This window comes from Aequorivita sp. IT1183, from assembly GCF_058068265.1.
This window is the reverse complement of the sequence record NZ_JBYRHS010000007.1, coordinates 57,672-115,342: the sequence shown is the minus strand read 5'-3', so window position 1 is coordinate 115,342 and position 57,671 is coordinate 57,672. Positions and strand designations below refer to the sequence as shown.

The window sequence follows — 57,671 nt, the reverse complement described above, 5'->3', positions numbered from 1 at the left end:
AACTAATACCAGAACTTGTATTGCAAGTGTTTTACCATTTATTCCTGCTTCTCAATCAGTTCAATTTTTGACAACGAATAAAAAAGATTTATTTTATTTAAATGGACTTTTTAATTCTATAGTTTTCGATTTTATAATGAAGAAAAAAATTAATGGAATCGATTTAACCCAAAAACTAATAAAACAAGTTCCTATTCCTAATAATGAATTACTGGATAAAAAATTAGAGCTATATGATACAGTTTGTTCTATTAAAAATCACATATCATTTTTAGTTTCATTGTTATACAAAAATGACATCAAACTATTGAGTCTAGTAAAAGAGTATGAAAATAACAATTCGATTCTTAATAACTTAACTCGATTTGAAATAATTAGATATATTGATTTGCTATTTATTTACATCTATCAATTAAATAATAGTGAAATTGAACTAATTCTTCATTCATTCAAAAAACAATATTCAAATAAGGATTTAGAATGGTTTGTGAAAAACAAATCAATTCTACTTAATAATTCCAAAAAGATAAGGACTACTGCCATTTTTAGCCCATAAGGATGAATTATCTTTTAATTTATCTAACTCACTTTCATCCAATACTTTTAATTTATAAGAATTAATATTAACTTGAGTGAATAAGAGTATTTTGTTTTGAAATGCACCAGGTAATCCCAATGTAGGTCTAGTTATATCATTAAATTTTTTGTGTTTATCAGTTTCTCCATAGAAATTTAATCTCCAAGATCCATTTTTTGGTGTATAATGAACTTGATTACCTTTATAAATATCACCTGCATATTCTACTTCAATTTGAACTGCATTTACATCCACATCTGGATTAATTCCAAAAAAAGCGACACTTCCATTAACAAGAGATTTATCAGTCAGTTTTCCTTTTTTTGAAAGCCCCAAAATATTACGAGCTGGACTGGTCATTAAACCTGTTTGAATCCACATTCCTCCTTTTGGTAATTTAATAAGCTGATTTGTAACTTTAACTTTTGTCTTGGCCTTATTAGAAGTTTTAACAATAGCTTCAACAACTTTTTTATGTCCTTTAGGTGGTTTTTTTAATTTGAGTTTTTTGAATTTATCTAATAACTCTTCATAAGCACTTAAATCTCTCTTCGAAAATTCCTTATTAATCTTATTATGTTTAGATCTAGCAGCTTTTTCTGTTAGTACAATTTTACTATTAACTAAAACATCTAATAGATCAGCAGTAAGCAATTGACAACTAGGGTTGCTATTGTCTAATATTGTGTTATAATATTCATACACCTCGTTTAAAAACTGAGCACCTTCTTCGTCCTCTTCATTATTAAAGCTAACAGATACAGATGCTTCTATACTTTGAAAAAGACCTCTTGCAGTAAAATTAGATGATCCAATTATCGCTTTTGAATATTCAGCACCTTCAAAAGCATATATTTTAGGATGATAAATTATGTTATTCGGGGAAAACACAATGTAAGTTTCAATTCCTAGTTCAATCAATTTCTCCAAGGCTTCTTTTGAAGTACTATTTAAATCAACACCCACATAAAGTTTAACGGTATTTCCTTTATCAATAAATGCTGTAAGCTCTTCCAGAATGTTGTTAATTCCACTTTTACTCACAAAAGCAACGAAAGCACAAAAAGAAGTGTATCTATCATCTTCTAAAGCTGTTATAATATGATTTCCTGTTGCAACATCATTTTCTGAATCTAATCCTTGGCCAATAAACTTTAATTCCACTTTTATTTTGTGTTTAAATATTAAGGAATAAATGTAGTAAAATATAAATGAGTATTTTCTTTTAACCTATTAATTTTTATGTGTCATTTCCATTCCACACACATTCCACTTCTCTCCTATCGTCGCTTCGTAAAAAGAGTGTTCCATTAACATTGCAGAAGAAACTTTTGAGAATAAATTTTTTAAAGAAACTGTAGTAACAACTTTCGCTTTTAATCAAAGCTCAAGTTACATAACGCAGAACATTATAGGACAAATCATAACAATTGTACTAATAGGCTAATAACAGGGTTTTGAGGCTTATTCGTTATATTAAAGCCATCGTTACATTCTTGGTGTAATAACTCAAAATAAAACCCCAAAGGTTTTGGAAACCTTTGGGGTTTGCATTGCAATGTCATTTTATATTCTAGTTCAATATTAGTATTTAGCATTCTGCACATAACAATTACCAGTTGTAAAAGTTCAAGTTTTATCTTTAATGGCGTTTATTGTATATGAATTAAATCGGCTCTTAAAATCTTCTATCCGGATGAAACAAACTTAGGTCTAACGAGGTTTTTTTATTAGATATTATCTGGGAAACTAACTTACCTGTTGCTGGGCCTAAACTCCAACCCATCATAGCATGTGCTGTTGCTATTGTTAGATTATTGCACTTTGAAGATTTGCCAATATAAGGTAATCCGTCCGGTGAACATGGACGTAATCCATAATCTGCTGAAGCTTTTTCTTCTTCAGAAATATTTAAATTATTATAATAGTTTTTTGCTGCATTAGCAATAGTTTGTACTCTAATTGGATTGATTTTATTGTTAATTCCAGCTAGCTCCATAGTGCCTGCAAAACGAGTATAACCTTGCATTGGTGTAACCGCTACTTTGGCTTCACATAATATTGCCGGAATAGAAATCCCTGTTTCTCTTGTTACATTAATTCTGTATCCTTTGCCTGCTTGTATTGGAATTTGTAAACCTAACTTTTTTGTAAGCAAAGAGCTCCAACTACCTGCTGCCAAAACGATTTCATCTGCCACCAATTCTTGTTTATCGGTAATGATTTTAGAAATTTTATTGTTTGAAACGTCAATATCTTTTACTTCTTCATTAGCATAAAAAACAACTCCTTTTGCTTTTAAATGTGTAACCATTTCTTTCATAAAATCGGTTGGCGTCATATGTGCATCGGAATCATAATAGATAGCTCCTTTAATATTCAGATTAGCTTTAGGTTCAAGTGTATCTACTTCGGTTTTTGATAAGTTTTTCACCCCTAATCCTAAGTCAATTCCTCGTTGGCCAACTTTCCATTCCTCCTCTCCTACTTTATCAGATTGATAACACATTAACAATCCTTTTCGTTCGTAGTGAAAGTTAAACGCTTTAGACGCTTTTATGTCTTCGTATAAATCACGGCTTAAAATATTAATTTCTTTAATTACTGGAATTGCTTTCTCTACTTTTGAAATTGTAGCCGACTTCTTAAAAGCCCACATCCATTTTAAAAAATCTGCATTTAGACGGGGTTTCACATAAAAAGGGCTAGTTGCATCAAACATCCACTTAAGACCTTTGTTAATCATTCCTGGCGCAGCCAACGGAATAAAATGGCTGGGTGTTATATAGCCAGCGTTCACATACGATGCACCACTGGAGAAATTAGATTTATCTATGATTGTTACTTGATGACCTTCTTGTAAAAGGTAATAAGCAGTGCTTAAACCTATTATTCCACCTCCAATAATAATTACGCTTTTGCTCATTCTTTGTTTCCTGATCTTTTTTCAGGTTCTTCTTATTAATTTCAATTTGGCAGTTCTTAATTTCAATTTAGCCATTCTTAATTTCAATTTGGCAGATTCCCAATCGAGTTGAGAATTGTTATATCACTTGAAAACCATGTGCATAAGGGTCATCTTCATCATCAATAGTAATAGTATTTTGCCCATAAACTTTTGCCCAACCTTGAATACTTGGTATAATGGCAAGTTTTCCATCTAAAAGGGTTTCTTCTTCAACACGCCCAATAAACTTACTGCCAATAAAACTTTCGTGTACAAAAGGTTGGTTAACTTGTAATTTTCCTTTGGCATATAATTGTGCTAAACGTGCGGAAGTACCTGTCCCACACGGGCTTCTATCGATGGCTTTGTCGCCATAAAATACTGCGTTTCGTCCAGATGAATTAGGATCTATAGGATTACCGGTCCACAACATATGGGTTACATCGCGAATGGTTACATTTTCTGGATGAATAAATTGATTTGGATATTTTGCATTAATTCTATCCCGAACTATTTGAGAGTATTGAATAATCATACCAGCAGTAAAATCGTGCACTCCAGAGAAATTTTTCTGTGGATCTACTATAGCATAATAATTTCCGCCATAAGCAACATCGAAGGTGATTTCGCCTAATTCAGGGCAATCGATAGTTAGATTTTGAGCTGCTAAATAACTTTTTACATTAGTAAGTTTTACCCAATCTACTTTATTATTTGTTTGCTGATATTCAATTTCTACCAAACCAGCTGGAGCTTCCATTCTAATTTTTCCTGGAATTTTAGGCGTAACCAAACCTTCTTCAATAGCAATGGTAATAGTGCCTATAGTACCATGACCGCACATTGGCAAGCACCCGGAGGTTTCTATAAATAATATAGCAAAATCATTTTCTGGATTATCTGGTGGAAATAAAATGCTTCCACTCATCATATCGTGACCGCGAGGTTCAAACATTAATCCTTTTCTGATCCAATCGAATTCTTTTAAAAAATGAAGTCGTTTTTCGTTGATTGTTTTTCCAATCAATTTTGGACCTCCACTTTTTATAACTCTCACTGGATTTCCGCACGTATGTGCGTCTATGCAAACAAATATGTGCTTACTCATTCTTCATTATTTGTTTTAATCCATCCACAACTCTAAAGATACCTAAAGGATTTTCGTCTTTTAATTCCTCTGGCAACAACTCATTTGGCCAATCTTGATAGCTAAAAGGACGAACCCAACGTTTTATAGAATTGATACCAACTGCAGTAAATCTGCTATCTGAAGATGCAGGATAAGGACCTCCATGAACCATCGATTCACAAACCTCCACTCCTGTTGGAACTCCGTTGAAGATAATGCGTCCCACTCTATTTTGAAGCGCAGCAATTACTTTTGAATAATTGGCGACTTCATTTTCATCTGAAATTACAGTTCCCGTTAATTGCCCTTCTAAACTAGCAATAACTACTTCTAATTCTGCTGCGTTTTCACATTGAACAATCATAGAAAAAGGTCCGAAAACTTCTAAATGTAAGGTTGGATTTTCTAAAAATGTTCTTCCCGTTACAGTAACAATGGCTTGTTCTGCGTAATTATTTTTTACTTCAGAAGAATAGTTGGCTGTAACGGTAACTTGGTCTTGAGAAACTACTTTTTCTTTGTTCTTTATGTATCCTTTTTTGATATTTGGATGCAACATACAAGATGGATCTATTTTGATAATTTCTTCTGAAACAGTCGTTATAAAACTTGTGAACGATTCACTTTTAATACCAAGAATTAAACCCGGATTTGTACAAAACTGACCCGTTCCTAAAGTGATAGAACCCGCATAGGTTTTTGCAATTTCAGCTTGTCTATTCTCTAATGCTTTTGGTAAAATTACAACTGGGTTTATGCTTCCCATTTCTGTAAAAACCGGAATTGGTTCTTCTCTTTTTGAAGCTAAATCTAATAAAGCCCTCCCTCCTGTTATACTGCCTGTAAAACCAACTGCTTTTACTTTTGGGTGGGCAACTAACTGCTGCCCTACTTCTATTCCGCTTGAATTTAAATTAGAAAAAACGCCATTTGGCATTGCTGTTTTTTCGGCGGCTTTTATAATTGCCGATGCTACTAATTCACCTGTGCCAGCATGCATGGGGTGCGATTTAACAATTACCGGACAACCTGCAGCTAAAGCTGCTGCCGTGTCTCCACCAGCTGTAGAATACGCCAAAGGGAAATTACTTGCCCCAAAAACCACTACGGGACCTAAGGGAATTAACATTTTGCGGATATCAGATTTTGGCATGGGTTCTCGGTTTGGTTGGGCTGTATCTATGGTTGCTTCAACCCAAGAGCCTTCTGCAACCAGGTTTGCAAAAGTTCTTAATTGCCCTACTGTCCTACCCCTTTCACCTTTTGCTCTTCCTTCTGGCAAACCAGTTTCTAAACAATACATTTTTACAAGCTCATCATCTAAAGCTAAAATTTCATCTGCAATTGCGTTTAGAAATTCGGCTTTTTTTGTTCCGGAAATAGTTCTGAATTCTTTAAATGCATTTGACGCTAAAGAAACTGCTTTTTCTAATTCTTCTGAAGAAGCTTCAGTAAAAACAGTAGTGTTTTCTAGGTTTAATTCTGGATTGAACGTTTTATACGTTTTGTTTCCTGAACTTGAAAGTTGATTGCCTATGTAGTTTTTTCCTGTTATCATATTCTATAATTGTATTGTTCTGTGTAAGGTTTGAAACGGCATCCTTTACAGTCGAGTTCGAGTTTTATTTCAATTAATATATAAAATAAAATGTATCGTAAACAAATAGTAAGATATCGATAAAAACCCGGCTTTAGTTCTGAATGTTTTTAGCACTAAAGAACACTAAAATAAGGTTATAAATTTTTATAATCTGGCAGTGTTGGTCTTGTTGCCAGTGCGTCTGTAATTACTTTTTCTACTCTTTTACGCTCTTCACCTTGCAAAACAAGTCTTGGGGCTCTAACATATTCATTGCCAATACCGGTATGTACCGATGCTAATTTAATATATTGTACTAATCTAGGGTGAATATCTAGTTCTAAAACTGGCATAAACCATCTGTAAATTGCAATAGCTTCTGGAATTCTGTTTGCTTTTACCAACTTGTAAATAGCCACTGTTTCTGCCGGAAAAGCATCTACCAAACCTGCTACCCATCCATCTGCACCCAAAACTAAACTTTCTAAAGCTAAGGTGTCTACCCCAGTCATTATTGCTAATCTGTCTCCAAACCTATTTTTAATTCTTGTAATATTGGTGGTATCCCTGGTAGATTCTTTTACTGCCTGAATATTTGGGCAGCTGTCTAATAACTCTTGAAACATATCTAAGGTCACCATTATTTTATAATCTACCGGATTATTATAGATCATAATTGGCAAGGAGGTGCTATTTGCAACAGCTTTAAAATAGTGTACAACTTCTGCATCACTAGCATTGTAGCGCATTGGAGGTAAAAGCATCAAACCACTTGCGCCATCTTCTTCTGCAGATTTAGCTAGTGCAATTGCGGCTTTTGTGGTTTGTACTGCAATATTCATTAAAACAGGAACTTTTCCTGCTACAAACGCAACAGTTTCTCGTGTTAAGCTTCTGCCCTCTTCCTCTGTTAAAGTACTTGCTTCACCTAAAGTTCCACCCAAAACAATACCGTGAACACCTGCGTTTAGCTGCGCTTGGATATTCACTTTAAACATGTCTAAATCTAATTCATCATCAGAATTAAATTGTGTTGTTACTGCTGGCATTATGCCTTTCCAATTAAATTTCATATTGTTTCTATTTATTTGATGGTATAAAATTATAGAAATGCTGTTCGTTAGAATACTCTTAAATTATTCACTTTTAGTACTATATTATCCTTCATAAACATTTTTAATATATTTTTGAAGTATTTTGTACCAATGCTGAGTAATAACATCCTATAACCATTTCTGTATAAATGAAAGTTTTACCTTTTAAAATTCCGAAGCCAGAAAACAATGCTCTGATTTATCAAGAAGATATTGAATTGGTTTTTTATGATAAACTGCATCAACATGATGAAATTCAGATAAGTTTTATTGAAAGAGGAAATGGAACTTTATTGGTGGGAGATCGTATTTTCAACTATGCTGAAAATGATATTTTTGTTATTGGCAGCAATTTGCCTCATGTGTTTAAAAGTGGTGAAAACGGAGCAATCAAATCGAAGATGCTGACGCTGTTTTTTACAGAATCCTCTTTTGGTGAAGCTTTTTTTGATTTAAATGATTTTGCAGAAATAAATCTATTTTTCTTAAAATCTTCGCAGGGGTTTGTTGTAAAAGTGAATAAAAAGGAAATTATTGATTCCTTTTTGAAGCTTAAAAAAGCTTCTAAACTAGAGCGTTTTATATTGTTTTTAGAGATTTTAAAGATCATTTCAGTTTCAAAATATGAACCTCTTTCTAATTTTGTGTACAATAAAAAATATTCTGATGTTGAAGGAAAAAGAATGAGAGATGTGTTTGATTATACAATTGAAAATGCAAACCAAAAAATAACTTTAGATGAGATTGCAAACATTGCAAATATGACAAAGAATGCTTTTTGTAAATATTTTAAAAAACGAACAAACAGGACGTATATTAGCTTTTTAACCGAATTACGTATTGAAAAGGCTTGTAAATTATTAATTGCGAACAAGGATTTATCTATCAACGAAATTGCCTATAAATGTGGATTTAATAACATTTCAAATTTTAACAGACAATTTAAAATGATAAAATTGATGTCGCCCAATAGGTTTCGAAAGCTTAATGTTTAAAATTATTTTGTAGAAATTTCTATAAACATAGAACGAATAATGGCTGCGGAACAGAAAGTGGATAATTATGGTGGTAATTATTTGTGAATTTTGGCATAAGTTAGTTATAGGCTACCTATGCCTTAACCATACCTTATCTATGGCTTTACTATGGAGTAAACACGGGTGAACCTAGTCTTTGCCTAGGCCTTGACCCGTCCTTGACCCGTCCTAAAATAACTATACAGGTTAAAGAATAAATCCTAATATAGTTATACAAATGTAACTGATAATCCTAAAAGAACTATACATCTGTTTTTTCATAGTTAAAATACTCTCGCAGCCTTAGTTGCTTAGCTATTTAGAGGAAACTGCTTTATGTTTTGAAGATTTAAATTATGAGGGGCTAAATTATTAGATTACCGCAATACATTCCATTGCTTTTGCTGTTTTAAAAGGCGTGAATGTATTGTTTAATTCATTGCCGAAATGTATTCCTAACCAGACACTTATGGCAACATCTGTTGGAAGGGGTTTTATGATTGGCGTATTTAGTTGTAGGCTAATTTCAGGATGTTCAATGTTACATAATAACGGAGGGGTTTCTACAGTATTACCTAAGGCATTGACCGCTGGATGATCTAGTGTGTACTTTTGAGTTTTGGGACTACATTTAATTGCAGAAACCAAGCTTATGGCAGCTGTAAGCTTGAAATGTGATGCAGATTTAGGGTATTTATTCAGGTCTAGATGGCTGCTATTTTCAATTTTGATAGTAACTAGTGAACGGTCGCTATTTACTAAAACAGTTGTTTTTGCGGTGTAAATTTGGTTAAATATTTGCTTTTCATCTAGTTGCAACCCAATAAGGGCTTCGGGATAATTAAAAACGTTTGCCACTCTTCGTCCCTTGATGCCCCTACCCTTATGTATTATTTTACGACAGCGGCCGGTAAGGCGACTTGTAAAATAACTATCCTTAAAGGTTCTCAAATTTCCCTGTAAGCCGGTATAAATGGATTTTGCGAGCATATTTGCGCCAGCAAATTCCGTTACATTAGCTTTTACGGTAGCGAAACGAGGATCGTATAAAATTTGATCTCTTGTAGGAGGCGATGATTTACGTTTAATGTATTCTCCATTTAGCATATAGTAGGTAAAACCTTTAATGGTACCGATTATCCTTAGTTTTGAAAACAATCCGAATGACATTGTGTTGATTTTAAGGTGATTATATAGCTAAGATAAAAAAAATAATTTTAAGTTTGATGGTGGTAGGTGCTGGCATCTTGGGGTTGCCGCGGTCGTACCTCCCTCGCAATGACCCCTTCGACTCCGCTCAAGGCAGGCTTGGGTTGTGATTTTCATAAAAATCTATTAGATTTATTACTGTGAAAATTTCGCATGTATATATGATGACCAATAAAAATAACACTGTTATCTATACTGGTGTTACTTCTAATCTTGTTAAGCGTGTTTACCAACATAAAAACAAGACCTATAAGGGGTTTACGAGTCGGTATAATTGTGATAAATTGGTTTTTTATAAAGAGTTCACCTCTATAACTGAGGCTATTGCTTTTATAAAGAAAATAAAAGCGGGAAGCCGAAAAGATAAGGAGCGGCTAATTAATACCATGAATCTGAATTGGGATGATCTTTCAGATGGAGGTGTGTTGTGATGGTGGTAGGTGTTTGCATATTGAGGTTGCCGCGGTCGTGCCTCCCTCGCAATGACTGAGTTTGTGATGGTGGTAGGTGCTGGCATCGAGAGGTTGCCGCGGTCGTGCCTCCCTCGCAATGACTGAGTTTGTGATGGTGGTAGATAGTGGCCTGAAGAGGTTGCTGCGACCTTCGTTTCGGTGCTTAGAGTAAAATGACTGTGTTTTAAACAAAGAAATAGCTTACATATCTATTTTTTCAATCTGTAAGCCTAGAATAATAATGTCAAAAATTAATGAAGAAATGTGTTGTTTTTTACCTCAGTTCTTTGTTGGCAATAGTAATTTGTTACTCTTTTGTTTTTTTAATTGGTTTAAATCCGCAGTAAATTACCTGTTTTTTTTGGTCTTCAATTTTTTCTATTTTGTTAGAATTTGCGTTTACAAAAAAACTTTGTTCGGAATATTCATACCATTCCTCAAAGTCAATTTCCTGCTTTTCGCTCACATTAAAATCTTCTTGGATTAACCAACAAAATGAATTTACTTCATCTAAATACGATAACTCGATAAAATCTACTTTTTTATCCTTAAATCGCTCATCCGATTTTACTTTTTCTAATGCGAGACAAGGTTCAATCAGGTTTTCAAATTTAGGATTGAGTGAGAAGTCAGGAAATTTGTTTTCAGAAATCATTTTTCCGTTCTTGTCAAATTCCAATCCAAATGCGTATTTAAATCCGTTATTCCGATAAGTGTAGAGAATCCAATAAGTAACATTGTAGTTCGACAATTCATAAAATTCGGGTTTGTCATATTCCGCTTTTACTGAATCCAGATAGTTTACTTGAAATTCGCCCATTTCCAATTTATTGTAAAAGTCAGCATTTGCACGTGTAATAATATATTCTTTTGCTTTTTTTAGAACAAAGTCAGAATACTTCTCAATATTTTTAACATCGTATGGGTAAAAAGTATTTTCTCTCTCAATTGAATCTTTATGTTTTATTTCAAATGGAATATAGTTTTTTGTACGTGACATATAAGTTCCACCTAATTCCAGTTTATCAATATCATCACATTGAGCGAATCCATTGATTGAAATTAGAAAAATTATTAATATGCTAAAAGTTTGTTTCATTATTATTGCCAACATGCGGATAAAAACTATATAGTGTTTATTCCAATTATATAATTAGATTAATATTTCTAAATGTAACAAAAACAAAAACCCACCAAGTACGGAAAACCGTAAAGGGGGTATATTTAATCGGGGAGAGTTTCAAATATAGGATTTATTTTTAATGCTGGAAGCTTTAGGCTATTGGTTTTGAAAATAAGTGAATATGTGAGTTTATGATTAAGTAAATGTGGGGGTTTAGAATTATCAGTTTTGGGTGGTGGTCGCTCGTCGTTCGAACCTCCTCCTTAACTTCTTCCCAAAAACTCACTTTTTGGAAAGCACAACTGAACATGACCAAACCAACACCCGAACAAAACCCCAATAAAACGAACTAAAACTTTGATTGGGTTTGATTGGTTCCAATTTGTGTTGATTTGCGCTAATCTGTGTTGATTCGGTTTATCCATTTGGGAAATAATAGCGACAAAATTTGTTATTCCCAATGTGCTCTATAGTTTATATTCCTTTTGTTTGATGTAACAAATAGGTCTCGACTGCGCTCGACCGGACAATGGAGCCAGGTGTAGTACTATTCACGATAGCAAGGAGCATCATCAGATTGCCGCGCTTTGCTCGCAATGACGGTTCATTCAATCATCATCCCTATCGTTTTGGCCAAGGAGTTTACGACTGTTGTAATCTGCACTAATTTAGTTCCATTCATGTTTAGTTCCATTAATGACAGCAAGTGGCCTTATAGGATTGCCTCGCTTCGGTCGCAATGACGACCCATTGATGTGAGTGCCGTGCTTCGGTCGCAATGTCGGTTTAAGTGATATTAAAAATCATAACTACTTTTCTTGTATCTCATCATTTGGGGGATATGAATCATTCTGAAAATCCATAAATTGGAAGTAGATTTCTCCAAGTAAAAATTTTATTTGGCCATCTGTCAGGTTCTCAAGTTGAACCTGCATTTTTTCATCTTCTATTAAATAAGTCAAAAATCTTCCTAATATTTCTTCATCAATATTTAGATTATTAAGCATATAATGGCTGTAATTTTCTTCTAATAGAATCAAATTCGCCGTTTTCTTTTCAAATTGGATGTATTTCTTGAGGCGTTTTGTTCTTCCACTTATAGCATTTATGATTGGATCTACTTGTAAAGAACCGCCTAGAAGTCCCAAGAGATGGATAGGTTTAAAATCCCCCGCGGTGTATAATCTTCTTTCATTTGTAGATAAGGGTTTAATTTTCTTATTAATAATTCCCAAACTTACTGCGTCAAATTTGGATTTTGATATAATAGAAACTTCATCCAATTCATTAATTCTATTAAATATTGAATACGGAGGGAAAACGTTAGAATCTGCAGCATTTATTGAATCCTCAATTTTTTTAATTTTTATAAGAGAATCTTTCGCCTTCAAATCCTTGTTAATAGTATCATGAACTTGTAATCGATTTTCAATAATTTCTTTATTCTGAGAAAAAGAATAGGCCGAGTAAAAGATCAAGAAAAAGGTAAATGTGAACTTCATTCTAAATTTGAATATGTATAATAAAGTTGGTTAAATGCAGTAGGAATGACGGTTATCTCCACTCGTACTCATTGTTTAATACATTATTAGCGTTCAAACCAGCCACCCATCTCCCACTCCTCCGAAACACTTACTAAGGAGAGTTCCATAAAACTTCGCATCCCCTCTCGAGCGCTGGCGCCTGTACTGAGCAGGACTGTAATGCGGTATTCTGCCCCCAGGTGTAGTTCTTTTTATGACAACAAATAGCCTCAAAGGTTTAATTACGTTAAGCTTCGATTTGCGATGGCTTATAGACCTAGCAATGAAGACATCATTGATACGATTGCTTCGCTGCTTTCCACTGCCATTGGAAGTGGGAGGAGTTTTTTTAGCGGGTTGCTAAATAAGGGGCTTTTTAATTTCAAAAGGAGGTCTCGACTGCGCTCGACCGGACAATGGAGTCAGGTGTAGTACTATTCATGATAGCAAGTAGCCTCATGAGGTTGCCGCGCTTCGCTCGCAATGACGGTTCATTCAATCATCATCCGAATCGTTTTGGCCAAGGAGTTTACGGATTAAAAAAGAAAACCTAGAACCTACAAATACAATTCATAAATTCATCTCTAGCTAGTAATCAAATTTCCATACCTTTGTTCCGTATTTGGTTTGTATCTGAAAAATTTCAGAACAATTAAAAGGGAAATAGGTGAAAATTGATGAAGCCGCCGGTTGAAAAACCAAGTCTTCTTAAATCTTTAAATCCTATGCTGTTCCCGCAACTGTAAGCTTTGTCCGCCTAAGGCGGATGCCTGTAATTAAAAACTTCAAAATAATCCACTGTCTACCTTGGTTGATGGGAAGGAAAATTACAGGACGCAAGCCAGGAGACCTGCCAAATTGCAATAATTTAAAAAACGCTGGCTTTCGGGTAAAAGGCTTTAAGTTTATGATTTTATTTATAGCTTCTTACTGCTCTTATTTAACCCAGACTTCTCAAGGGACAAGTGTTCTTGTCGGCATTTCATTTTTTAAACACATCCATTATGGCGAAATATAATTTATGGCATATGGCGGGCCTGGATATTTTCTTAGAGTCTCTAAACGACCAAGAGCTTAAAAAGTACACAACAAATCTGGCACCGCAATCCAATGCATCTCCTTTAATAAGTTGGCGGGATACTGCAGATTTTTTTGCACCAAGAGAGCCTTTAAATTCGCTGGAAAAAGATAGAATTACATTAGAGTTAATGGAAAGTCAATTTCAATGGAAAACAGACTTTAACGAAATATTGAAGCATCCATACGACGCATTGATTGTAACCAACTCGCTGCAAACGATACTGTGGACCAATCCTGGGTTCTTTAAAATGACAGGCTATCAAGCCAGTTATGCACTTGGAAAAAAACCTTCTTTTTTGCAAGGGGATCAAACTTCAAAAGAAACCAAGGAACTTATAAAGGAAAATCTTTTAAAAGAGATACCCTTCACTTCAAAAATACTGAACTATAAAAAAAACCAAGAAGAATACTGGTGTAAAATACAAATCTTCCCAATGCAAACTAAGAAAGGTATTACCCATTATTTGGCATTGGAAACTGAACTATTATGAACGTAAAAGAAAGAATTTTAAAATCAGAAACCCGCATATTTAAAGCGGTTTTCCCAAATACAACCAATCATTACGACACGCTTTTTGGCGGTACCGCTATGCAGTTTATGGATGAGGTTGCGTTTATCACTGCCACACGCTATAGTAGGCAAAGAATGGTAACAGTTTCTTCAGACCGCATCGATTTTACAAAACCCATTCCTGCAGGAACCATTGTAGAATTGGTGGGGCAAGTTGTGCATTTGGGAACAACGAGCCTTAAGGTGAAAGTTGAAATATTTGTTGAGGAAATGTATTCTTACAGTCGGGAAAAAGCGGTAAGTGGAGTATTCACCTTTGTTGCGATTGATGAAAATAAAAATCCTATTAAATTAATATAATAGGCCTTTTCACTAACATTCATCCTATACCCTGCCCACGTGGGTGTCTCTCCCGTGTTCTCTGAAATGTATCACGCTTACTGATAGGAATACCCAACAATTACTCAATATTGACCAGCTGCTAAAACGGCGTCGGTGGAAACACGGATTAATCAAAGAAAACTGTGTGGCCGACACAGGCTACAGTAGTGGCGAAGATGTATTCTATAGAAAACCGCTAAACCTATTACCGCTCGCTATCAAAAATCTCCTTTACAGCCATTCTATATTTTACAGGATTGGCGGCTTTTTTGATCTTTTTATAGGTTTTTTGCGGATTCGAAAAAGATTGCGAAAAATATTCCCAGAAACCTAACATCTTCATTTTAATTGGTGTTGGCCCAGATAAAATTGCATCGTATTGTTGGTAGATTTCGTCGTGAAAAGCTTCAAATAAATCCCAGCGATTTTCAGGATAGTCTGTAGTATTGTTTTTTATCATACTCGGTAAAAACGGATCGGCAATTAAGCCACGACCAATCATAAAATGATCAATACTTGGGAAACGCTCCTGCATTTTCTTAAACTGTGCCACCGTGGTAATATCGCCGTTATAATACAGTTTGTGTTTTGCGGCGTCAACACATTTTTGAAAAGCGTCTAAATCTACGCCGCCTTTATATAATTGTTTTCCAAGACGCGCGTGTATAGCAACGTTTTTAAGCGGATATTTATCGAGAATAGGAAAAGTGTGCAGAATTTCGTCACTATGCTCATACCCCATCCGCATTTTCATTGAGACCAAAATATCGGTTTCATTGTGAACACGTTTTAAAATAGCATCTATTTTATTGAAATCGCAAATTAAACCAGAACCCATGCCACGATTTGTAACCATTGGGTACGGACAACCTAAATTCCAGTTTAGCTCTTTATAACCAAATTGTTGCACGTATTTAGCAACAAAAATAAACTCGTCGGCATCATTTGTAATTATCTGAGGAATAACTTCTAAAGTAGCGTTGTTCTCTGGTAATAAATCGCGCTCGTATGATTGCTTCACTTCCATCTTGCCATTTAAACGAATATAGGGCGCATAGAAAGTATCTATACCTCCAAAATATTTGTTTTGTGCATTCCTAAAATGAAAAGTGGTAAATCCCTGTAATGGCGAAGATAAAAGTGTAAAACTCATAGTTTATTTGCTGGGGCAAATATAAGCGAATTGTTTATTGGTTTTGATTTTTATATAATCCTAATACAAGACTATTGTAAAGCGATAAGAGATTTGAGTTGAGATTTTAAAATCGTTTTTGGAATAAGGTTTTAGAAGAAAAGAAAGTCAATTGATTTTTCCTCTAAAAATAGAAAAACACATTCCACTCAATTAAACCACCCTCAAATAGTATCTTTGCCATAATTAATATAAATGGTGCATTAAACTGCCATCTCAATACTATCTATGCCTTTTAAAAAATTACATCCTGAAATACAAGAGCGACTTGAAACTCTAGAAATAACGACCCCTACTCCTTTTCAGAGCAACAGTATTCCTGTAATAAAAAGTGGTACTAATGTGTATTGCATCGCTCCATCAGATAGTGGGAAAACCACCACGCTTATCCTAACAACGATGCACGCTTTAAAGTGCAGAGAGATCGGGAATGCCCCAAGGGCGGTAGTTCTGGTAGAAAATAAGGAAAAGGCAATGGAGTTGTACGATGCATTTTTATTGTACACTAAATATACTTCGTTACGTGTTTATGTGGGCTATGAAGAGCTTCACAACGATGTGCAAAAATCTGAGATTGCAATGGGAGTCGACATACTTATTTCTACGCCTAAGTCTATGAACAAGTTGTTTTTAACCAATGGCGTAAGTATCGCAGATTTAAAGATATTTAGTATTGACGACGCCGAGTTTTTAATTCAGAAGTCGTCGTATTCGGCTATTATGTCTATTGCACAAAGTATTCAAAGATGCCAGTATGTGCTGTATATTGAAAAAATGCACCCGATGCTTAAGCGTTTTGAGTCGTATTTTATGGAGTTTTCTAAAAAGGTTACTCTAAAAAATTAAAAGGTCTCTGTTTTCATAAATTACTATGGCCTAAAGCAACATCTTGTTATACTCACTTTAGTTTCAAAAAGAACAATTGAACTGTAAGACACAAATACTGTGTGCTTTACGAATTTGCTTTACTTTCTTCACTTTCTTCAATTTGCGTTTTAGTTTTAGGTATCGATACTAAATGAAGCGCTAATAACTCCTGCCCTATAAATTTTAATTTAAAAAATCATTTTTTTTTCCGACATTGACCATTGAAATTTTGAAAATGTACAAACTTAAAAAATAGCTACAATGGCAGATGATTTTGATTTATTAGAAACAGATAAAAATACCACAAAGGGAAAGGTAGATGTTAATTGGGGCAAGGCTGTAGACCAAATGAAGAGCAAGCTAGCCCAAGAAGATGATCCCGAGGTTAGACAGCGAATCCTGAATGCAACTTTAGATGATGTTGTAGGAATGGCCGAAAAAGACCGTGGTAATTTGTTGGATGCCATTAAAGATCTTACCGATTACCAAGATGAAGTTGGAATTGTTTTTGAAAAATTCAGTACGCTAAATCCAGCGGAACAAAAGGTGATAGATCAGGCTATAAAAGCACTCGAGCGTGCAAAAATGGAACTTGAAGATGCCGAAAAAATAACAGATAACTGGTGGAATAATCTTTGGGGCCGAAAAGCGAGAATTAAGAAAAAAGAACAAGAACTCGTTGCCGCCCAAAAAACACGCGACGGCGCAGATATGAAGGCGAAGCAGATGTTCCAAACGCGTATTGAAAGCGCAGACGTGCAAACCTTGTTAAACGAACTTTCATATAAAAGTCAGGCTGCGGTAGATCGTCTTAAAAATCGTGAAGTGGAAATTAAAGAGGTTGAAGAAAAGCTTCAAGTAGCAATAGTTGAAGCCAGTAAAAATCATACAAAAGCCTTAGAAAAAAAGGAAGAAACCGAAGCCAAGTTAGAGGAACAATACGCGCTTTTAAAGCAGTCCCGACAAGCTTTGGAAGAAATTAGCGACAAACAATCTCCAGAATATAGCGAAGCCATTGGAAAAGTTACAACTATTGAACAAAAGGTTGAAGAATTGGAAGGGCTTAAAAATGCCTACACTACTCTGGCCGCGAGTAAAGATAGTTTTGTTCAAAAGCACAATCTTACTATTAAGGTATTAACGTCTTTACGCAGCAACCTGCAAACGCATCGCGCAAAATTAAAGAGCGACACAGACGAGCGACTTAAATATTACGACGGTTATGTTGTGGCTTTAAAAGCAAGAACAGATCAAGAATTTGCCGCAATTTTGGAACACTTAGGAGTTAAAACAGATGAGCACATTGGTGCAACCCTAGCTTCTATGCACAGTGCAAGCGCCAAAGCAAGACAAGAAATGATGGACAACATTCCGGTTCACGAAAAAGTAATGCAAGGAGTTTACTCTAGTTATGCCGAATCTTTACAAGAAATCAGGAAAAAGGATGGTGAAATTCAGAAAAATTTCGCCGACCGTTACGGTATTGATATGAAAGAAATCTTTGAGGAATATTACGCAACAGACGCTAACGCACCTTCTGGAAATGACAACAATCCAGCGTCGAAAAAGCCGAAAACAGATGTACAGGATGATTTGCTTAGTTAGTTTGGTAGTCGGTAGTGAAAATGACGTAAGACTATAGGACGTAAGACGTAAGACTGAAGGACGTAAGACGAAGGACAAAAGGACGTAAGACTGAATGACGTAAGACGTAGGACTAAAAGTGTAAGTTTAGTCTTAAATCTTTCAGCGAAGCAGTCATAAGTCTTACGTCTTAGAGCGAAGCGGTCCTAAAGCGAAGCGGTCTTACAGCGCAGCGGTCTTACGTCTCATATCTAAAATCTCAAATCTGAATAAAATAAATGTCACTAAATTCCATTGCAACCCCTTTAGACAGTGCTATTCTTGAAACCAAGGATCAGTACAAAGTGTATTTTAAGATTGTAAACCATGCGTTTAAAAATCTACAGGAAGCGATGTCGAAAAAGGGTATTTGCAGTGAAACAGAAGTCACTTTTATAAAACAATACTGCGAGCTACTCACCTATTCCCTCGAAGCCTTCAGAATAAAATACTTGTTTGACGATGAGGAAAAAATGCGCATTGACCTTACCGAATCTGGATTTCCTAATTATTTGGAATTTAGATACCTTATCAATGATCTTAATTTAAGGCACGAACATTTAAACAAGTTGCCCGATATTGATACGCTTAAAAAGGAGTTTTTGGAAACCCTTTTAAAGGATCGCGAACATATTTCAGAAAGAAAACTACAGCAAGCGGCATCTATAATTTATTATACTTCGGTAGATCAACACTATATTTTCAGACGGTTTATTCAAGGGAAAATAGTGACGAATGTAAATAAAACCGAAGGCGAATATATGGTAAGTTGGAGTTTTTACGACATTACCCTTAACCGTGCGTTTATCTGCTTTTTGAATTTCGATTTGTACAAAGAAACGCTCGAAGAATACACTCCAAATATTTACGAAGTGTTAGAAACCGTTGCCGATAGGAATATGAGTTTGGATATGATGGCGTATGCTATCGACAAAAAGTTGCCTAAGCTATTGCCTAAAAAATTACGGGTAGTAGATTTTGGTCCGTTACATAGCATTTTCGCAAAAGACGAACTCGATATAACTCACGTTTTGTTGCAAGGCATTGTAGATAAAACGGTAGATATTTCGGCATATGCCATGGCAATTTCAATAGATGAAATAAATAGTTCGGGTAATTTTAACGAAGGCAATATTTTCAACAGACAAGAATTGCAACTCTGGGAAAGTAAAAAGCGTCAGAAGTATTTGTTTACCTCCCATCGCGTGATGCAGCTTCTGTATGATAAAATCCCTGAAACACTTCATTCACTCACTTTAGACCCATTTGAAATCCCCGAATTAAAATTAAATTAATGGAACACAACAGTACATTTCCCATAAAAATTTCGGAATTAGAGGCACTTCGCGATGAAGCAACTTCCTATTTAAAAGGAATTCAATGGGAACAGGGCAACAAAGCAAAACGCCGCGACAAAAATGTGGCAGATACTTCAATTATGATGTATTTGGCAAAGGCGAATGGCACAGCCAACAACGAAGTAATATCAATTTCGAAAACAATCTTAGCCTTAAAGAAGCGATTGTTACCAGATTCTATAGCCATTCCGTTGCGACTAAACCAAGCGCTTTTGTCGTTGCAGGAGGGACTAACAATGGCCATTTGGCTGCGCGATAATTACTCCGATGCCTCTGGTTTATCTGGTTTAAGCGAAAAACTCTCTACTTTAGACAATGGGCAAAGACACGAATTTGATAGCAAACAGCAAACCGCCACGGCATTTATGCTCTACGGTTGCGCCTACCGGATATTATACGATTTAAAACCGAGCGTTTCAGACGATTTGGCGGTAATGAAAAACAAGTTTGCCGGCATACCTGAATTGTCGCTTATGTCGCCACTGAAAGGTATTTCGTGTATGTTGTTTTACTTCGACAAATACTTGAATCACCCAGAAATTATAACCAGCGATGAAGATGTGGTAGTTTTTAGTGTTGTCTTTTTTGAAGCGATTATTGTTGAAATTCAGATGCGAATTGCTTCCCTAGATTTTACCGAAACCATTGAAGATAGAACCTATAAACTTGAGAAAAGCGAATTTGCTATTTCGGGCTGGGAAAACACTATGGAAGGTACTGCCAAAAGTGTTGAATTCAATAAAATACAATTTGAAGAAATTGTTGGAAACCGCGACGCCAAACACTTTGCACGGCGTTTAACCGAACGCATGTTGAGTTATGATTTTGAGGCGAAGAAAAACCCTTTTCAAGAATTGGGCGGGTTTATGCCGGTATTTATGGGGTATGGAATTCCGGGTACAGGAAAAAGTATGCTTATCGCAGCAATTGCAACTAGGTTGAAAATGCATTGCGAGAATCTGGATATTCCGTTTCTTTTTCACCCAATGCCAGATACGTTAATATCAACTTTTCAAGGAGGTAGCGCCGAAAAAATGGTGCAATGGATGAAGCCATTAAGCGACCCTACAAAACTAATATTTGCGCCAATAGACGATGCCGAAAATAATCTACAGGAACGTACCGCACAAGGCGTTTCGGCGGGTGTAAAAGAAGTTATCGGCGTTTTCTTAAGATATACAGAAGGGGCTTACGCCATAAATTATGGCAATAGCAGCATCGGTCTTTTTACCAACTTGCCCGAAATGCTAGACAAAGCTGTAATAAGTCGCGTGCAAGGCAGGTTTAAAATTGATGGGGCACGAACGATTCCAGATTTTATAGACCAAGATTATCTTTGGTGGCGCAAGTTTGAAAAAACGATGCCCGATTTTATAAATATGACAAATCCTGAAAAATATACATTTTTAAGCGAACAGGGATTGGTTAATAATTTGGGTGAAATATTAAATCAGAGTGAAAAACCAACTGAAGCGAAGGTTTTGGAAATTTACGAACGTACGGAAAGCAAATTCAAGACCAATCAGCATTTGTTTTTTGCGGAGTTATATAAAAATATTCAAAAGGAATTTGCGTTTTTCTCTTCCCGAGATATCAGGAATATTCAGAGTGCTATTTCGTTGCGATTATCAGATTTCGACTTACCGAAGCAATGGTTCGAAGACCCGACGCTTTATTTCAAAAAAGATTACGACACCAAGTTTAAAATGTTGCAGGATTTGATGAAACAGAATATGAAAGGCCTTAATTTTAGTGATATTAGAAGGCAGGAAACAGTGCGCTATTTAGACAATGTTGCCACAATTGCAGATACCGATTTTAAACGTCAGGTTGATAGTAGGATTGCCGATATGAAGGTGCAATTGGCCGCGAGGAAGGAGTTTGAATAAGGCAGTGGCAGTGGGCAGTAGCAGTAGCAGTAGCAGTAGCAGTAGCAGTAGCAGTAAAAGAAAAAAAATATTCGTGTATTCGTGGTGATAAAAACTAAACATCTCAACTCATAAACTCTAAACTTTTTGGACAAATTAATACAAGCTGGATTATTTGGCGATGGCCTCGTAAACGTGAACGGCAGTTTAGTTAAACGCTACAACGAATGTTTGGCTTTGCTTGGGGTTTCGGCAAGTAAATTGGCAACGTTTTCAATAGATGCAAACGGATGGAGCCCAGAAATTGCGGAAGAAAAAAACAACAACTTTTATCTAAATATTGGAGAGGCAAATGCCAATGCTATAATTATTTCGCCGCAACAGGAAGGCAAACCAGTTTTTATGCCCTACCACAGTTTTGACCGTAATTTAATGGATGCTGTTTTTGCTGCGTATCGCAATCAAATTAAAGATATAACCAAAGATTCTGCCCTCGTGGTGCAGTTAGATCAAAACATAGACGCCTATTACGAAGCCTTTGATTTATTGAATTACAAAAAAATAGCAATAAGTTTTCAGGTGCTGGGCGACCTGCAAGCAAAACAAAAGGAACAGAATGACCTTATAAAACTATACGAAAAAGGCAATAATTTTATCAATCGAGAAATTCATCAAAAGTTACTCGATTCTTCCAAAAAGAATGGCGATTTACGCAATCGAAAACTTAAACTGACCGATTTGAGTTTAGATATTACATCATTTTACACAAAAGCTTTTGGAGGCGTATTTGTGTTGCAGGATTTTATAAAACCAATCCTCGTTTTTGAATCGAAAGAAACCTTCAATCAAGCAATTAAAAATACTACCTATGATGTTTTGCTATTTCATATTGAACACGAAGAATTACTAACCACGCTTAAACGCGATATAATCACTGAGATTAATTATTCGAAAGCAGCAAAATCAGAACGGTACGAACGTATAAAAAAACATCTTTTTTCAACCTATTTAAGTAAAACAGATCACCCAATTTGCGATATTTTAAACAGTAGATTATTGTTTAAAAAATATTTAAACGAATTACCTGTTGCAGCACAAAAGCAAATTATGTGCGTTGAAATATACAATCAGAAAAAAGCCGTTGAAAGCAATTTAGTGCCTGAAAATATGATAGAGCTATTTTATTTAAAGGCTTTACAGGAACCACATTCTTCGCTTCAACCAGAAGATCAGGAAATAATTTGGCAACTGTTAACTAAAGTTTTACCTGCCGACCCCGTACATTTATATTGGTACGACAAAGAAAAATTCTACAAGCAATTTGCATTGTGGGGCGATAGTTATAAAGATTGGGCAATAGATTGTATCTTAGAAGAACTTAAAAACGAAATACAATGACTTTTGAAATCATAGTTTTTATCGCCGCAGTTCTATTCGGAATTATCCTGTATTGGACAGAATCTAAGAGCAATCGAATTTACCGATTTTTCAACAAACTTACGCATAGCAAAGAGTTACAGATGAAACCTGAAAGCCGAAAAGGATTTGTACATCACCAGGATTTTCTCATGCGGTTGGTTTGGATTACGTTGTTGTATCTAATTGCAGCCGCAGTAATTGCAGTAGTATTACCGTTTGTGGTTAATTACATTCAGTATTTTATTTCGGCAATCGTGGCGACAATTCTCGGAACATATATAGCCTCATTGTTTCTTTTTGCCAGAGATAAAACCAAGAAAGAAAATCTTGAAAAAGCATACAATAAAGGCAAAGAAACCATCGGCGAATTTACACAAGACATCCGCGATAATTTTGAACCGGAAGAGGATATTGAACCCGAGCCAAAACCAAGTACAGAAACCGAAGAGCCGAAGTTAAGTGCTAGGGAAAGGTTGAAGAATAAGGGGATGATTAAATAGAGGTGAGACATTAGACTTGAGACTTGAGAAAATAAATTATTAGCGTTTGAAACACATTTAATTTTGAATTGATCGGTATGAAAAAATATTGGCTAAAAGGGCCGAAACAAAAAAGGATACTTATAATTAGCGGTTTTGTATTGCTGCTATTGCTGTTTTTTTTACGGGATGATTATCAACCGGTTTTACTATTTCTGCGGAGGTTTATTTTTCTTATTATAATTAGTGCTCTATTTTTATGGTTCACACTTTCAAAATTTAGGAGTGCAGCCAATGGAGGGCGACGTATTCTTATTTTGTTGGGAATTGTGGCGTTTTTTGCAACTAGCTGGCTTTTTGGGTGGCAAATTGGACTGTATAAATTTATGCAGAGCTATAACGTATTTAACAATCTGAATTTAACTGAATTAAATGAGCTTCCCTTAACCCAAAATGAACGTATACAACCGTATAACAATATTGTTACCATGGCGTACGAAAGTATTGGTGAAACACAGGAAGTATCGCCACCACAACTAGTGCGGGTTGATAGTACTAACCAATGGACAATGGCTGTACAACCAGCAGCGGAATATACTTGGCAGCGCATAAATGATAATACTGAAGAACTTTTTTCTGTTGAAAGCACCTCGCCTTTTCCAAGGTTTTCAGATAAAAATAGAATTCCAGTAACATTTTCAATTGGCGAATCGCTTGCTTTTAGCCGAAACACCTACAATGCGGTTGTGCAGCGTTTTAATATTTTTCAACTTTTTAATTTAGAACCCACTGAAGTTTTTTATATGAAAGACGATAGCGGTAAATGGGTTCAAGTGGTGAGCTTAATTCGTTGGAAAGGTTTCTTCTTTCCCTACCCTGCTTACGGAGGCGTGATGGTCATTGACGCTGGCGAACACAATTTCACAGATTATCTAGAACGAATTACAATTGGGAAAGGCACGTATATTCCTCCCAACGAAATACAAAATCATCCGTATTTAACGCGTCAAAATACATTGTCGGAAAGAGTTTCGAGACTCGAAGCACAATCCTTGCAATTTTTGGCAGGATTTACAGATCCGCTGCCTTGGAATATGGAAACGGCAGTAAAAATTCCAGATTTGGAAGACGATCAAAATCAGCAACCTTTTGTAACAGATTTTGATTTTAGCGGAATGGATATTGATGCATACAACGGCCTATATCATTGGTTTGGCTTAGAACCAATTGGCGAAGAACGCACAAGTTTATCATTTAGCGTACTTGTGCCTGCAGATGGAACAGATAAGTTGTACTATTACAATCACGCAGCAAAAAAAGAAGGATTGGCCGGAGTTAGTGCAATGCCTTTAAAAGTAATTGAATCGAGAAAAGAATACGATTGGTCAGTGAATAAGCCGGTAGAATTCCGACCTTTTATAAAGGAGATTGCTGGAAGAAAACGATTGTTTGTACTTTCAACAGTGACTTCAAAACGCGACGACAGCAAAAAATTTGACGGTGCCGCCACCCCAGATTTGGCATTGATAGATGTTGAATATCGCGACGTAATTTGGGTAGATGCAAAACACCCAAGCGAATGGAACGAAAAAATACTAAAACAATTGGGCGAAACTTGGAAAGCTTCAGAAGGCCTTACCGATAAAGATTTATATCCCGAGAAAATTGAAATTGATGTTCGGCCCCTGGTTGAAAAGGATTCGGTTTTAATTGAAGGGGGGGCTGGACGGAAATTGGTTGAGGAGAGTGGTCTGTAGTGTTGAAGGGAAAGACTTAGGACCGCTTCGCTATAGGATTTATGACAGCTTCGCTGTACCGACTTTGGTTAAATTATTAATGATTTTTAAATATAGTACATAGATTTGATACCTAAACTACATTACATATCTCAGGGAGAATCTCCGGCTGCGCATTTGGAAAACATCCAAAAGGCTTGCAGTTCTGGGGCAGAATTGGTGCAATTGCGTTTAAAAAATGTTCCGGAAAAGAAACTTTTAAAATTCGCGGCAGAGGCTAGAGAAATTACTTCGCATTTTCAAACTAGATTGATTATTAACGATTTTTATAAAATTGCCAGAGAAGTAAAAGCAGACGGCGTGCATTTAGGAAAAACTGACTCCTGCCCTACTGTTGCTAGAAAACATCTATACTCTTGGCAAATTATTGGCGGCACCGCAAATACCATGCAAGACTGTGATACACTCCTTGACAAGCAAGTAAATTATATTAGTTTAGGCCCGTTTAGAGAAACGGCAGCGAAAGAAAATTTACCCGCAGTTTTAGGTTTAAAAGGCTATGCTGCCATTCTTGATATTTTGAAAACCGGCACCCCCATTCTCGCTGTTGGCGGTATTACCACAGCCGATGTAACAGCCATTCTCGAAACAGGAATTTCTGGAGTTGCCGTTTCCGAAGCAATTACTCGCGATTTTAATTCAATAAAAACATTTAATGAATTGCTTAATGCGTCTTCTACTGCTGAGCAAAAATATACGTTTGAATGATCGGGAGTTACGAGTTACGAGTTACGAGCGATGAGCGATGAGCGACAAATGAACGACGAGTTGCGAGCGACGAGCGACGAATAAACGATGAATTATGAGTTATGAAAATATAGCTTCGCCTATAATTGCGCTATTAGTTCTTTTTGTGTTTAGTATCTTGCATGAATAAATCTGTATTATGAAATTAAACTTATTGTCTTGTGATGCTCAGCGGCCAGATAAAAGAGCGATAGCTAACTGTATGGTTACGATTTCATTGAATATGAATGATTCCTTAGCCCATGAACTTACAGATATACTCTTAGAAGGAGATGCTGTAGACATTGAGGTTGAAGATAAAGACAGTGGTTCTGCTTTAAGAGCTTTACGAAAACTAGCTATTGACTACGAAATTATTGAATGACGAAGTTTTACTTTTTAAACAATTAAGAATTTAAAACGTTATTAATAGCACCTTATCTTATTTGGCTTCGAATGGCTACGTTTTTTAAAGGCGTATGTTCTCCTAAAAAACTACACAATACTATAGAGTTGAAAGTGCAAGCAACCGAAGGTTTATTTAATTTCTTTTAACCTATAACTCGCTAATAATGCAAGTATTACGGCTATTATTACTAAAACTACTTTAGGTTCTGGTCTTGCGAAAAACTCCAGTCCTAATGCTGATAACATCGTAATTAATAAAAATAAGAAGGCTATTTTTCCAAGGGTTTCGCTCTTATTGATTGCAAATAGTAGAAACATAACTGCCAGGCCTAATTCTGAAATACCGGTAAATATTCGGAAAAAGTCCGCATCTATTTCAATAGCATTCTCAAATTGCTTAAAACCTGCAATACTCTGCGGTTTTCCTAATAATTTAGGGATTGCAAAAAAGGTCATTACCCCAACTATTGCAAAATTGATAATTTGATTTAAGATTTTTTTCATTTTAATTTTCTTAAAGCATTTAATATATCTTCAGGTTCAGCTCTATTTCTATAGTCAGCATCTAAAAAGGCGTATTGAATTATTCCTCTATTATCAATTACATAGGTTGCAGCCAGAGGTAATTGGTTGCTATCATCACCATTCTTTTCACTCAGACCAAATCCCGCTTCATAAATGGAAGCAACTTCGTTTGTTAGTTGAAATACAACACCATATTCTTTTCCGATTGAATTACCAACATCGCTTAAAACTGTGAATTTTAAATTGTTTTTTTCTGAAGTGCTTAAAGAATTATCCGGCAACTCGGGAGTTAATGCTATAAGCTTTGCCCCTGCTTTTTGGAATTCGGGTAGTTTTTCCTGTAAATAGTGTAATGTTATATTACAATAAGGGCACCACCCACCTCTATACCAAGTTAAGATTACAGGTCCGTTTTCTAATTCGTTGTATAAAGAAACAGACTTGTTTAACGCGTTTTTAAGTGTGAAATTTGGCGCTGTATCTCCAACATTCAATGCCTTATCCAGAATTCCAGAATCTGCTACGGTTTTTATTCCTTCAGCATAAATTCTACTTTTTTCTTCGGTGAATTTACCTGCACCTTCTTTACGTTTTACGTCTAACAAGGCGTCTAAATCACCTTTATTTTTCATTGTTTCCATGTTTTTACACGATGTTTTATTTCAACTGAAAAAAGCTGTGATATTAAACTGTTTTCTGTTTTTCAATTAATTCAGACAGCACTTGTTTAAAAACATCCACAGGTTGTGCGCCTGTTACTGCACTTTCTCTGTTGAATACAATGGTTGGTACAGAATTAACGCCTAAATCTTTCCAATAGGATTGTTTGCTTCGCACTTCTTTTTGCGCTTCTTCACTGTCTAATTTAGCTAATGCTTCTTCCGCATTTAATCCAACTTCTAGCAACGCTTGTTTTAAAATGTCTCTTTTAGAAACATCTTTGCGATCACTAAAAAATGCTTTCGTTAAATTCATTTGCAATTCGGTTTGTTTCCCGAATTCTTTGGCATATTCTAATATAATGTGCGCATCAAAAGTGTTTACCATTCGCATCTCATCAAAATAATCGAAAGTAAAACCAAGTTCATTCCCTATATCTGTCATATTTTGCTGCGATTCTTTTTGCTGCTCTATAGTAGAGCCATATTTTTCTGAAATATGTTCAGTTACATTCTGACCTTCAGCAGGCATATTTGGGTTTAGCTCAAAAGGTTGCCATTCTATTTCTATCTGATCTTGAATACCAAGTTCTGAAATTGCCTTTTCTAAACGTTTGTAACCAATGGTACACCAAGGACATACTACATCTGAAACGATATCTATTTTTAATTTATTTGTCATAATTTCTATTTATTGATGTTAGTTAACGAACCTTATTTTGTTTGTTGCGTTTATAATACAATTTAAAAGTATGTTCTGCTATTTGCTTATTACGTTCGTATTAATAAACTCCAATTCCTTGTTTTCATTTTTGCTGCTATTTAATTTGGACGACATATTTATAAGCATGGAGTTTACTATTCTGCTTTTGTTTAAGTCGGGATTCACAATGACTGCTTTATGGAACACACCTAAGGTTTCTCGATCTGAGTTTGGGTTGCTGTTGTTGATTAAAACAATTTTATACCTATCGTTTTTAAATGGTTTAACCTTGGTGATATATGGCGAAAGTAAAGATTCATCTTCTTTAAAAACTGGTGAAAAGTTTTTAAGATACCCTTCTGGAGCCATCCCGCTATAATTAGCATATTTATAATAATCTGCTAGGTATAATTCACTTTCTATTTCACTTGGCTCGTAGCCTAACATTAAAAATGATTGTTCTTCTGCATTATCTAAATGAAAAGGCGTGTTGACTTGTTGGTCAAAGCGAACAAGCCAATGATAGGTTAGTTCTTTGTTGAATTGTTTTAATGTGAATTTAGAAAGTTCTTTCTTTAATTCAACCATAATAGATCTAAGTTGAATGGAGTTTAGATCTTTTCCGAAGTCTAAATGAATAAATCCCGCAGTATCAACATTTGTCCGAAATACATTTTCGATACAATGTTTTGCGATATTTTGTATGTTTATCTCCGCTATTTCCACACTCATTTGGGTATTGTTATTTTTTAAAATCTTCTTCCGTTAGGTTATTATTGAACTTAATATCTGTCCAATTTACCTTTATCCACGGGGCATCAGTTACATCGGCTTCCCAAGTAGATTTTTTATAAATACGCTTTGTTGGAATTAAAAATCCGTCTATATTTTCATATTCAAGCTTCATCAAATTAGGATCCATCATGCCAAAATCTGCAACGGTAAACAGGAATTGATCAACCAGCGCTGTCTCTCGATTTATATAAAGTTGATACGTATCTGTGGGCTTTTTATCATTTGTATTGAAGGTTACTTTTACGATATCGTATTCGTTGCCATCTATTGCTTTTTCGCCTAAGTACTCGTATTTTATACCATCATCTAATAATTTCTGCATCATGGTAAACCAGTAAAAATTAGTGGGTCTATTAAAACGAACCCTTTTCATAAAGTCCTCCTCTGTTAAGCTTTCGCCGTTGTGTTTTAACCAGAATTCACTGCCGTTATAACCTTGCTCCATTAATCCTTCAAGCTGTGGTAATGTTCTTTCGTGTTGGTTATAAGCACCATAAGACAATTCTCCTTTAAATATATATTTCTCGGTTGCGACATCTTTTTTGCCATCTGGCGTTTGATAGGTGTAGGTATAAACAACATCCTTTTTTTCAAGAAGTTTATCGTAGTTACCTACTTTCTGAGCCATATTATATACTAATTCGTGACCTTTATTTTGAAAGTTTGGAACAGTTTCTTTTTGTGAATCTGCTTTGTTTTTATCAGTGTTGTTGCCACAAGACAATAACAATAAACTTAGAATACCAGTAAAAAATAATTTCATCGCTTTTGATTTAAAGATTGGTTTATTAATTTATTTGTAAGTTACCAGAATATCTGCTACTGCTTTTAAATCTGGTTGATCAATTTCTGTTTTTGGAGCAAGTGGAAATAATTGTTGTCCCGGTCTACCAATAAACGCGGCGCGCCAACCTGCCCACATAGCACCGGCAACATCCCATCCGTGTGCTGCAATAAGCATGCATTCTTCGGGTTTTATACCCATTTTACGTGCAGCCCAAGAGTAAGTGTCTGCAAAGGGTTTGAATTTTCCAACATCTTCAACACTTAGCCTTTCATCAAAATATTCAGTTAAACCAGCGCTTTCAAATTGTTTTTTAACCCCTTCATTTGATGAATTGGTAAACGATACTAATTTGTATCCATCTTCCTTTAATTGAGCTAGTGCGGCTTTAACTTCAGGATGGGCTGGAAGGCCACGTAATGAATTTAGTACTGTGTTTCGTGCTTCTGTTTCCGATATTGAAATATCATTATTTGCCGCAACCATTTGTAATGCGGCGGCTCCAATATTTCCAAAGTGCTCATACTGCCCACTCGCAGTAGTCACCAAAGAATATTGTAACATCGTTGTAAACCAAAGTGACAGTAGATCTTCCCTGCCATTTAAAGCTTCCCCAACCTGTTTTTTCATGCTGGTAAGATCTAAAAGAGTTTCGTTTACATCAAAAAACAATACTTTAGGTCGAACCTTAGTATCTAAATTACTTTGTTCTTTTGCTTGCACATTTCCTAAAGCCATACTAGGCATAATAATTCCTGATGCTCCCATAAGTCCTATATTTTTTATAAAGTTTCTTCTGTTGTTTGTCATTCTATTAAACCAAGATTGTTATTTATCTTTTTTAAAATGTTACAAGTTCACTTATTTGAAGTTCGCCGTCTACATTGCTGTAGTTTTTTACGTCGGCCGAAAAGACCTCTGCGTGTGGGCCAAATGAAGCTTGGAAAGTTGCAACATCATCAAACTTTAAGTGCGCAATTGCAACATACGGCGCTAATTCACCAGGAGTTTTACCTGCCAAACCTAAGTCTAATTCTAATCCTTTTAACGAATCGCCAAGTGCTTTAATAAGCATTGGCAAATGACTGTTTTTATAATATTCTGCATCAAACTTTACATCTTTGCTGTTTGGGTACATTACAGATACTTTTATCATAATTGTATGTTTTTAAATAGAATTTGATTTTAATATAATTAATAAACCTTCCGAATAAACGGAAGGTTTATTGCAACCAACAAACTGTGGTTTTGGGGATTAAGAAACCACATTTTCTTTAGACCAAGCAAACTTTTTAAAACCCTCATCTACAGGTGTTTTTGCAATATGGTTTGTATAATTACTTATGGTTTTTTGAGACAATCCTAAAATAATTTCTAAAACTTGTCTTTCGCCATAACCAGCAGCATAAAATGTATTTAATTCTTCTTCAGAAACGTTTCCACGATTGCGAACCATAGATAAAGTCATGGTGCGCAATGCTTCCAATTTAGGATTTTCAAGAGGCGTTTCGTTACGTAATGCTTCTGTTATAGTATCATCTACTTTCATCATTTTTGCAATTCCAGTATGTGCTGGAACACAATAATGACAAGAGTGCTCTACGTTTATAGATTGCCATACAACGGTTAACTCTTCTTCATTAAATGATGAGTTTACAAATAATTCGTGTAGTGTTTGGTAAGCTTCTAAAATTCCGGGCGCGCCAGCCAATACACCGTGTAAGCCTGGAATCATACCGTAAGCTTTTTGTGAATTTTCTAATAATTTTTTACTGCCTTCTGGTGCAGTTTCCATGTTGTGAACTTTTAAAGTTGTCATATTTTTTATTTTTATAATTATTATTAATAAACCAAACTAATGTTCGGTATTGGGTTAAATATTCTTGGTGTTTCGAGTATTATTCTAAAAATTTGAGACTAGGTCATCTACATATTTTTGAAACGTTCCTTCTCTAAATGTTTGATACAAGAGAATCATATCGGTATTCGATAAATGACTTGTAATTTGTGGGTTTTTAGCATCTAGATATTCTTCAAATTCATTTAGATTCTTAGAATTTTTTGAACCTCTACGGATTAGTTTAGTGAACTCTTTTTTTGTGAATATGTGTTGACCTATTTGATAGGTTTCTTCAGAGTTTGCTGCTATTTTCAAAAAATCACGATATTTAAAATTGTCTTGTGGAGCCACATCCATTGTGAAACTTGAAAGTGCATCTTTTTGCAAAACAACTTGCTCTTTATTAAGGTCGTTATTAGATATCGTGGTAGTATTTTGAGCAAATATGGATACCGAAGATATCATCAAGGATACTGTTAAGATTAAAGTTTTCATAGTGTAATTATTTAATGTTTATAAATTCCTAACCAAACGTTTAGTTTTAGGGTAAAAAAAATCTTTAAATATTGTGAAATGTCATTTCAATATAGTCTTCAATTTCTTGCTGACTGTTAACTCTTGTGGCGGCAGCTAAACCGTGTTTCGCTAATAATAAATAATTAGCTTGTTTTAATATTGTAGCTGCACCTTTAGTTGAATCCATTTTTAGTTTTTCGACGAATATTATTTTAAGGTTTTCCATAAACTCATTCATCTGCTCTCTAATAATTAGATCTTCACTTTGTGAAAATTCATTGTATGTATTCGTTACCAAGCAACCTTTCTGATTTCCTACTTGATGGCTAATATTTACCGAGTCATAAAAAAATTGTTTAATGTCTTCAACTCCTTTTGAGGCCTTTTGAAATTTTTCAAAAACGACCATTATTTTTTCCTTATAACATTTTAAGCTTTCCAAAAAGACGCCTTGTTTGCTGCCAAAACTTGAATATATTGAAAACTTGTTGATGCCCATCTCCTTCTCTAACGACTGCATGGAAGTGTTTTCATAACCATTACGCCAAAACAAATGCATTGCCTTGTCAATAACTTCAGATTCTATATATTCTTTTTTACGTGCCATTTTTAACTATTTTCCTTTCGTGAAAGCGATGTCTATTTTAATACAAGACAAAACTAAACAATTGGTTAGTTATAAAAAAGATTTTAACTTTCTTTTGTGTTTCATGGTTATGTGAAGAATTATAGATGCTAACAATAATTAGTTAATCCTAAACCCCAAGTCAAGTTGAAAATTTCATTTAGATTAGCGATACACCTTCTATTTTGAGACAATAGTCTTAGGCTTCCACCACCCGACATATTTGTTTTTTGGTTAATTAAAAAAACGTCTATAATAGTTATACCTACTTTTATTTTAATGTAATAAATATATAGTCGGTTATTTCCAATGAATCTTAATTAAAATATTGACTTTTTGCCAGAATATATTAAATCAATAGAAAAAGTTTTGCCCGCTCTTGATTATCTCTAAGGAAAGTCATTTTTAAAAAAGTCTGTCAGTAATCTAAAAAGTTGATTGTGTTAAAAATTTCATAAAAAACAGCCTATTACAAATGGATTTTAAAATATACTTTGAAAAAGTAAATTTAACTTTCAAATAAAATTTCAAAACGAAATATAGATTTTTAACAATTATCGGCAATATTCTGCAATTATATTCTTAAACTACACATAATTATGTTTATGTAAATATTGCGAATACTTCAATAAAACACACTTAAATCAAGTTTTTATTGTTTTTTTATCATCAAAATTTAAATATATTTGGTTAAAACATTAACTAAACACAATTATATTTATGAAACATTTTTTACTATCATTTTGTGCAATAGGCTTGTTTACATTTAGTGGTTATTCACAAGATCTACCACAACAAACTACAGATGCGAACGGCAAAGTCTATTTTAAAACACTCCCTCAGTCTAGAAGTATTCTCGAAAATGAAGAACAGAGAATAAATACCATTGATTTAGACTGGAGCAATACAGATCATAATGTATCTGAAAACCCGACTGTAGATTCTTGGAATCCGAGAATGAGTGTTACCAACGATGGGACTGCGCATATTGTTTATAACGACAATCACGCAAACGGCTTGCAAAAAATTATGTATAGAATGAAAGATCCAAGCGGTACCTGGTCAACACCAATATTTGTAGATAAAGGCGGAGAAATTGGTGATAGAAATAACCACTTTCCAACTGTTCTTGCTACCGAAAATGGCGATGTTCATGCTACGTATAATGTTTGGGCTTTTGAAAATGTACGTAATTATATTGGTTATTCTTACTATAATGCAGCTACGGATACATGGAATGATGGTGTTAAGGTTTCAGATCTTGGTGGTACCGTAAACCATAATAGCGGCAGACATGAAATTTTTACAACTAGCGACAATCTACCGGTAGTAGTTTGGGGTTGGGACAATCGCGAAAATGGAACTGAAGAAGAAATTTACTTATCATATTTTGACGGTACAACCTGGTCTGCAGACATAGCTGTATCTGATCTTAATGATGGCTTTAATGCAGGTGCTCCCTACGTAGAAAACTTAGGAGGTGGAAAAACAATGATTCTTTTTACACAAGACATAAGTGGCGGGAAAGAGCTAGGTTACAAAATTTATGATGAAACCACTCACGATTTAACCAGCTTCAAAACTTTACCAATAACCAATGCTACAGGCTTAAATTATAGTATAGCATCTTCTGGTAATGATGACGTAACAGTACTTACATTACATTCTGAATTAGCTCCAATACGAGCTTCTTTCACAATCTATAAGTATGATAGTACTGCAGATTTATTTGAAGTTACTTCTGACCCATTTGAGATTGATGCACCTAATGGAAATATTAAAAGAATAGATTTAGATTGTGATGCAGATGGTAACTGTGGAATTGTTTACACAGACCTTTATGCAGACGAAAATATGTTTATGTCCTACAACGACGCAGACGGATTTAGCGTTCCTTTCCAAATTAACAATGAAGACCCTTCATTGATAGGTCCTTCTTGCGAATTTGATGGTGACGGAAATTTACATGTAGTTTGGAACGATAAACGTTTTGATGATGGAGTAGATTTTGACGAAAGAGAAGTTTTTTATGAAATGGGAGGTAATACAGTTCTTAGTGTAAATTCTTATGATAATTCATCATTGTCAATCTTCCCTAATCCATCAAGAGGTGGATTTAATATTCAAACTCAAGATAGCTACACATTAACCATATTCGATTTATTGGGCAGAACTATTGCAACGCAAGAGATATCTGGACCAACAACAATCAATACAATACATAATCCCGGTACTTATATTTTACAATTTACTGGAAACGATAAGAGTATCGTGAAAAAAGTGATTATACAATAATTTATTTGTTCATTTGTTAAGTAAGAAAGACCGTTACACTTGTGTATCGGTCTTTTTGTTTTAGCTAGAATAAAACTGTAAACTAATTTACAACCACTTCTTCCTTTTAAAATACCAAATCATTCCAAAAAACACTAAAATCATTGCACCCCAGAGGTAATAGTAACCGTATCTGAAGTGGAGTTCGGGAATATGGTCAAAGTTCATCCCGTAAATTCCTGCCATAAAGGTTAGCGGTATAAATATGGAGGCCATAATGGTAAGCACCTTCATTACTTCGTTCATTTTGTTGCTAATGGTGGTCATATACATATCCATTAGTCCCCAAATCATTTCACGATATATTTCTACGCTTTCGTTTACTTGAATAATATGATCGTATAAATCTCGAATGTATTTATTTGTGCGTTCTTCAATAAGCGGTGATTCTATTTTTTCCAATCGGTTAACCACCTCGCGCAAGGGAACTACCGCTTTTCTAATTTTCAGGATCTCCTTTTTCAGTTCTTGAATTTCCTCCGTAATGTTAGGATCTTCTTTATTGTCGAAAAGTTTATCTTCCAGCAATTCTACTTTATTGCTTAAAAATTCAACCACAGTGAAATAATTATCTACTACGGCATCAAGAATGGCAAACATTAAATAGTCTGAACCCAATCCGCGAATGCGGCCTTTTCCGTGTTCCAAACGCTCCCGCAGATCGCCGAACACATCGCCTTCCGCTTCCTGAAATATTAAAACATAATCTTTGCCCATTACGAGACTTATATGCTCGTTTGTAAGTTGTTCATTATCATAATGCAACATTTTAAAAACGATAAACAGGTAATCTTCATACTCATCAATCTTGGGCCGCTGATAGGTACTTACAATATCTTCCTGAATAAGCGGGTGTAGCTCAAAATGATTTCCGAGGGTAATAATATCATCTGTGTTGCTTAAACCGTTTACATTTATCCACGTAATATTAGTAGAATCCTCGTAATTAAAGGCCTCTTCTATGTTGTTTGTTTCAAAACGATGATAGTGTTCTTTGGAATAATCTATTATATCGAGCTCTGTAACCGTAGTCGTTTTTTTCCCCGTATAACTCACGGTTCCAGGGGAAAGGTTTTTGGCTCTTTTGGGTTCTATTTTAGTAGTTTGAGTCTTTTTTCTTCTTTTTGCAGCCATAAAAAAGTGAATTATATTTTTTAAAGGTAGGAAAAAAGTAGAAGGTTTATTCTGCTTTATGGCGCTGCTGAAGAATTTTTTCTATATCGTTTAACGTAAAACCTTTTGCCTGAAGCAAGATCAGGTAATGAAAAAGCAAATCTGCACTTTCATTTAGAAAGAGATCATCATTATCGTCTTTTGCTTCAATCACCACTTCTACTGCCTCCTCGCCTACTTTCTGCGCTATTTTATTGATGCCTTTTCTGAAAAGAGAAGCAACGTAACTATCTTCATTTTCAGCAGTTCCTTTTCTATTTTGTATAATGCTTTCCAACTCCGAAATAAAGCCAAAATCTGAAACATTATTTTCCTGCCAGCAAGTATCGGTTCCTTTGTGGCAAACGGGCCCCGTGGGATTCACCTTTATTAAAAGCGCATCATTATCGCAGTCAACCGCAATAGAAACAAGATTTAAAAAGTTACCACTTTCCTCTCCTTTTGTCCAAAGTCTTTGCTTACTTCTGCTGAAAAAAGTAATCTTTTTTGACTGATTGGTTTTCAAAAATGCTTCTTCATTCATATAACCAAGCATCAACACTTTATTTGTTAAATTATCCTGAATTATTGCGGGAACAAGCCCATCGCTGTATTTTTTAAAATCTATTTTCATACTAGTTATATTCTAACAGGAATACCCTGTGATTTTAATTCTTTTTTTAATTCTGAAATCGTAATTTCTTTAAAGTGAAAAACGCTGGCAGCCAAAGCGGCATCTGCCTTTCCTTCAACAAAAGTATCGGTAAAATGTTGGACGCTTCCCGCACCTCCAGAGGCGATTATGGGAATATTTAATTCTGTTGAAAGTTTCGCCAAAGCTTCATTCGCAAAACCATTTTTAGTACCATCGTTGTCCATAGAGGTGAAAAGAATTTCTCCCGCGCCTCGCTGTTCAACTTCTTTAGCCCAATCAAACAAATCTAATTCGGTAGGTATCTTCCCTCCTACCAAATGCACAATCCATTTGCCGTCAATCTGTTTTGCGTCAATGGCAACCACAATGCACTGCGATCCAAACTTTGAAGCCAGTTCGTTTATCAGCTGCGGATTTTTTACTGCCGAGGAATTTATCGATACTTTGTCAGCTCCGTTATTGAGGAGTATTTCCACATCTTCCATCGATGAAATACCGCCGCCCACTGTAAAAGGAATATTTATGGTTTCTGCCACTTTCAAAACTAAATCAGCCAATGTTTTTCTGCGTTCTTCGGTTGCTGAAATGTCTAGAAATACCAATTCGTCCGCGCCATTTTCGGAATAAAATTTTGCAAGTTCTACAGGATCACCAGCATCCCGCAAATCGAGGAAATTGATTCCTTTTACGGTTCTTCCGTTTTTAATATCTAGGCACGGTATTATTCGTTTACAAAGCATTTAAAATATAATTTTGGAGTTGTTTTAAACTTATTCTGTTTTCATAAATAGCTTTTCCAATTATCACACCTTCACATCCTATTTCTGCAAGTTTGGGAAGTTCATCGAAGGTTGAAATTCCGCCGGAGGCAATTAGTTTGATTCCGCTGCTATTAGGTCTTCGACTGCGCTCAGACTGACATTGGTTAATTATTTTTTTATATAAATCAAAGGATGGGCCTTGTAACATTCCATCTTTACTAATGTCTGTGCATATTACATAGCTTACACCTTCTTCAATGTATTTCTGAATAAAAGGAATTAAGTCTTCATCTGAATTTTCCATCCAACCACTGATTGCTACTTTTTCGTCCTTGGCATCCGCGCCCAAAATAATTTTTTCACTTCCGAATTTTTGCAACCAACTTTTAAAAGTTTTTGGGTCTTTCACAGCAATACTGCCGCCAGTGATTTGGTTGGCGCCACATTCAAAGGCAATTCGCAAATCTTCATCTGTTTTTAAACCACCTCCAAAATCAATTTTTAGTTTGGTATTGGAGGCTATTTCTTCCAAAATTTTATGGTTTACTATGTGCTTGCTTTTTGCGCCATCCAAATCTACCAAATGCAAATATTGAATTCCGTGTGCTTCAAACTGTTTGGCAACCTCCAAAGGGTTTTCGTTATAGATTTTTTTTGTGCTGTAATCGCCCTTTGAAAGTCGAACGCACTTACCGTCTATAATGTCTATTGCTGGTATTATTCTCATTTTTAGATATTGGATTTTAGACGTTAGATTTTAGATTTAAAAAATTCTTCAGAATTTGCTCGCCGGCAGTGCTGCTTTTTTCGGGGTGAAATTGCACGCCGTAAAAATTGTCCTTTTGTAAAGCCGTTGTGTATTGAACGTCATATTCTGAAGTTGCAATGGCTTCTTTACATAGCGGTGCGTAATAACTATGCACCAAGTACATAAATTCGTTTTCTGCAACATTTTGAAACAGCTCTGATTTCAGATTTTGGATTTGGTTCCACCCTATTTGCGGCACTTTTACGGTGTTTGAAAATCGAACTACATCCACATTAAAAACACCCAAACCTTTCGTATTTCCTTCTTCGGAAGCATTACAGAGCAATTGCATCCCTAAACAGATTCCTAAAACGGGTTGTTTTAAAGTGGGAATTACTTTATCCAAACCCGAAGCTTTCAACTTTTGCATCGCGCTACTTGCCTCGCCTACACCGGGGAAAATCACTTTTTCTGCATTTCTAATTTCATCTTCGTTGTCAGTTAAAATAGCTTCCACACCTAAACGTTTCAAGGCAAACTTTATACTTTGAATATTCCCCGCTCCGTAATTAATAATAACTATTTTCATTTATAACATTCCTTTGGTTGACGGCAGAATCATTTTTTCAGCATCACGTTTTACTGCCATTTTGATTGCTTTTGCAAAGGTTTTGAAGATTGCTTCAATCTTGTGGTGTTCATTGGTTCCTTCTGCTTTAATGTTTAGGTTTGCCTTTGCACCATCGGTAAAGCTTTTGAAGAAATGGTAAAACATTTCTGTTGGCATATTGCCAATCATTTCGCGCTTAAAATCTGCATCCCAAACCAGCCAATTTCGTCCGCCGAAGTCAATTGCAACTTGTGCTAAGCAGTCATCCATCGGCAAACAAAAACCGTAGCGCTCCATTCCCAATTTATCGCCCAATGCATTATTGAAAACTTCGCCCAAAGCAATTGCCGTGTCTTCGATGGTGTGGTGTTCATCCACTTCCAAATCGCCTTTTACGGTGATTTCTAGGTCCATTTGCCCATGTCGTGCCAATTGGTCCAGCATGTGGTCAAAAAATGCAATTCCTGTACTTATAGCGCTTTTGCCAGTTCCATCTAAATTCAATTTTATTGAAATATCGGTTTCATTGGTTTTTCTTTGAATTTTAGAAACCCTCTGCTTCAGTTTTAAAAACTCATAAATTTGTTGCCAATCGTTAGTCTCTAAAGCAATGTATTGCTGAAGTTCTTCAGCCTTTATTGATATTTCCGAAGTTCCCAAATTTGTATTATCATTAATGAAAATTCCTTTGGCACCAAGGTTTTTAGCGAGTTCTATGTCTGTTAACCTATCGCCAATTACAAAGGAATTTTCAAGGTCGTATTCCTCTGAAAAGTATTTTTTCAACAAACCGGTTTCGGGTTTTCTCGTAGCGGCTTTTTCATGCAGAAACGTACGGTCGATTAAGACCTCACTGAAACGCACTCCTTCATTTTCAAATGATTTCATTATAAAATTATGCACTGGCCAAAAGGTCTCTTCGGGAAAAGAATCTGTTCCCAAGCCGTCTTGGTTGGTGATCATAACCAATTCAAAATTTAGCTCCTTGGCGATTTTTCCGAGATAGGTGAACACTTTCGGGTAAAAAATCATTTTATCAAAAGCATCAATTTGTTCGTCGACGGTTTCTTTTATAATTGTGCCGTCGCGATCTATAAAAAGTACACGTTTCTTCATCATTTCAATGTTTTTAGTGTGGCGATTAGTTTTTCATTTTCTGAAGTTGTGCCAATGGTTATTCGTAGTGTATTCTCACAAAGCGGCTGCGAACTTCTGTTTCGTACCACAATGCCATTTTCCAACAATTGTGAGTAGCGTTTATCTGCATCATCTACTTTTATGAGGATGAAATTCGCATCTGTTGGATATATTTTCTCAATAAAATCTACTTTTACTAAAGCTTTAAGTAATTGCCCCTTTGCCTCTATTAATGATTTAACATCGGTTTTAACTTTAGTATTGTTCTGCAGTTGTTCAATTGCAGTTATCTGAGTAAGTTTATTGATATTATAGGGAGGTTTTATTTTGTTTAAAACCGCAATTATTTCTGCGGAAGCATAACAAATTCCTAGTCGAATTCCCGCCAAACCGTATGCTTTAGACAAAGTTTGGGTAACAATTAAATTGGGGAATTCGCTTAGTTTTGAAATCCAACTTTCCGCATTTGCAAAATCGATATATGCTTCATCAATTATCACTAATCCCTTAAAATTGTTGAGCAAGCTCATTATCCTTTTGGTAGAAATTAAATTACCCGTTGGGTTGTTGGGAGAACAAATGAATAATAGCTTGGTGCGCGTATCTGCAGTTCTTGAAATTTCGTCCATATCTGGCTGAAAATCTGAATCTAGCAACACTTCCCTATTTTCAATATCGTTCAAATTAGCCAAAACGTTATACATACCGTAGGTTGGCGGCAGCGTAATTACGTTGTCTCTGGCTGGTTCGCAAAACGCTCGGAAGATTAAATCGAGTACTTCATCGCTACCATTACCCAATAGCATTTGATCCACCGGAATGTTCTTTTGCTTTGAAAGAATGTTTTTCAATTGTCGCTGCTGCGGATCGGGATAACGATTTACGTCAGTTTCAAAAGGATTTTCATTCGCATCGAGAAATATCATTTCGCGGTCAAAATCTTTAAATTCATCACGCGCCGAGCTGTATGGCTTCATTTTGGCCACATTTGGACGGATGAGGGATTGTATGTCAAATTTGTTTGTCATATTCTTATATTTTAAAATCACGACCCTTCGCCTGCGCTCAGGGTGACAGCGTATTAAACCAGGTAATTATTTTAAACTATTCAATCTTAAGGTCACAGCGTTTTTATGAGCCTGTAAACCTTCGGCTTCTGCCATTGTTTCTATAGCCTTGCCTATGTTTTGGATTCCTTTTTTAGAAATTTTTTGAAAGGTCATGTTTTTCAAAAAACTGTCTAGATTTACACCACTATATTGCTTTGCATAACCATTGGTTGGTAAAGTGTGATTGGTGCCCGAAGCATAGTCACCAGCGCTTTCAGGCGTGTAATTTCCAATAAATACAGAACCTGCATTTTGAATGTTTTCTGTAAAAAAATCTTCTTCCTTTGAAATTACAATAAAGTGTTCCGGAGCGTATTCATTAATAAGATTGATTGCTTGTGTATTGTACTCAACCAATATCAGTTTTGAATTTTCAATAGCTTTCGCCGCAGTTGCGTTACGCGGTAAAACCTGAAGTTGTTTTTCAATCTCTTTTTCTACTGAAATCATAAGTTTTTCCGAAGTTGTAACCAGAATTACCTGGCTGTCTGCGCCGTGTTCCGCTTGTGATAAAAGGTCTGAAGCAACAAAGGAAGCATTGCCTGTTTCGTCAGCAAAGACCAACAATTCCGAAGGACCTGCAGGCATGTCTATTGCTACGCCGTATTTGGTTGCAATCTGTTTTGCAACAGTTACAAACTGATTTCCCGGTCCGAATATTTTATACACCGAAGGAACCGTTTCAGTGCCAAAAGTCATAGCCGCGATGGCTTGAATTCCTCCGATTTTAAAAATTTTGGTAACGCCACACAACTTGGCGGTATATAAAATTGCGGGGTTGATATTGCCAAGTTTATCGGGTGGTGTACAGAGAACAATTTCCTTGCATCCCGCAATGTTTGCGGGAATAGCCAACATTAAAACCGTTGAAAACAAAGGCGCAGATCCCCCAGGAATATACAATCCCACCTTTTGAATAGGCCGTTTTTCTTGCCAACAAACCACACCTTCGGTAGTTTCTACAGTAATTCTCTCGGTTTTTTGAGAACTGTGAAATTTTTCGATGTTTGCTTTTGCCAGATTAATTGCGCCTTTCAATTCATTTGAAACCTCTTTTTCAGCAGCAGCAATTTCTTCATTTGAAACTAATAGATTTTCAATAGAAATACCATCAAAAAGCTGGGTGTATTTCTTTACAGCCGCATCACCTTTTGTTTTTACTTCTGAAAATATTTCGTTTACCGTGGCTTCAATATCGGCTATGGTTTGGGTGGGTCTTTTTAGAAGAGCACTCCAAGTTTCAGGTTTCGGGTTATATATTTTATTCATCTTAATTAATTCAAATTCGTCGTTCGTATTTCGTCGCTCAAAATATCATTTTTTCAATTGGGCAAACTAGAATTCCTTCGGCTCCAGCTGCTTTAAGCTCTTCAATTACTTCCCAAAAAGTATCTCTATTTACAACCGAATGAATACTGCTCCAGCCCTCCTCGGCCAATGGTAGCAACGTTGGACTTTTAACGCCCGGAAGAATTTTAATAATCTCTTCAATCTTATCGTTTGGAGCATTTAGAAGCACATAACGCGAATCGCGACCTTGCAAAACCGATTGGATTCTGAAGTAAAGTTTATTCAGGATTTTACTGCTGTCGTCTGTAATAGTTGGGGAAACAGCCAAAACGGCTTCACTTTTTAAGATAACTTCCACCTCTTTTAAATTGTTTTTAAAAAGAGTGCTGCCGCTGCTCACTATATCGCAAATAGCATCTGCCAGCCCAATATTGGGCGCTATTTCTACACTTCCATTAATTATGTGAAGCTCTGCCTCAACTCCTTTTTCTTTTAGATAATTTCGAGTGGTTTCTGGGTAGCTTGTAGCAATTCTTTTTCCGTTGAAATCTTCAATAGAATTGTATTTGACATTTTTTGGGACGGCTAGTGAAACTTTACATTTTGAAAAGCCCAAACGACCCACAATTGAAATTTCATTGCCTTTTTCAACTAAAAGATTTTCACCAATAATGGCACAATCCACCACGCCATCTTTTAAATATTGCGGAATATCGCCATTGCGTAAATAATAGATTTCTAACGGAAAATTGGATGCCGAAGCTTTTAACTGTTCGCGACCATTGTCTATATAAATCCCACAATCCTTTAGCAAGGCAAGCGATTCGTCGTGAAGACGCCCTGATTTTTGTACTGCTATTTTTAATTTTTTCATTTTTTGAAATGTTATTTAGTTGAGTTTTGGGCACAAAAAAACCCGTTTGATTGCTCAAACGGGTTTTGAATATTGTTAAGTTATACAACAGTCATATCACCTCGCAGGAGCGTGGAAAAGAATATGATTATGATGTAATACTGTTTTGTTCATAATTGTGAGGACAAAACTAAACAAAAATTCTGTTTAACAAACTGTGAATATAAAAATTTAACGCTTTATTAATTTTTGATGCAAATTCTTTACTTTCACCCAAGCAATTGTGAACTGCTGAAAAATCAATACATCTTATGCATTTAGCCACCCTCGACTGGATAATTATTATTTCATTTTTTATAATTTTTATTGCAATTGGTTTGATTGTAGCAAAACAATCTGGGAAAGACTCAAAATCCTTTTTTCTCTCTGGTAGAAATATGCCTTGGTGGTTGCTGGGGGTAAGTATGGTAGCTACAACATTTGCGGCCGATACGCCTAACTTTGTTGCTGGCGTTATTAGAGAAGATGGCGTTTTTGGAAACTGGATTTGGTGGAGTTTTCTATTAACGGGTATGTTGACCGTATTTTTCTATGCCAAATTATGGCGAAAAAGTGGTATAACAACAGATTTAGAGTTTTATGAATTACGCTATAGCGGTAAAAGTGCTGCATTTTTAAGAGGCTTTCGCGCTATTTATCTGGGCGTATTTTTCAATATAATAATTATGGCAAATGTTTGCTTGGCCGCAATTAAAATTGGTCACGTAATGTTTGGACTATCATCTTATCAAGTATTGTTAATTGCTTCGCCCGTAGTAGTTATTTACTCAGCTTTTGGTGGTTTAAAAGGGGTATTATTAACAGACTTTGTACAATTCATTATTGCGATGGTGGGAAGTATTTGGGCAACTATTTATATTGTAAACATGCCTGAAATTGGAGGAATTGAAAAACTCCTCTCCACCCCTGCTGTTGCTGCAAAAACAGCAATGCTTCCCGACTTTTCAAAACCTGAATTATTAATTCCGTTGCTCATTGTTCCACTTGCGGTGCAATGGTGGAGCGTTTGGTATCCCGGCGCAGAACCCGGTGGTGGAGGTTATATTGCGCAAAGAATGTTAGCCGCAAAAGATGAAAAACACGCTACCTATGCAACACTATTTTTCAATTTTGCACATTATGCACTTAGACCGTGGCCTTGGATAATAATTGGATTGGCATCTATTATTATATTTCCAAATCTTGAAAGTTTACAAGCAGCTTTTCCTAATTTGAATCCTGCTTTTGTGAAAAACGATTTATCGTATCCTGCAATGCTAACATTTTTACCAGCTGGATTGCTGGGAATTGTAATTACATCCCTAATAGCTGCGTTTATGAGTACAATTTCAACGCATTTAAACTGGGGAAGCTCCTATGTAGTGAATGACTTTTATGTTCGGTTTCTTCGGAAAGGTGCCACAGATAAAGAACAAGTAACAGTTGGAAGAATTTCGACCGTTGTAATGATGATTTTTGCGGCTTTGCTGGCCCTGGTTTTAGAAGAAGCACGCGATGGTTTTAATCTGCTACTTTCTATTGGAGCCGGTACCGGCTTACTCTTTATTCTACGCTGGTTTTGGAGCAGAATAAACCCATACAGTGAAATTGCTGCGATGTTAATTTCTTTTGTAATTGCTGCCTTCTTCTTTATAAATGGAAAAATGGATACACCAATGGTAGAAATGGCTGGTCACTGGCAATTGGTTGTGGGAGTTGTGGTAACTACAATTGGGTGGGTACTTGTAACATTAATGACTAAACCGTCAAAAGCAGAAACGCTGAACAGTTTTAATAGCCTGATCTTTGGAAATGAATCTAAGTTTAAAGGTTTTGGAATGAAGATTCTCGGGTTCTTTGCTGGTGTAGTTGGTGTTTATTGCTCTTTGTTTGCCATCGGAAATTTTATTTACAGCAACAATATTTTGGCGTCTATATTAACGGCTGTAGCTGTTATTTGCGGATTAGTGATTATAAAATCGTTTCAGAAGACGCAGTTGTAAGGTCAAAAGGCTTTAAATTGTTTTATATCAGTTCTACTTAATACGCAGGATTAATTTTCACTAAATGGTATGCTATGCTCAACAAATACTCTGTCAAGCTCAGAAATCAGCTTATCAAATTTGTCAACGTTAATTATTTCCAATGAGTGTAAGTGATAAAACATTGCATACTGAAATTCATAATTCAAATTCGGATTCACTTTTTCAAATCTTTTTGCTAAGTATTTATTCCTTCGTTTGAATAATTCTTGAATAAATGAATCCATTTCTTTTTTTGAAGGATCATTTTTATAAAATTCAATTCCTTCATAGTCGGTACACCTTAGAACGGTAGATGCCATTTTGAAATTAAAAACTCCAAAAGCTCCACCAAAAAGAAATATTAGTATTGCTCCGTATATTTTTTCCAAGCTTTCTATGTCGTATATTTTTAGAACTAAAAAAGAAAATATTATTAAAACAAAAAGAACAATAATTAATAAATAATGAATGGGATTAAACTTTAATGCAACGAACTCATTCGTTATATTTTCAAATGGAATAATTCGATTGCTATTTCCAAATGAACTATGCTCAGAAATCTTTAATCCATTTTCTTGAATGAGAAATATTCTTTTCTCTCCTCTATGATCTTGTTCTAATCTCAATTTTTCTTGTTATTTCCTAATTTAGATGTATATGCGCTGTAAGGTTTCTCGGCAAGAACCTCTACAAATAAGAACTGGCTTTGGAAAATCCGAAGGATTTTCCATGTAAAGATCGACCAAGCCATAGCTTATACACCATGTTGCCACAGTTTTTATTCGCTCTCTCTTTCAAAAATTATCTTTCCACGCACTTTAAAATCAGATTCGCTCAATATTCTTCCTAGTTCTATTATCTCAACAATCGAATCATTTTTATCATATTTATATTCGTTCATAAACTCAACAAATTCGTTTGGGTTTGTTCCTTGGTTTAAAGAACTGTCTATTTTTATATAGAGTTTGCCTTTGTCGTTATACTCAAACTTTGTTTTCATTCTATGATTTCCACTAAAAACCCAATTTTCAATTATTGGTCGATTTATAGAATCGTATTGAAATTCAGAGATTTTAGGTTCCGTATTTCGTTCCGCAACCATTCTCTTTTTAATGATTCCGTTTTCAAATTCTTGTGTGATAGTTCTAAAGTTAGTTTTAGTTTCAATTAGATTTTTTTCCGAATTATATTTATATGATTGAAGTGTGTCTATTTTTTCACGTTTCTCAATGATGTATTTTAATAAGCCATTTCTATCGTATATATAATTTTGTGTGTTGAGTTTGGCTGTTCCATTTCTACTTTTATCGATTGATTCGGTTTTTTCAATCCGATTTTCGTTATAGTAGTAGATGTAAAACTGAATGTTATTATAATTAATTAATCGGTTTTTCGAATCGTAACTTTTAAATGATTTTCGCTCACGATAAACAGAATCTTTTTTTGTCAAGGATTTTTCCGTTGTCCAAATCCGATAATTTTCTTTTGCCTCAAATTCTGCAATCAGTTTATCTACTTCCAAATTCCCGCAAGAAGATAAAATCAGGGTTAAAAATGTTATGGTTAGTAGTTTTTTCAAATTGTGGGCAACATGTATATATACGCCAATTCACTCCGCGCTTTTCCACATCAATTAATCTCAAATATAGAAAAAGAAAACAATAATCAAATAATAGGAAGGTTTAAAGCGGCGACGTATAAAAACCATTTTAAACCCAACAAAATATTTCCCATAAAAAAACCCTCCATCAAGGAGGGTTTTAAAATTATATATAGTGGGTCTCGCCTGCGCTCGACCAGACAGTGGGGTTAGTTATTCCCTAAAATTAGGGGCATTCCGCTGTCGCCTGAACCAATTACGATTACTTTAGAATTGGGTGATTTTGATAGCTCTAACGTTGCATCAATACCTTTATCCTGTAGCACTTTATCTGTAAGAGACGCGCTCAAAATAGCATTCGCATCTGCTTTACCTTGGGCTTCAATTCGCACTTTCTGCGCTTCTTTAGTAGCTTTTTCCAATCGGAATTCATATTCCAATGATTCCTGCTCTTGGCGGAGTTTGCGTTCGATAGCGTCCTTAATGGCTGCCGGCAATGTTACATCGCGAACCAATATTTCATTCAACTGAATATATTGTTTGTCCAAGATTTTTTTCGTTTCCTCAAAAATCTCTGTTTGTATAGCATCACGCTTAGTAGAATAAAGTTGTTCTGGCGTATAACGCCCAACAACGCTTCTTGCGGCACTACGTATTGCGGGTTGAATAACACGCTGTAAATAGTTTTCACCTTTCTCTTGGTGAAGTTTTGCAACATCAGTCGCAATTGGCTGATACCAAGCAGAGGCATCAAGCTTTATTTCAAGTCCGTTAGAAGATAGCACTTGCATCTTCTCGCTTAGTTCCTGTTGACGTACTTCGTAAACTGTAACTCTGTTCCAAGGAGCGATAATATGAAAACCTTCGCCTAGTGGTGGTTCGTCAGTTACCACACCGTTGCCAAAAGTTTCATAAAGCACTCCGGCGTGTCCAGAGCTAATAGTTACAGAAGATTTTGCTACTAAAATAATCAGCAAAATAACTCCTACGATTACGGGTATTGTGAGTTTGGGTAATTTTTCCATTGTATACTTTTTCTATTAATTAATTATTAGATGAGTCCGTTATATTTTCTGATAAACCATTCTGCAGCGAGGGCAAGAACGATAAGCAAGAGGAGATATTTCCAATCCAGCAAAGGTACTACTTTTTGTTCGCTTCTTTCAACGTTTTGGTAGTTAGTATTTGTAACTAATGCATTAATTAATGAATCGCTTTGTGTTGAAAAATAAGCTATTCCGTCTGTATTTTTTGCAAGTCTGCGAAGCTTCGATACATCGGCGTTAAGGAATTGTTGTTCCACATTAAATTCCAAAATAGTGAAATTACCACTGCTTGAAACAGCTTCATTTAAAACTGAAACCGTGTAATTATATTCCCCTGCCGGAAGATTGTTTAAGTCTACTTCGTAATAATTGTTTCGCAAAAGCATAGGAAAAACTGTTTGCTTATCGGTTTCCGTATTTTTTACTGTAATGTTTAGCGAAGCGCGATTGTCGAAAACATAATTTTTGTCGAAATACTGGGCGGAAATTTTTATTGGATTGTTATTGTAATAGAATGTTTCCGAAGAAACCTCCAGCCTACTTCGGCGTTTATTTGAAGCTAAATACTGAACAAGATTTCCTATAAAATCGTCGAAACTTTGGAAGCTTTCTGTTTCCAGAAAACTACGGGCTCGCCATCGCCAAAAGCCTTCACCATCCCAGATTGCGTCTCGTTTGCCGTTTATTTCCATGGTAGCAAGCAGCGGATTGCCATTCGCAATGCCACTTACGGTCTGTTCCAGCATAATTTCGTTGGGAACAGTAATAGTCAAGGCGCCAAATTCCGTATGCAGTGGCGGGAAATTATTAAAACCAATATCTTCTACCGCAAAAGTGCCGTAATTACTATTCAATTCAGCTTGAATATCGTCGCTTTGATTGGAAGCTTCTTTGTTGAAATTATCTTGTGCCCCGTTCACAAAATACCAATCTGTATGCAATCCTGAAATTATCCAAGTGTTTTTATTGGCCTTTTCGATTTCTGCAAAAACCGAAGCAAAACTTCTGTCGGGCTGATACAGAATTACAAGTTGAAAATCGTTTAAAAGGCTGGCAGCTTCCGCAGGACTTTTAAAAGTAATGGTGCGTCGTTCGTTTGTGATTATCGCTTTTTTAAGGGCGCCCAAATCTGGGTGGCTAATTTTGCTAACTACCAACACATTTGTTGCCTGATCTATTACTTCAACGGCGAACTGCTTACTATTGTTTGTTTTGTTTTTTTCATCCGCGAGCGGAAGTATTTGCGCGGTATACTTTTGAAGTCCGACGGAATTTGCCGAAAGCGTAAAATTTAAAGTTTTTGAAGATTCATTTTCAGAAAATGAAACATTTGTTCGGTAAACAGTTGCTGCACCTTGAGTAACGACAAATTCAGAGTTTACGGGGTTTGTGCCGCTATAATTTAAAATAACTTCAACAGGAAATTGGTTTTTTAGAAAAGCGTACCTATTGGTGTTTAACTGCTCAATTTTTAGGTCGGTGTATTTTATTGAATCCCCCAGAATTACTGGGTAGATTTCATTTTTGAAATTTGCTGAAGAAAATTCGTAATCTGAGCCAAGGGTTTGGTTACCATCGGTAATTAAAATTGTTGGCGCAGTTTGACTTTTGAAAAGTTCGTTTACGGAAGAAAGCGCTTTGGAAATATTGGTGTTCTTTTCATTAAAAGGAAGGGAATCGCTTTCGCGGAAATCACTTCCGAAGGAATAATATGAAACATCAAATTTATCGTTTAGCTCACTATTCGCTTTTAGTTTTTGAAGTAATTGGGAAACATTTTCTGTTTCGTTCAACTCCCCTATTGAGGCTGAATTGTCAATTAAAACAGGCAGTTTCGGCTTTTCAATGGTATAAGTTTCGCTTTTAAATTTTGGATTGATAAGTAAAAGCAGAATAGAAAATATCGTTACAAATCGCAATCCACCCAAAATCCATTGTAGAGAGCCTTTTTGTTTAGACCTATAGCCATACATAAAAACCGCCAGAGCAGCTGATAGTACTCCGGCGAGAATTACATAAAGAATGGTTTCTGTAGTCAATTATAAGGTTATGATTTGTGGTTGGTTTAGGTTGCAGGTTTAATTCAGTACAATTTCACATTACTGCATACTGTTACTGAACACTGATCACTGAACACTTTTTAAGTATGCATTCCTCCATCAACGTGCAACACTTGCCCTGTAACATAAGCAGATAAATCGCTAGCAAGGAAAACACAAGCGTTTGCAATATCTTCGGGAGTTCCGCCGCGTTTTAACGGAATACCGTCACGCCAGCTTTGTACAGTATCTTGGTCTAGTTTACCTGTCATTTCAGTTTCGATAAATCCGGGTGCAATTACGTTGCAACGAATGTTTCGTGAGCCTAATTCTAAAGCCACCGATTTTGAAAAACCAATAATACCAGCCTTTGAAGCTGCATAATTGGTTTGTCCTGCGTTGCCTGTTACGCCCACAATAGAACTCATATTAATTATTGAGCCTTTGCGTTGCTTAAGCATGGTACGCTGCACTGCCTTGGTCATATTGAAAACCGACTTGAGGTTTACCTCTATTACTTTGTCGAAATCGTCTTCGGAAATACGCATCAACAGATTGTCTTTAGTTATTCCGGCGTTGTTTACGAGAATATCAATACTTCCGAAGTCTTTCATAACTTCCTCCGCTAATTTTTGTGATTCGTCAAAAGAAGCTGCGTCACTTTTATATGCTTTTGCTTTTACGCCTGTTTTTGAAACTTCGTCCGCCAAAGCGTTTGCAGCTTCCGCCGAAGAGCTATATGTAAAAGCTACATTAGCGCCGTGTTGTGCAAATATTTCAACAATTCCTTTTCCTATTCCGCGGCTTCCGCCGGTGATGATTGCTGTTTTTCCTTCTAATAATTTCATATTAAAGTCAATTTTTTAATTGGTCAAATTTAAATACCTACAAGGTACCCCGCAAAAAAGCGGGGGACACCTTGCAGGAAAACCGCAAAAAAGGCGGCGATTCAAATATAACAAAAGGTTGCGGGTTCTCCATAAAAAAAGCCCTGTGAATTTCACAGAGCTTTTTTTGTATATTAGTTAAGGCTTATCCCAATATTTCTTTTACTTTCTTTCCAATTTCAGCTGGAGATTCAACAACGTGAATACCGCACTCGCGCATTACTTTTTTCTTTGCTTGTGCTGTGTCTTCGCTTCCGCCAACAATTGCGCCAGCGTGACCCATTGTACGGCCTGCAGGTGCAGTTTCACCAGCGATAAAACCAATTACTGGTTTTTTGATACCGCTATTTTTGTACCAGTTAGCAGCATCAATTTCTAATTGACCACCAATTTCGCCAATCATAACTACAGCTTCACTTTCTGGATCCATAATCAACATTTCTAATGCTTCTTTTGTTGAAGTTCCAATAATTGGATCTCCACCAATACCAATTGCAGTAGTAATACCAAGACCTTGTTTTACAACTTGATCTGCTGCTTCATAAGTAAGTGTTCCAGATTTTGAAACAATCCCTACAGTTCCTTTTTTGAAAACGAAACCTGGCATAATACCAACCTTAGCTTCACCCGGAGTAATAACTCCTGGACAGTTAGGGCCAATAAGACGGCAATCTCTGTCTTTTATATAATCCGAAGCGATAATCATATCCTTTACTGGAATACCTTCGGTAATTGTGATAATTACTTTTATACCTGCGTCTGCAGCTTCCATGATTGCGTCTGCAGCAAATGCTGGTGGCACAAAAATAATACTGGTATCTGCGCCTGTTTCTTTCACTGCTTCAGAAACCGTGTTGAAAACGGGTCTGTCAAGATGTTTTTGTCCACCTTTTCCGGGAGTAACCCCTCCTACTACATTAGTTCCGTACTCAATCATTTGTTCGGCGTGAAAAGTACCTTCACTTCCTGTGAAGCCTTGAACAATTATTTTTGAATTTTTATTTACTAAAACGCTCATTTTTAAGTATTTTCTATTGATTATTTATATTTATTATTCAAAAGGAATGCAATTATTTTTTCTTTAGAATTGCCGCAAAGATACAGCTTTTGACAAGGGTTTTAAAAGATATTACACTTTAACTCTGTGATAGCTTTCGTTTGTATCGTCATTATCAGTAACCGGCTGGCTAACTTGATAACCTCTGTAGATTTTATCGTCTTTAACTTCCCAGATTGCAATAAAATGGGCTATACCCAATTCTTCATCTTCATTTTCCATTGTGCGGATATAGTATTTATACCGAACAGTAACATTGTTATCATCTTCAAGGATATGGCTTATCTCAACTCTTAAATCATTGTAGTTGCGACGCACTTCATCAAAGAATTTTACAATATCATCATAATACATAATGTTAAGACCATTAGCACTATTCCAGATAAGAACCAATTCAGGATGGAAAAAACGCTCCAATACTGTTTCGTCTCTTAAAATATCAGACCTGTAAAAGTCTCTAACTACTTCTTTTGCTGTTCTACTCATGATAATTTATCCAATTTTTCTATAATTTCTGGAATAAGCTTGATTGAAGCTATTTCCTTGTATTTTTTTCTAAATTCATCTGCGGGCGATCCGAAATAAGACTTATGCCCAGGAAGTGATTTGCTCACCCCGCTTTGTGCCGAAATAACAGCTTTTTCACCGATGGTGATACCGCTGGTTATTCCCACTTGTCCCCAAATAGTTACAAAATCTTCAATAATTACGCAGCCTGCAATACCTACTTGTGAAGCAATTAAGCATCTTTTGCCGATTACGGTATCGTGCCCAACTTGAACTTGATTATCTAACTTTGAACCTTCTTTAATAGTAGTTGAAGCTGTTACGCCTTTATCTATAGTGCATAGCGCTCCAAGATCAACATTGTCTTCTATAACAACATTGCCACCACTTAAAAGTTTATCAAATTTTTCAGGGCGATTTTTATAGTAAAAAGCGTCGCCACCCAAAACGGTACCAGCGTGAATAGTTACGTTATTGCCGATTACCGTATTATCGTAAATGCAAACGTTTGAATAGATTAAACAATTCCTGCCAATTTTCACATTATTACCCACAAAAACATTGGGCTGAATAATGGTGCCTTCGCCTATTTCTGCAGACTCAGAAATTGAGCTATTAGCACTTTGAAAAGGTTTAAAGTACTGTATTAGTTTATTGAAATCGCGAAAGGGATCTTCAGAAATCAATAATGCTTTCCCCACGGGGCAATCAACTTTTTTATTGATAAGTATTACGGTTGCTTGCGACTCTAGCGCTTTATCGTAATATTTAGGATGGTCAACAAACACAATATCTCCCGGCTGAACAACGTGTATTTCGTTCATCCCGAAAATAGGGAAACTAGGCTCCCCAACGTAATCGGATCCGATTATGACAGCTATATTTTCAAGAGTCTGGGGAGTTGAGAATTTCAAAATGAATGTTTAATGTTTATTGAATACTGAATAATTTAAAATAGTAACTTACCGAAAACGGCTAAGCAATTACTATTCTTTCATACGTTCCTGATACTGACCTTTTTCGGTGTCAATTCTAATTTTATCCCCTTCATTGATGAAAAGAGGAACATTAATCTCTGCTCCAGTTTCAACAATTGCGGGCTTTGTAGCGTTTGTAGCTGTGTTTCCTTTTACGCCTGGTTCAGTTGAAGTAACTTCCAAAACAACGTGAGCCGGCATTTCAACAGAAAGTGGCGCATTGTCTTCAGTATTGATAAGTACGGTTACTACTTCACCTTCTTTCATCAATTCAGGAGTGTCAAGAATATCCTTCATTAGCTGAATTTGAGCATAATCCTCAGTATTCATAAAATGATACATTTCGCCTTCATTGTATAAATATTGAAATTTGTGAGTTTCTACACGGACATCGTCAATTTTATGCCCCGCTGAAAAAGTATTGTCCAGAGTTTTACCCGTGGTTACGCTTTTCATTTTGGTACGTACAAATGCAGGTCCCTTCCCAGGTTTTACGTGAAGGAATTCAGTAATTTTATAAATGTCGTTGTTATAGCGGATACAAAGTCCTTTTCTAATATCTGATGATGTTGCCATAGTATTGCCCGCAGGCGGGTATATGTTAAAAGTTATCTGTTAATTGTTTTTCAATCAACCATTAAAAATTTAAACTTAATTTGAATTGAAATAGCCTTTCATAATTCCTCTTTTGGAATTTTTGATAAACTGAAGGATTTCATCGCGTTCCGGAGTAGCTTCCATTTCAGCCTCAATGATTTCCGTTGCTTGTGTGGTATTGTAATTTTTTTGATACAGTAATCTGTAAATATTCTGTACCTCGCTAATTTTAAGTGAAGTAAAACCTCTTCTTCTTAGGCCAATAGAGTTAATTCCAACATAGCTAAGCGGCTCGCGAGCGGCCTTTACAAATGGAGGAACGTCTTTTCTTACCAAGGAACCTCCAGTAACGAACGCGTGATTTCCAATCATACAAAATTGGTGTACAGCGGTCATCCCTGCCAAAATTACGTAGTCACCAACGGTTACGTGTCCAGCCAGCGTACTGTTATTGCTAAAGATGCAATTATCGCCAACTATACAATCGTGGGCAATATGGCAATAAGCCATAATCCAACAATTTTTTCCAATAACGGTTTTTCCACGGTCAACGGTTCCTCGATTTATAGTTACATATTCTCGAATGGTTGTTCCGTCGCCAATTTCGGCTGTGGTGTCTTCATCTTTAAATTTCAGATCCTGCGGAATTGCAGAAATCACGGCTCCCGGAAAAATATTACAATTTTTACCGATGCGAGCACCTTCCATGATGGTTACATTGCTGCCTATCCAAGTTCCTTCTCCAATAACAACATTGTTGTGAATGGTTGTAAAAGGCTCAATCACAACATTTTTAGCTATTTTAGCGCCCGGATGGACGTATGCAAGTGGTTGGTTCATTTCTCTTGTTTATTGTTTCTAATAGGTAAATGATTTTGCGTAATCAGCTTATATTTTTATACTGATCTTAACACGCAAGCTATTGAATTATAAGTTTTTTGTTTTTACCATCTGGGCCATCAATTCGGCTTCTGTTACCAGTTTACCGTTTGCATATGCATTACCGCTCATATGAACGATTCCGCGACGGATGGGTGACATTAATTCCAGTTTAAAAATAAGGGTATCCCCTGGATTTACTTGTTGCTTGAACTTAACGTTGTTTATTTTCATAAAGTACGTCAAGTAATTTTCAGGATCGGGAACGGTACTCAATGCAAGAATACCACCTGTTTGCGCCATTGCTTCAACTATTAAAACGCCGGGCATTACTGGTGCTCCAGGAAAATGACCAACGAAAAACGGTTCGTTCATCGTAACGTTTTTAAGTCCTACGACACTATTTTCAGTCATTTCCATAATCTTGTCTACCAACAAAAACGGAGGCCTATGCGGAAGCATTGCCATTATCTGATTTACATCTTTAACTGGCGGTTTATTAATATCGAAAGTGGGAATGTTATTCCGCGCTTCCATTTTAATAATCTTCGACAGTTTTTTAGCAAACTGGGTATTTACGAAATGTCCTGGTTTGTTCGCAATTACTTTTCCGCGAATGCGTGTTCCCACCAAAGCCAAATCGCCAATTACGTCCAAAAGCTTATGCCTTGCGGCTTCGTTTGGATAATGAAGCGTTAAATTATCTAAAATTCCATTTGGTTTAACTGAAATAGAATCTTTTCCGAAAGCTGTGCTAAGCTTTTCCATTGTGCTTTGGGAAAGTTCTTTATCTACGTAAACTATAGCGTTATTTAAATCACCGCCTTTTATTAGGCCATGCTCCAATAACATTTCAATTTCATGAAGAAAGCTAAAGGTTCTCGCGTTTGCAATTTCATCTTTAAAATCTGAAATATGTTTTAGCGAAGCATTCTGAGTGCCTAAAACCTTGGTGCCGAAGTCGACCATAGTAGTAACTTGGTATTCATCTGAAGGCATTACTATTATTTCACTTCCAGTTTCTTCGTCTAAATACGAAATAACTTCTTTTACAACATATTCTACTCTATCTGCATTTTGCGTAACTAGACCAGCAGTTTCTATGGCTTCAACAAAAAACTTTGAAGAGCCATCCATTATTGGTGGTTCGGAAGCATTGAGCTCCATTATACAATTATCTACTTCGAGACCTACTAATGCTGCGAGCACGTGTTCAGAAGTTTGTATTTTAACTCCTTGTTTTTCTAGGTTTGTACCGCGTTGGGTATTTACCACATAGTTGGCGTCTGCCTCAATTACTGGGCTTCCTTCTAAATCGATTCTCACAAATTTATATCCGTGATTTTCTGGGGCTGGCTTGAAGGTTATTGTAACCTCTTTGCCCGTATGCAAGCCTACTCCTGTAAGGGAAATTTCCTTACCAATGGTGCGCTGTTTTACCAAACATTCATTCATTATCTAGCTTTTTTTCAACTACATTGAACCTTTCCATTATTTTGGGCAGGTTTTTAAAATATACATAACTTTTATTAAAATCACTATAACTTAAAGCGGGGGAACCTTGAAGTGTTTCATTGTCTTTCACGCTTCTTCCTATTCCACTTTGTGCTTGTATTTTTACATTATCGCCAATTACAATATGACCAGCAATCCCTACTTGTCCGCCAATCATACAGTTTTTTCCAATTTTAGTTGAACCAGCAACTCCTGTTTGCGCAGCAATAACTGTGTTTTCACCAATTATAACATTATGGGCAATCTGAATTTGATTATCCAATTTCACACCTCTTTTTATTACAGTTGAGCCCAAAGTAGCACGATCTATAGTAGTGCCTGGACCTACATCTACATTATCTTCAATAATTACATTACCAATTTGCGGTACTTTATTATACTCACCTCTTTCATTAGGCGTAAAACCAAAACCATCGGCGCCAATTACAACACCGCTGTTTATAACACAAGATTTTCCAATTATTGTTTCGGAATATATTTTGGCTCCAGTAAAAAGAATGGTATCGTCGCCAATAGTAACATTATCGCCTATATAAACGCTTGGATAAATCTTCACATTATCGCCAATTATTACATTTTCGCCTATATATGAAAAAGCGCCTAAATACATATTTTCACCGTACTTGGCACTTTCAGAAACAAAAACCGGTTGTTCAATTCCAGTTTTATTCATTTTTACTTGATTGTAATATTCCAAGAGTTGTGAAAACGCGTTATACGCATTATCTACTCGTATTAAAGTAGTTTCAAAATCGTGCTCTGCGACAAAATCCTTATTAACAATGGTAATTGAAGCCTGAGTGGAATATATGTATGGGGTATATTTAGGGTTGGACAAAAATGTTAGTGTCCCTTTACTGCCCTCTTCTATTTTTGCAAGTTGTGAAACCTCTGCGCCTTCATCGCCATCTACGGTGCCATTCAGGATTCCTGCTATTTGGGCTGCTGTAAATATCATTGAGCGGTTTGGTTTATAATAACTGATGGACATATTAATTGCGACCGCAAAATAGTGTTTTTAAAATGAATTAATTTTGGGTCGTTAATTTTC

General features: G+C 35.8%; 56 protein-coding genes and 1 riboswitch (1 of these 57 only partly in view). Of the genes, 16 read left to right on the top strand and 40 right to left on the bottom strand.

Annotated features, from left to right (window positions below; all coding sequences use genetic code 11):
• Positions 1–556, top strand: the final stretch of a protein-coding gene (locus AC3RVF_RS15060) for an Eco57I restriction-modification methylase domain-containing protein (protein WP_489693708.1). The gene continues 1,925 nt to the left of window position 1, outside the view; the window shows 556 of its 2,481 coding nt (coding positions 1,926–2,481); its start codon lies beyond the left edge, outside the window; it ends in the stop codon at positions 554–556.
• On the opposite strand, the gene AC3RVF_RS15055 is transcribed toward AC3RVF_RS15060, so the two are convergent.
• The 5 genes from AC3RVF_RS15055 to AC3RVF_RS15035 form a co-directional block, all read right to left on the bottom strand.
• Positions 506–1,741: a phospholipase D-like domain-containing protein gene (locus AC3RVF_RS15055; protein WP_489693707.1), complete on the bottom strand. Its 1,236-nt coding sequence runs from the start codon at positions 1,739–1,741 to the stop codon at positions 506–508. The genes AC3RVF_RS15060 and AC3RVF_RS15055 overlap by 51 nt on opposite strands.
• Positions 1,742–2,255: 514 nt before the next feature.
• Positions 2,256–3,503 (bottom strand): NAD(P)/FAD-dependent oxidoreductase, encoded by a 1,248-nt coding sequence (locus AC3RVF_RS15050; RefSeq protein ID WP_489693706.1) that lies wholly within the window; start codon positions 3,501–3,503, stop codon positions 2,256–2,258.
• A 118-nt stretch (positions 3,504–3,621) separates the two neighbouring features.
• Entirely contained in the window at positions 3,622–4,632 is a 1,011-nt protein-coding gene (locus AC3RVF_RS15045) for a 4-hydroxyproline epimerase (protein WP_489693705.1), read from the bottom strand.
• Positions 4,625–6,211 (bottom strand): aldehyde dehydrogenase family protein, encoded by a 1,587-nt coding sequence (locus AC3RVF_RS15040; protein ID WP_489693704.1) that lies wholly within the window; start codon positions 6,209–6,211, stop codon positions 4,625–4,627. Before AC3RVF_RS15040 ends, AC3RVF_RS15045 begins: the two co-directional genes overlap by 8 nt.
• 176 nt (positions 6,212–6,387) lie before the next feature.
• Positions 6,388–7,305 carry a dihydrodipicolinate synthase family protein gene (locus AC3RVF_RS15035; RefSeq protein WP_489693703.1) on the bottom strand — a complete coding sequence of 306 codons (918 nt, stop codon included), beginning with the start codon at positions 7,303–7,305 and terminating at the stop codon, positions 6,388–6,390.
• A gap of 170 nt (positions 7,306–7,475) precedes the next feature.
• Between AC3RVF_RS15035 and AC3RVF_RS15030 the strand changes: the two genes are divergently transcribed.
• Complete coding sequence (locus tag AC3RVF_RS15030) at positions 7,476–8,321, top strand: AraC family transcriptional regulator (protein ID WP_489693702.1); 846 nt, start codon at positions 7,476–7,478, stop codon at positions 8,319–8,321.
• Between the two features lie 393 nt (positions 8,322–8,714).
• Here the strand turns inward: AC3RVF_RS15030 and AC3RVF_RS15025 are convergent, their stop codons facing one another.
• The gene (locus tag AC3RVF_RS15025; protein WP_489693701.1) at positions 8,715–9,512 is read right to left on the bottom strand and encodes a hypothetical protein; all 798 of its coding nucleotides are present in this window, start codon (positions 9,510–9,512) and stop codon (positions 8,715–8,717) included.
• Positions 9,513–9,712: 200 nt separating this feature from the next.
• Here AC3RVF_RS15025 and AC3RVF_RS15020 point away from each other — a divergent pair, with 200 nt between their 5' ends.
• Positions 9,713–9,982, top strand: a complete 270-nt coding sequence (locus tag AC3RVF_RS15020) for a GIY-YIG nuclease family protein (protein ID WP_489693700.1) — start codon at positions 9,713–9,715, stop codon at positions 9,980–9,982.
• A 328-nt stretch (positions 9,983–10,310) separates the two neighbouring features.
• Here AC3RVF_RS15020 and AC3RVF_RS15015 read toward each other — a convergent pair whose 3' ends face one another.
• Positions 10,311–11,102 carry a hypothetical protein gene (locus AC3RVF_RS15015; RefSeq protein WP_489693699.1) on the bottom strand — a complete coding sequence of 264 codons (792 nt, stop codon included), beginning with the start codon at positions 11,100–11,102 and terminating at the stop codon, positions 10,311–10,313.
• Between the two features lie 833 nt (positions 11,103–11,935).
• Positions 11,936–12,628 (bottom strand): hypothetical protein, encoded by a 693-nt coding sequence (locus tag AC3RVF_RS15010; protein ID WP_489693698.1) that lies wholly within the window; start codon positions 12,626–12,628, stop codon positions 11,936–11,938.
• Positions 12,629–13,255: 627 nt separating this feature from the next.
• A riboswitch (cobalamin riboswitch) is annotated at positions 13,256–13,521 on the top strand.
• Between the two features lie 132 nt (positions 13,522–13,653).
• Here AC3RVF_RS15010 and AC3RVF_RS15005 point away from each other — a divergent pair.
• Both AC3RVF_RS15005 and AC3RVF_RS15000 read left to right on the top strand, forming a co-directional pair.
• A complete protein-coding gene (locus tag AC3RVF_RS15005; RefSeq protein ID WP_489690021.1) occupies positions 13,654–14,220 on the top strand; it encodes a PAS domain-containing protein in 567 nt (188 codons plus the stop codon).
• Positions 14,217–14,600: an acyl-CoA thioesterase gene (locus AC3RVF_RS15000; protein WP_489690022.1), complete on the top strand. Its 384-nt coding sequence runs from the start codon at positions 14,217–14,219 to the stop codon at positions 14,598–14,600. The genes AC3RVF_RS15005 and AC3RVF_RS15000 overlap by 4 nt, the downstream gene beginning before the upstream one ends.
• Before the next feature lie 226 nt (positions 14,601–14,826).
• Here AC3RVF_RS15000 and AC3RVF_RS14995 read toward each other — a convergent pair whose 3' ends face one another.
• A complete protein-coding gene (locus AC3RVF_RS14995) occupies positions 14,827–15,774 on the bottom strand; it encodes a tRNA dihydrouridine synthase (protein ID WP_489690023.1) in 948 nt (315 codons plus the stop codon).
• A gap of 267 nt (positions 15,775–16,041) precedes the next feature.
• Here AC3RVF_RS14995 and AC3RVF_RS14990 point away from each other — a divergent pair, with 267 nt between their 5' ends.
• From AC3RVF_RS14990 to AC3RVF_RS14950, 9 genes are all read left to right on the top strand, one after another.
• A complete protein-coding gene (locus tag AC3RVF_RS14990) occupies positions 16,042–16,659 on the top strand; it encodes a DEAD/DEAH box helicase (RefSeq protein ID WP_489690024.1) in 618 nt (205 codons plus the stop codon).
• Between the two features lie 282 nt (positions 16,660–16,941).
• Entirely contained in the window at positions 16,942–18,285 is a 1,344-nt protein-coding gene (locus AC3RVF_RS14985; RefSeq protein ID WP_489693697.1) for a microtubule-binding protein, read from the top strand.
• A gap of 257 nt (positions 18,286–18,542) precedes the next feature.
• On the top strand, positions 18,543–19,598 hold the full coding sequence (locus tag AC3RVF_RS14980) for a hypothetical protein (protein ID WP_489693696.1): 1,056 nt from the start codon (positions 18,543–18,545) through the stop codon (positions 19,596–19,598).
• On the top strand, positions 19,598–21,550 hold the full coding sequence (locus AC3RVF_RS14975; RefSeq protein WP_489693695.1) for an AAA family ATPase: 1,953 nt from the start codon (positions 19,598–19,600) through the stop codon (positions 21,548–21,550). Before AC3RVF_RS14980 ends, AC3RVF_RS14975 begins: the two co-directional genes overlap by 1 nt.
• A 126-nt stretch (positions 21,551–21,676) precedes the next feature.
• Positions 21,677–22,927, top strand: a complete 1,251-nt coding sequence (locus AC3RVF_RS14970; RefSeq protein ID WP_489690028.1) for a DUF6638 family protein — start codon at positions 21,677–21,679, stop codon at positions 22,925–22,927.
• Positions 22,924–23,448 carry a hypothetical protein gene (locus tag AC3RVF_RS14965; protein ID WP_489690029.1) on the top strand — a complete coding sequence of 175 codons (525 nt, stop codon included), beginning with the start codon at positions 22,924–22,926 and terminating at the stop codon, positions 23,446–23,448. The genes AC3RVF_RS14970 and AC3RVF_RS14965 overlap by 4 nt, the downstream gene beginning before the upstream one ends.
• Positions 23,449–23,525: 77 nt before the next feature.
• Positions 23,526–25,184, top strand: coding sequence for a hypothetical protein (locus AC3RVF_RS14960; protein ID WP_489693694.1), 1,659 nt, complete (start codon positions 23,526–23,528; stop codon positions 25,182–25,184).
• A 105-nt stretch (positions 25,185–25,289) separates the two neighbouring features.
• Positions 25,290–25,931 carry a thiamine phosphate synthase gene (locus tag AC3RVF_RS14955; RefSeq protein ID WP_489693693.1) on the top strand — a complete coding sequence of 214 codons (642 nt, stop codon included), beginning with the start codon at positions 25,290–25,292 and terminating at the stop codon, positions 25,929–25,931.
• A gap of 178 nt (positions 25,932–26,109) precedes the next feature.
• Positions 26,110–26,334 (top strand): hypothetical protein, encoded by a 225-nt coding sequence (locus tag AC3RVF_RS14950; protein ID WP_489690032.1) that lies wholly within the window; start codon positions 26,110–26,112, stop codon positions 26,332–26,334.
• 152 nt (positions 26,335–26,486) lie between these two features.
• Here the strand turns inward: AC3RVF_RS14950 and AC3RVF_RS14945 are convergent, their stop codons facing one another.
• From AC3RVF_RS14945 to AC3RVF_RS14900, 10 genes are all read right to left on the bottom strand, one after another.
• Complete coding sequence (locus AC3RVF_RS14945; RefSeq protein WP_489693692.1) at positions 26,487–26,861, bottom strand: DoxX family protein; 375 nt, start codon at positions 26,859–26,861, stop codon at positions 26,487–26,489.
• Complete coding sequence (locus AC3RVF_RS14940) at positions 26,858–27,514, bottom strand: peroxiredoxin-like family protein (protein WP_489693691.1); 657 nt, start codon at positions 27,512–27,514, stop codon at positions 26,858–26,860. Before AC3RVF_RS14940 ends, AC3RVF_RS14945 begins: the two co-directional genes overlap by 4 nt.
• Positions 27,515–27,566: 52 nt before the next feature.
• Positions 27,567–28,223, bottom strand: a complete 657-nt coding sequence (locus AC3RVF_RS14935; protein WP_489693690.1) for a DsbA family oxidoreductase — start codon at positions 28,221–28,223, stop codon at positions 27,567–27,569.
• Positions 28,224–28,301: 78 nt separating this feature from the next.
• Complete coding sequence (locus tag AC3RVF_RS14930) at positions 28,302–28,976, bottom strand: hypothetical protein (RefSeq protein ID WP_489690036.1); 675 nt, start codon at positions 28,974–28,976, stop codon at positions 28,302–28,304.
• A 10-nt stretch (positions 28,977–28,986) separates the two neighbouring features.
• Positions 28,987–29,802, bottom strand: coding sequence for a hypothetical protein (locus tag AC3RVF_RS14925; protein ID WP_489693689.1), 816 nt, complete (start codon positions 29,800–29,802; stop codon positions 28,987–28,989).
• A 30-nt stretch (positions 29,803–29,832) separates the two neighbouring features.
• Entirely contained in the window at positions 29,833–30,591 is a 759-nt protein-coding gene (locus AC3RVF_RS14920; protein WP_489693688.1) for a haloacid dehalogenase type II, read from the bottom strand.
• A 73-nt stretch (positions 30,592–30,664) separates the two neighbouring features.
• Positions 30,665–30,979, bottom strand: coding sequence for an EthD family reductase (locus AC3RVF_RS14915; RefSeq protein WP_489690039.1), 315 nt, complete (start codon positions 30,977–30,979; stop codon positions 30,665–30,667).
• Positions 30,980–31,078: 99 nt separating this feature from the next.
• The gene (locus AC3RVF_RS14910; RefSeq protein ID WP_489690040.1) at positions 31,079–31,642 is read right to left on the bottom strand and encodes a carboxymuconolactone decarboxylase family protein; all 564 of its coding nucleotides are present in this window, start codon (positions 31,640–31,642) and stop codon (positions 31,079–31,081) included.
• Positions 31,643–31,726: 84 nt separating this feature from the next.
• The gene (locus AC3RVF_RS14905) at positions 31,727–32,128 is read right to left on the bottom strand and encodes a hypothetical protein (protein ID WP_489693687.1); all 402 of its coding nucleotides are present in this window, start codon (positions 32,126–32,128) and stop codon (positions 31,727–31,729) included.
• 94 nt (positions 32,129–32,222) lie between these two features.
• Entirely contained in the window at positions 32,223–32,786 is a 564-nt protein-coding gene (locus AC3RVF_RS14900; RefSeq protein ID WP_489693686.1) for a TetR/AcrR family transcriptional regulator, read from the bottom strand.
• Positions 32,787–33,524: 738 nt separating this feature from the next.
• Between AC3RVF_RS14900 and AC3RVF_RS14895 the strand changes: the two genes are divergently transcribed.
• Positions 33,525–35,099: a T9SS type A sorting domain-containing protein gene (locus AC3RVF_RS14895; RefSeq protein WP_489693685.1), complete on the top strand. Its 1,575-nt coding sequence runs from the start codon at positions 33,525–33,527 to the stop codon at positions 35,097–35,099.
• Positions 35,100–35,186: 87 nt separating this feature from the next.
• Here AC3RVF_RS14895 and corA read toward each other — a convergent pair whose 3' ends face one another.
• The 9 genes from corA to hisG form a co-directional block, all read right to left on the bottom strand.
• Positions 35,187–36,272: a magnesium/cobalt transporter CorA gene (gene corA, locus AC3RVF_RS14890; protein ID WP_489690044.1), complete on the bottom strand. Its 1,086-nt coding sequence runs from the start codon at positions 36,270–36,272 to the stop codon at positions 35,187–35,189.
• A gap of 46 nt (positions 36,273–36,318) precedes the next feature.
• The gene (gene hisIE / locus AC3RVF_RS14885) at positions 36,319–36,924 is read right to left on the bottom strand and encodes a bifunctional phosphoribosyl-AMP cyclohydrolase/phosphoribosyl-ATP diphosphatase HisIE (protein WP_489693684.1); all 606 of its coding nucleotides are present in this window, start codon (positions 36,922–36,924) and stop codon (positions 36,319–36,321) included.
• A 5-nt stretch (positions 36,925–36,929) separates the two neighbouring features.
• Positions 36,930–37,685, bottom strand: coding sequence for an imidazole glycerol phosphate synthase subunit HisF (gene hisF, locus AC3RVF_RS14880; protein ID WP_489690046.1), 756 nt, complete (start codon positions 37,683–37,685; stop codon positions 36,930–36,932).
• The gene (gene hisA / locus AC3RVF_RS14875) at positions 37,675–38,433 is read right to left on the bottom strand and encodes a 1-(5-phosphoribosyl)-5-[(5-phosphoribosylamino)methylideneamino]imidazole-4-carboxamide isomerase (protein ID WP_489690047.1); all 759 of its coding nucleotides are present in this window, start codon (positions 38,431–38,433) and stop codon (positions 37,675–37,677) included. The genes hisF and hisA overlap by 11 nt, the downstream gene beginning before the upstream one ends.
• A 16-nt stretch (positions 38,434–38,449) precedes the next feature.
• A complete protein-coding gene (gene hisH / locus AC3RVF_RS14870; RefSeq protein WP_489693683.1) occupies positions 38,450–39,043 on the bottom strand; it encodes an imidazole glycerol phosphate synthase subunit HisH in 594 nt (197 codons plus the stop codon).
• Positions 39,044–40,180 (bottom strand): bifunctional histidinol-phosphatase/imidazoleglycerol-phosphate dehydratase HisB, encoded by a 1,137-nt coding sequence (gene hisB, locus AC3RVF_RS14865; protein ID WP_489693765.1) that lies wholly within the window; start codon positions 40,178–40,180, stop codon positions 39,044–39,046.
• A complete protein-coding gene (hisC, locus tag AC3RVF_RS14860; RefSeq protein WP_489693682.1) occupies positions 40,180–41,229 on the bottom strand; it encodes a histidinol-phosphate transaminase in 1,050 nt (349 codons plus the stop codon). The genes hisB and hisC overlap by 1 nt, the downstream gene beginning before the upstream one ends.
• A gap of 66 nt (positions 41,230–41,295) precedes the next feature.
• Positions 41,296–42,579, bottom strand: coding sequence for a histidinol dehydrogenase (gene hisD / locus AC3RVF_RS14855; RefSeq protein WP_489693681.1), 1,284 nt, complete (start codon positions 42,577–42,579; stop codon positions 41,296–41,298).
• 37 nt (positions 42,580–42,616) lie between these two features.
• Complete coding sequence (gene hisG, locus AC3RVF_RS14850; RefSeq protein WP_489690051.1) at positions 42,617–43,474, bottom strand: ATP phosphoribosyltransferase; 858 nt, start codon at positions 43,472–43,474, stop codon at positions 42,617–42,619.
• A 290-nt stretch (positions 43,475–43,764) separates the two neighbouring features.
• On the opposite strand from hisG, the gene AC3RVF_RS14845 reads away from it, so the two are divergent.
• A complete protein-coding gene (locus AC3RVF_RS14845; RefSeq protein ID WP_489690052.1) occupies positions 43,765–45,495 on the top strand; it encodes a sodium:solute symporter family protein in 1,731 nt (576 codons plus the stop codon).
• A gap of 50 nt (positions 45,496–45,545) precedes the next feature.
• On the opposite strand, the gene AC3RVF_RS14840 is transcribed toward AC3RVF_RS14845, so the two are convergent.
• From AC3RVF_RS14840 to lpxD, 12 genes are all read right to left on the bottom strand, one after another.
• The gene (locus AC3RVF_RS14840; protein ID WP_489690053.1) at positions 45,546–46,142 is read right to left on the bottom strand and encodes a hypothetical protein; all 597 of its coding nucleotides are present in this window, start codon (positions 46,140–46,142) and stop codon (positions 45,546–45,548) included.
• Between the two features lie 152 nt (positions 46,143–46,294).
• Entirely contained in the window at positions 46,295–47,038 is a 744-nt protein-coding gene (locus AC3RVF_RS14835; RefSeq protein WP_489690054.1) for a hypothetical protein, read from the bottom strand.
• A gap of 287 nt (positions 47,039–47,325) precedes the next feature.
• Positions 47,326–48,141 carry a prohibitin family protein gene (locus AC3RVF_RS14830; RefSeq protein ID WP_489690056.1) on the bottom strand — a complete coding sequence of 272 codons (816 nt, stop codon included), beginning with the start codon at positions 48,139–48,141 and terminating at the stop codon, positions 47,326–47,328.
• 26 nt (positions 48,142–48,167) lie between these two features.
• Complete coding sequence (locus AC3RVF_RS14825; protein WP_489690057.1) at positions 48,168–50,201, bottom strand: vWA domain-containing protein; 2,034 nt, start codon at positions 50,199–50,201, stop codon at positions 48,168–48,170.
• A gap of 101 nt (positions 50,202–50,302) precedes the next feature.
• Positions 50,303–51,049 carry a 3-oxoacyl-[acyl-carrier-protein] reductase gene (fabG, locus tag AC3RVF_RS14820; RefSeq protein ID WP_489690058.1) on the bottom strand — a complete coding sequence of 249 codons (747 nt, stop codon included), beginning with the start codon at positions 51,047–51,049 and terminating at the stop codon, positions 50,303–50,305.
• Positions 51,050–51,233: 184 nt separating this feature from the next.
• A complete protein-coding gene (sucD, locus tag AC3RVF_RS14815) occupies positions 51,234–52,106 on the bottom strand; it encodes a succinate--CoA ligase subunit alpha (RefSeq protein WP_489690059.1) in 873 nt (290 codons plus the stop codon).
• 111 nt (positions 52,107–52,217) lie between these two features.
• Positions 52,218–52,631, bottom strand: a complete 414-nt coding sequence (locus tag AC3RVF_RS14810; protein WP_489690060.1) for a nuclear transport factor 2 family protein — start codon at positions 52,629–52,631, stop codon at positions 52,218–52,220.
• Complete coding sequence (locus AC3RVF_RS14805) at positions 52,628–53,566, bottom strand: UDP-3-O-(3-hydroxymyristoyl)glucosamine N-acyltransferase (protein WP_489693680.1); 939 nt, start codon at positions 53,564–53,566, stop codon at positions 52,628–52,630. The genes AC3RVF_RS14810 and AC3RVF_RS14805 overlap by 4 nt, the downstream gene beginning before the upstream one ends.
• A gap of 72 nt (positions 53,567–53,638) precedes the next feature.
• Positions 53,639–54,205 carry an elongation factor P gene (efp, locus tag AC3RVF_RS14800; protein WP_489690062.1) on the bottom strand — a complete coding sequence of 189 codons (567 nt, stop codon included), beginning with the start codon at positions 54,203–54,205 and terminating at the stop codon, positions 53,639–53,641.
• Between the two features lie 75 nt (positions 54,206–54,280).
• Positions 54,281–55,066: an acyl-ACP--UDP-N-acetylglucosamine O-acyltransferase gene (gene lpxA, locus AC3RVF_RS14795; RefSeq protein WP_489690063.1), complete on the bottom strand. Its 786-nt coding sequence runs from the start codon at positions 55,064–55,066 to the stop codon at positions 54,281–54,283.
• 87 nt (positions 55,067–55,153) lie between these two features.
• Positions 55,154–56,560 carry a bifunctional UDP-3-O-[3-hydroxymyristoyl] N-acetylglucosamine deacetylase/3-hydroxyacyl-ACP dehydratase gene (locus tag AC3RVF_RS14790; protein ID WP_489690064.1) on the bottom strand — a complete coding sequence of 469 codons (1,407 nt, stop codon included), beginning with the start codon at positions 56,558–56,560 and terminating at the stop codon, positions 55,154–55,156.
• Complete coding sequence (gene lpxD / locus AC3RVF_RS14785; RefSeq protein WP_489690065.1) at positions 56,553–57,578, bottom strand: UDP-3-O-(3-hydroxymyristoyl)glucosamine N-acyltransferase; 1,026 nt, start codon at positions 57,576–57,578, stop codon at positions 56,553–56,555. Before lpxD ends, AC3RVF_RS14790 begins: the two co-directional genes overlap by 8 nt.
• Between the last annotated feature and the right edge of the window lie 93 nt (positions 57,579–57,671).

Coding starts and splice junctions, on each gene's coding strand:
- AC3RVF_RS15050 (WP_489693706.1), bottom strand. CDS start 3,503: ATGAGCAAAAGCGTAATTATTATTGGAGGTGGAATAATAGGTTTAAGC.
- AC3RVF_RS15045 (WP_489693705.1), bottom strand. CDS start 4,632: ATGAGTAAGCACATATTTGTTTGCATAGACGCACATACGTGCGGAAAT.
- AC3RVF_RS15040 (WP_489693704.1), bottom strand. CDS start 6,211: ATGATAACAGGAAAAAACTACATAGGCAATCAACTTTCAAGTTCAGGA.
- AC3RVF_RS15035 (WP_489693703.1), bottom strand. CDS start 7,305: ATGAAATTTAATTGGAAAGGCATAATGCCAGCAGTAACAACACAATTT.
- AC3RVF_RS15030 (WP_489693702.1), top strand. CDS start 7,476: ATGAAAGTTTTACCTTTTAAAATTCCGAAGCCAGAAAACAATGCTCTG.
- AC3RVF_RS15025 (WP_489693701.1), bottom strand. CDS start 9,512: ATGTCATTCGGATTGTTTTCAAAACTAAGGATAATCGGTACCATTAAA.
- AC3RVF_RS15020 (WP_489693700.1), top strand. CDS start 9,713: ATGATGACCAATAAAAATAACACTGTTATCTATACTGGTGTTACTTCT.
- AC3RVF_RS15015 (WP_489693699.1), bottom strand. CDS start 11,102: ATGAAACAAACTTTTAGCATATTAATAATTTTTCTAATTTCAATCAAT.
- AC3RVF_RS15010 (WP_489693698.1), bottom strand. CDS start 12,628: ATGAAGTTCACATTTACCTTTTTCTTGATCTTTTACTCGGCCTATTCT.
- AC3RVF_RS15005 (WP_489690021.1), top strand. CDS start 13,654: ATGGCGAAATATAATTTATGGCATATGGCGGGCCTGGATATTTTCTTA.
- AC3RVF_RS15000 (WP_489690022.1), top strand. CDS start 14,217: ATGAACGTAAAAGAAAGAATTTTAAAATCAGAAACCCGCATATTTAAA.
- AC3RVF_RS14995 (WP_489690023.1), bottom strand. CDS start 15,774: ATGAGTTTTACACTTTTATCTTCGCCATTACAGGGATTTACCACTTTT.
- AC3RVF_RS14990 (WP_489690024.1), top strand. CDS start 16,042: ATGCCTTTTAAAAAATTACATCCTGAAATACAAGAGCGACTTGAAACT.
- AC3RVF_RS14985 (WP_489693697.1), top strand. CDS start 16,942: ATGGCAGATGATTTTGATTTATTAGAAACAGATAAAAATACCACAAAG.
- AC3RVF_RS14980 (WP_489693696.1), top strand. CDS start 18,543: ATGTCACTAAATTCCATTGCAACCCCTTTAGACAGTGCTATTCTTGAA.
- AC3RVF_RS14975 (WP_489693695.1), top strand. CDS start 19,598: ATGGAACACAACAGTACATTTCCCATAAAAATTTCGGAATTAGAGGCA.
- AC3RVF_RS14965 (WP_489690029.1), top strand. CDS start 22,924: ATGACTTTTGAAATCATAGTTTTTATCGCCGCAGTTCTATTCGGAATT.
- AC3RVF_RS14960 (WP_489693694.1), top strand. CDS start 23,526: ATGAAAAAATATTGGCTAAAAGGGCCGAAACAAAAAAGGATACTTATA.
- AC3RVF_RS14950 (WP_489690032.1), top strand. CDS start 26,110: ATGAAATTAAACTTATTGTCTTGTGATGCTCAGCGGCCAGATAAAAGA.
- AC3RVF_RS14945 (WP_489693692.1), bottom strand. CDS start 26,861: ATGAAAAAAATCTTAAATCAAATTATCAATTTTGCAATAGTTGGGGTA.
- AC3RVF_RS14940 (WP_489693691.1), bottom strand. CDS start 27,514: ATGAAAAATAAAGGTGATTTAGACGCCTTGTTAGACGTAAAACGTAAA.
- AC3RVF_RS14935 (WP_489693690.1), bottom strand. CDS start 28,223: ATGACAAATAAATTAAAAATAGATATCGTTTCAGATGTAGTATGTCCT.
- AC3RVF_RS14930 (WP_489690036.1), bottom strand. CDS start 28,976: ATGAGTGTGGAAATAGCGGAGATAAACATACAAAATATCGCAAAACAT.
- AC3RVF_RS14925 (WP_489693689.1), bottom strand. CDS start 29,802: ATGAAATTATTTTTTACTGGTATTCTAAGTTTATTGTTATTGTCTTGT.
- AC3RVF_RS14920 (WP_489693688.1), bottom strand. CDS start 30,591: ATGGGAGCATCAGGAATTATTATGCCTAGTATGGCTTTAGGAAATGTG.
- AC3RVF_RS14915 (WP_489690039.1), bottom strand. CDS start 30,979: ATGATAAAAGTATCTGTAATGTACCCAAACAGCAAAGATGTAAAGTTT.
- AC3RVF_RS14910 (WP_489690040.1), bottom strand. CDS start 31,642: ATGACAACTTTAAAAGTTCACAACATGGAAACTGCACCAGAAGGCAGT.
- AC3RVF_RS14905 (WP_489693687.1), bottom strand. CDS start 32,128: ATGATATCTTCGGTATCCATATTTGCTCAAAATACTACCACGATATCT.
- AC3RVF_RS14900 (WP_489693686.1), bottom strand. CDS start 32,786: ATGGCACGTAAAAAAGAATATATAGAATCTGAAGTTATTGACAAGGCA.
- AC3RVF_RS14895 (WP_489693685.1), top strand. CDS start 33,525: ATGAAACATTTTTTACTATCATTTTGTGCAATAGGCTTGTTTACATTT.
- corA (WP_489690044.1), bottom strand. CDS start 36,272: ATGGCTGCAAAAAGAAGAAAAAAGACTCAAACTACTAAAATAGAACCC.
- hisIE (WP_489693684.1), bottom strand. CDS start 36,924: ATGAAAATAGATTTTAAAAAATACAGCGATGGGCTTGTTCCCGCAATA.
- hisF (WP_489690046.1), bottom strand. CDS start 37,685: ATGCTTTGTAAACGAATAATACCGTGCCTAGATATTAAAAACGGAAGA.
- hisA (WP_489690047.1), bottom strand. CDS start 38,433: ATGAGAATAATACCAGCAATAGACATTATAGACGGTAAGTGCGTTCGA.
- hisH (WP_489693683.1), bottom strand. CDS start 39,043: ATGAAAATAGTTATTATTAATTACGGAGCGGGGAATATTCAAAGTATA.
- hisB (WP_489693765.1), bottom strand. CDS start 40,180: ATGAAGAAACGTGTACTTTTTATAGATCGCGACGGCACAATTATAAAA.
- hisC (WP_489693682.1), bottom strand. CDS start 41,229: ATGACAAACAAATTTGACATACAATCCCTCATCCGTCCAAATGTGGCC.
- hisD (WP_489693681.1), bottom strand. CDS start 42,579: ATGAATAAAATATATAACCCGAAACCTGAAACTTGGAGTGCTCTTCTA.
- hisG (WP_489690051.1), bottom strand. CDS start 43,474: ATGAAAAAATTAAAAATAGCAGTACAAAAATCAGGGCGTCTTCACGAC.
- AC3RVF_RS14845 (WP_489690052.1), top strand. CDS start 43,765: ATGCATTTAGCCACCCTCGACTGGATAATTATTATTTCATTTTTTATA.
- AC3RVF_RS14830 (WP_489690056.1), bottom strand. CDS start 48,141: ATGGAAAAATTACCCAAACTCACAATACCCGTAATCGTAGGAGTTATT.
- fabG (WP_489690058.1), bottom strand. CDS start 51,049: ATGAAATTATTAGAAGGAAAAACAGCAATCATCACCGGCGGAAGCCGC.
- sucD (WP_489690059.1), bottom strand. CDS start 52,106: ATGAGCGTTTTAGTAAATAAAAATTCAAAAATAATTGTTCAAGGCTTC.
- AC3RVF_RS14810 (WP_489690060.1), bottom strand. CDS start 52,631: ATGAGTAGAACAGCAAAAGAAGTAGTTAGAGACTTTTACAGGTCTGAT.
- efp (WP_489690062.1), bottom strand. CDS start 54,205: ATGGCAACATCATCAGATATTAGAAAAGGACTTTGTATCCGCTATAAC.
- lpxA (WP_489690063.1), bottom strand. CDS start 55,066: ATGAACCAACCACTTGCATACGTCCATCCGGGCGCTAAAATAGCTAAA.
- AC3RVF_RS14790 (WP_489690064.1), bottom strand. CDS start 56,560: ATGAATGAATGTTTGGTAAAACAGCGCACCATTGGTAAGGAAATTTCC.
- lpxD (WP_489690065.1), bottom strand. CDS start 57,578: ATGATATTTACAGCAGCCCAAATAGCAGGAATCCTGAATGGCACCGTA.